Raw genomic sequence first — 55466 nt, forward strand, 5'->3', positions numbered from 1 at the left:
GTGGAGCGATCTGCGGTACGACATCGTCGGCGACGGCACCAAGCCCGAGATGCGGCTGACGGAGAGCAGCTGGGTGTGGCGGCGCTACGGCCTCTCGATCGACGGCCGGCGGTACGCGCGCGGGGTGACCGTGCACGGCAGCTCCTCCGTCACGATCGACCTCAACCGCCCGTGCTCCGCGTACGACGCGATGGTCGGCGTCGACGACCTGACCCTGCGGCTCGGCAAGGTCTCCTTCTCCGTCTACGCGGACGGGACGCGGCTGTGGAAGTCCGGGACGGTCAAGGGCGGGGACCCGGCGATCCCCGTCCATGTGAACTTGATCGGGCACAGGACCGTCCGGCTGGTGGTGGAACCGCACAGCAACGTCCTCGACTCGGCGGCGCTCGCGGACTGGGCGGAGTCACGGTTCACCTGCCGGTAGAGGATCAGCCGCCGGTAGAGGATCAGCCGCCGGCGGCAGTGGGCGCGCGGTCCAGCACGCGCAGCACGTCGTCCACGCCGTAGGACGCTCCCCGGGCGCGCTCGGCCGCGTACTGGTCCGGGGACAGCTCCGCGCGGGCCGTGACGTCGATGCGTTCGGCGCCGGAGCGCTCCGGTTCGGGGCGGGGATGGCCGTCCCGCCAGTGGTCGGCGGTGGCGAACAGCCGTACCGCGCCCGCCAGGTCGCCGAGCCGGGCCAGCAGGTCGGCCGCGACGTCCACCAGTGACGCGACGACCATTTCGGCGCAGTGCCGCTCCACGGCCTCGCGCAACGCCTCGGCGATGATCGGCAACCCCTTCCCCGGACCGGACTCACCCGCCGTGACCAGGGCCTCGACCATGCGCATCGCCGCCGTGAACTGAGGCGGCGGGGTCCCGCTCGCCGCCGCGGCGCGGGTCTCCTCGAACAGCTCACGCGCGCGTGCCAGGTCGCCGTCGTGCTGGGCGATGTGCGCCCGCAGCATCAGTACGAACGCCCTGGACTCCGGTACGCCGTACCGGTCGGCGGCCGCGCTCGCCTCGTCCAGGGCGGCCAGCGCGCCCGCCCGGTCGCCCGAGCGGTAGGCGATCTCGGCGAGCCGCGCCATCAGGAACGGCGACTCGGCGTACGCGCCCACCTCGTAGGCGAGCCGCAGCGCCTCCTCGTACTCGCGCCCGGCCTCCTCGAACAGGCCGCGTGCCATGGCCGCCTCGCCGGCCGCGCTGCACACCTGGGCCCGCATCCAGCGGTCCCCCACCCGCTTGCTGAGCACCCGCAGCTCCGCCAGGTCCTCGTCGACGCCGCGCAGGTTGCCCGGGGAGTCGACACTCATGTGGGCGCGGTACATGAGGGCGACGCCGATCTCCCAGTCGCCGCCGTAGGCACGGCAGTTCGCGAGCGACGCGTGCATGTCGGGTCCCACCTCCCCGGGACCGCCCAGGTAGTAGGCGGTCAGCGGCCAGATGAGGCCCGGCAGCCGGGCGGCCTGCGGTCCGCCTCCCTCGTACGCGGCCCGCACGCGCGCGATGTACCGCGGTCCCCGCTCGTCCGTCATCAGGTCCGGGGCACCGGACTCGGCGGTCAGGAACATGTCGAGCATGCGGAGGTCGGTGCGCCGGCCGTGCAGCGGATGTCCCGCCTCCGCGTCGGGGGCGGCGAGAAAGGCGCCCACCGGGTCGGCCTCGGCGGCGAGCCGGTGCCGGACGGCGGCCGGGGCGCCCTCGGGCAGGGTGTCCAGGGCGACGCCCAGGCGCAGCGCCGCCCGCACCCATTCCACGCCCTCCCGACGGTAGTTCCGCAGCCACCAGAACCAGCCGACGGCGAGGACTATCGCGCCCGTCTCCTCCTCGTCGCCGTCGGACAGCGCGCGGTCGAGGGCCGCGCGGATGTTGTCCAGTTCGGTCTCCAGGCGGGAGATCCACGGCAGTTGCGCCTCGGACCTGAGCAGCGGATCCGCCCGCTCGACCAGTGCGCGCACCCACGCGCGGTGCCGCCGCTCGGCCGCCGCGCGCAGGCCGGGGACCTCGGCGGCGCGCTCGGTGGCGTACTCGTGGATGGTCTCCAGCATGCGGTATCGCATGCCCGCGGAGCCGTCGGGACCGGCCGGGTCGGCGACGATCAGGGACTTGTCGACGAGCGCGCCGACGAGGTCGGCGGCGGGTCCGGTGCAGACGGCCTCCGCCGCCGCGAGGTCCCAGCCGCCGGCGAACACCGACACCTCGCACAGGACCGTCCGCTCGCGCTCGTCGAGCAGTTCCCAGGACCAGTCGACGACGGCACGCAGGGTCTGCTGGCGGGGCAGGACCGTGCGGCTTCCGGAGGTGAGCAGGCGGAAGCGGTCGTCGAGGCGGTCGGCGATCTGCCGGGGGGTGAGCAGGCGCAGCCGGGCCGCCGCCAGTTCGATGGCCAGGGGCAGGCCGTCGAGGCGTCGGCAGATCTCGTCGACCGCCTCGGTGTCCCGGAGCGCGGCGTCGGCGTCGGGGCGGACGGCCGCCGCGCGCTCGGCGAAGAGGCGATGCGCCTGCTCGGGGACGAGGGGCTCGACCGGGCGCACCGACTCGCCGGGGACGCCCAGGGGTTCGCGGCTGGTGGCGAGGATCGTGAGGTCCGGGCAGCGGGTGAGCAGGGTCTCGGCGAGGTCGGCGGCCGCGCCGATGACGTGTTCGCAGTTGTCGAGGATCAGGAGTTGGCTGCGCGGCGCGCAGTACTCGACGAGCAGGGCGAGCGGGTCGCCCTGGGTGCTGACCAGGTCGTTGGTCATGAGCACGGTCTCGCGCAGACCGAGCGCGCTGACCACCGCGCCGGGCACCGCCTCGGGTCGGTCGAGCGGGGCGAGTTCGACGAGCCATGCCTGCGGGAGGCCGGCGGCGGCTTCCTCGGCGAGGCGGGTCTTTCCCGAGCCGCCCGGTCCGGTGAGGGTGACGAGGCGGGCCCTGTCCACTTCGGAACGAATGGCTTCGAGCTCCGGTTCCCGCCCGACGAAGGAGGTGAGGCGGGGGCGGAGGTTGCCGGTCCGTTCCCGGGGCTGGATCGGGGCGGCGGGCGCCGGAGCCTCCTGCGTGAGCAACTCCGTGTGCAGTGCTCGAAGTTCCGGGCCCGGGTCGGCGCCCAGGCCGTCGGCGAGGGTGCGGCGGGCCGTCTCGTACGCGGCGAGGGCGTCGGCGGGGCGGCCGCTGTCGCGCAGGGCGCGGATGAGGAGGGCGTGCAGCGGTTCGTCGTACGGGTGGGTTGTGGTCAGCTCCCTCAGCTCCGGTACGACGTCCTGGGCGCGCCCCAGGCGGAGGGCGGCCTCGGCGCGGGCGCGGGTCGCCTCCTGGCGCAGCGCCTCCGGGCGGGTCGCGGCGGTGCGGTCGGGGAGGTCGGCCAGGGCGGGGCCGTGCCAGAGCGCGAGGGCCTCGGTGAGGGTGCGGGCGGCGGTGGCCGGGTCGCCGCGGTGGAGGGCGGCGGTGCCGGCGCGGACCAGCCGCTCGAAGACGTACAGGTCGACGTCGTCCTCGGTCGCTTCGAGGCGGTAGCCGCCGGGGGTGGAGGCGACGGTGTCCCGGCCGACGGTACGGCGGAGCCGGCCGACCAGGGCCTGGAGGGCGGCCGGGGCGTCCTGCGGCGGGTCGTCCGCCCAGACCTCGTCGATCAGGGCCTCGGGGGTGTGGGTGCGGCCGGGGCGCAGGGCGAGCGCGGCGAGCAGCGAGCGCAGACGGGGGCCGCCGATGGCCATGGGGGCGCCCTGATCGTCCGCCGCTTGGGTCACACCCAGAATTCTGAACCGCACCGGGTCATTGTCACCGGGGCGTGGGGGCGGGGCACCGGGTTTCGGATCCGGGTGCGGCGTGAGGCTCCGGGCGTCGCCGGAGCGGCGTCCGGTGCGGAGGCCGGGGAACCACCGGGGCCGGGCTCGGGGCGAAACCCCCGACACCCCCTCGACAACCCGTAGCGCGGCCCGTTGGCCTCTCCCCAGGGCGACGCTCACGCGCCGGACGCCAGCGCGCCCCTTCTCGGGGTGATGCCCGCGGGGACCGCACGCGCGCGTGCCGGGGTTCCGGTCCAGCAGGTGCCCCGGCGGGCCAGGAGGCGGCGGAGCCAGAGTTCCAGGGAGACGAGGTCCGCGAGGCCGTCCAGGGGCAGTGGTTCGCCGGCCGCCGCGCCGCGCAGCGCCTTGCGGACCACCCGGGCCTCGATCAGGCCGGCCTCGGCGAGCAGCGGTGTGGTGAACAGGGAGACGAGGGAGTCGGCGGCGACGCGCAGCCCGGTGCGGGTGGCGACCGCCGAGGAGGCGTGGGAGGGGGCGCCCCAGCCGGGCGGCAGGTCGGTGATGCCGGCGCCCTCCAGGACCGTACGGAGGATGGCGGCGCGGGCGCCGGGCTGGACGCGCAGGGCCTCGGGAAGGGCACGGCAGGCGCGGACGACCTGGTTGTCGAGGAACGGGGCGTGCAGCCGCTGGGAGCGGATCTCGGCCGCCTGTTCCAGGATCCGGATGTCCGCCGCGTACCGGGCCAGCGCGGCACGCGCGCGATAGTCGCCGGGACGCTGGCCGGGGCCGACTCCGGAGCGGTTCGCCGACCCCTGGAGAAGAACCGATACTTCAGCCAGTGCTTCCCCGGTCAGCCAGCGGGCCGCCGGCCCCGGTCTGGCCCAGGTGAGGGCCGCGAGGGACGCGCCCACCGCGCCTCCGGGTTCGTCGAAGCGGCGGCGCAGCAGCCGTTCGGCCAGCACTTCCAGGCCCGCCCGGTACGGCGTCCGTGCCAGCCGCCGTGCCGCGCCGTACACGCGCGCGGGGACCATCACCGAGCCGTCCGCCTTGGCCAGGGCCGCGACCGGGCGCACCAGGTGGCGCCGCTTGCGGTCCATGAGCAGGTCCGCGAGGCGGGCCGGGTGGGCGTCCAGGACCTGGCGGGCGCCGTAGCCGGTGAAGTGGTCCGCGCTGCCGGAGGCCAGCCGGGCGCGGTGGCGGGCCGCCGAGATGAGGGACGGTCCCGGTTCGTCCGTCAGCGGGCCGTCCAGGTCGGCGTACGGGAGCACCTCCTCGGCGCCGGTCACCACGACGTGGTGCAGGCGGGGGTTGGCGGCGAGCGCACCCGCCCGCTCCAGCTCGGCCTCGCGGCCGCCGACGGCCAGGTCGTTGAAGGTGACGGCCAGCAGCCGCTCGCCGGCGCCGGTGCCGTGCCCCAGGGGCATGCCGGGCATACCGGGGAGGCCCGCGGCCAGCAGGGCCAGCGTCCCCGAGGCGGGCCCCCCGGACAGGTCGGCCCCGATGCCGGCCACGGGCATCCCGCGCGCGGCACGCCGTTCGGCCGGGCCCATGCCGGGCACCGGGCCGGGGTCGATGTCGGTGCCGGGGACGTGCCGGGGCGCGGACAGGCGGGCGCGTACCGCCTCCACCAGCGCGTCCCGGACGGCGTCCACGGCACGGTCCGGGTCGGCCGTGGGCGCCGCCACCGCGAGGGAGGCGACCGGCTCGTACCCGGCGATCTCGCGGGCTCCGTTGCGCAGGATCAGCGCGTGGCCCGGCGGGACGCGTCGTACGCCGTCGTAGGGGGTCGAGTCGTGCAGTGCGGCCGGTACGTCCGGGGCGGCGAGCAGGGCCGCGAGATGGCCGAAGTCGAGGTTGGCCTCGATCAGGTCGGCGAGGGGGAGCGCGGCGGTCGCATAGGCCGTGCCGCCCGCCCACGGGGTGTGGAAAACCGGGCGGGCACCTGCCAGATCGCCGCAGACGGTGATCCGGCGGCCCACCTGCACGACGGCCGTGTAGCTGCCGGACCAGGCCGTCAGATGCCGAAGTGCGCCCCCACGCGCGGTGAAGAGGCCGAGCCGCAGTTCCTCGTCGGAGGCGCCGCAGGTGCCGAGGACGGCGATGCGGTTCTGCGCGTCGGCCCGCACCACGCGGACCTCGTCGGGACGCCAGTCGCCGACCGCCCACAGCGGATCGGGATCGCCCCACAGGAGTTGGGAGCCGACCGGGTGCACGGTCTCGCCGTCGTATCCGGTGGCGCCGGCGGAGCCGATCGTGGCGGCACCGGCGGCGGCGCTGCTCCATCCCACCAACCACCGCATCGACGCCTCCACAGGCTGTGGACAACCACTGCACGGTACGAACGGTTCACCATGCTGCCATGAAGAACGCGCCCCGGAGGGGCGGCGGCGCCGCCTTCGATGCGGGGAACGCGCCGACGCGCGCCCGCTCGCACGGAAGCGAACCCCCGTACGACGCAAGGGAACTGCGACTCGAATGCGCCCCCGAAACGCTCCCCAAAAACGCCCTTAGCGCCCTCAACTCCCGTGGTAGGAGCGGTAATCGCCCGCGAGAAGGGGGGTCGATTTTCAGCCAAATCGGCGACGCGGGAACAGGTTTGCACACGCTCCGTACAGGGTCCGCGCACCGCGCGGACAGCGCACAGTCCGGGAGGCGGGCATCGCCTCCCGGACCGGTCCGCCACCCGCGGGGATGAAGGTGGCGGTGTCCCCCAGCCCGCTGGATCCAGTACAGCGGGCCGACCCACGCAAGAGCCATGGAATCGCTCCCCCGGTGGCCGGAGAAGAGCGCACGGACGGGCGCACGGCCACACAACGGGGGCACGCCACGGGGTGCCGTGCACGGTGCGTACAGGGCGGGACGTCCGGCACGGACCACAATCCCGCCAACCGGAACAATGCCCCTTAACGCTTGGGATCCGGCGAACTACGCTGGGTTTACGAATGCCGCGTGGTTATGCCAGCGCGGCAGCCGTCTGTGTCGAGGGGTGGCGCATGTCCAGGGAGCAACGCGGGCCGAACGAAAAGCTCGGCGCCGTTCTCGCCCTCGCGGGAATCAGCAACGCAGGACTCGCGCGACGCGTCAACGATCTTGGCGCTCAACGCGGGTTGACACTTCGCTACGACAAGACGTCGGTGGCGCGCTGGGTGTCGAAGGGCATGGTGCCGCAGGGCGCCGCGCCGCACCTCATCGCCGCCGCGATAGGCCAGAAGCTCGGCCGCCCGGTGCCGCTCCACGAGATCGGCCTGGCGGACGCGGATCCCGCGCCGGAAGTGGGTCTCGCCTTCCCCAGAGACGTCGGACAGGCGGTGCGGTCGGCGACGGAGTTGTACCGTCTCGACCTCGCCGGACGCCGGGCCGGCTCCGGCGGCATCTGGCAGTCGCTCGCCGGATCGTTCGCGGTGAGCGCATACGCAACGCCCGCCTCACGGTGGCTGATAACCCCCGCCGACAGCTCGGTGGCACGGGACGCGAACCCTTCCGAGGGCTCCGGGGCACCGATCAAAGTCGGCCACAGCGATGTGCAGAAGCTGCGGGAGGCCGCGGAGGACGCCAGGCGCTGGGACTCCAAATACGGAGGCGGCGACTGGCGTTCGTCGATGGTGCCCGAGTGCCTGCGGGTGGAGGCGGCACCGCTGCTGCTCGGCTCGTACTCCGACGAGGTCGGCCGCGCCCTGTTCGGGGCCTCCGCCGAACTCACCCGGCTCGCGGGCTGGATGGCCTTCGACACCGGCCAGCAGGAGGCGGCGCAGCGGTACTACATCCAAGCGCTGCGCCTCGCGCGTGCGGCCGCCGACGTCCCCCTCGGGGGCTACGTCCTGGCGTCCATGTCCCTGCAGGCGACCTACCGGGGCTTCGGCGACGAGGGCGTCGACCTCGCGCAGGCCGCGGTGGAGCGCAACCGGGGGCTGGCGACCGCCCGCACGATGAGCTTCTTCCGCCTGGTCGAGGCACGCGCGCACGCACGCGCCAGTGACGCACAGGCGGCCGGCACGGCCCTGAAGGCCGCCGAGGGCTGGCTGGAGCGGGCCCGGGAGGGGGACAACGACCCGTCCTGGCTCGGCTTCTACTCCTACGACCGGTTCGCCGCCGACGCCGCGGAGTGCTACCGCGATCTGAAGGCACCGCGCCAGGTCCGACGCTTCACCGAGCAGGCGCTGTCGAAGCCGACGGAGGAGTTCGTGCGCTCGCACGGGCTGCGTCTGGTCGTCTCGGCGGTCGCCGAACTGGAGTCGGGCAACCTGGACGCGGCCTGCGAGCAGGGCGTACGGGCCGTGGAGGTCGCCGGGCGCATATCGTCGGCGCGCACCACCGAGTACGTGAAGGACCTGCTGCACCGGCTGGAGCCGTACGGCGACGAACCTCGTGTGGTGGAGTTGCGGGAGCGGGCGCGCCCGCTGCTGGCTCCCGCGTAGGCGCTCCGCTCGGGGTGCCGGGTCCTTGGCGTCTGCCGGGTCACCGTGGTCCTGGGGCCGCGGTGATCCGTCGCTGGTCGCGCAGTTCCCCGCGCCCCTCGGGGCCACGGCTGCGCCGGCCCCTCCCGCCGGGTTTGAAGACGTTGTCAGTGGCGCAGTGCACTATCGATGCCGGGAGGTGGTGCAGGTGCGAGAGGGTGCGTACGACTGTGACGTGCTGGTGATCGGTGGCGGGATCGTCGGTCTGTCGACGGCGTATGCGATCACGCGTGCCGCGCCGGGCACGCGGGTGACCGTGCTGGAGAAGGAGCCGGGCCCCGCCCGGCACCAGACGGGTCGCAACAGCGGCGTCATCCACAGCGGCATCTACTACCGGCCGGGCTCGCTGAAGGCGCGGTACGGGGTGCGGGGCGCCGCCGAGATGGTGAAGTTCTGCGCCGAGTACGGCATCGCGCACGCCGTCACCGGCAAGCTGATCGTCGCCACCGAGCGGGACGAGCTGCCGCGCCTGCACGCGCTCGTGCAGCGCGGCCGGGAGAACGGGATCCCGGTGCGGGAGCTCGGGATCGCCCAGATCGGCGAGTACGAGCCGGAGGTGCGCGGCCTCGCCGCCATACACGTCGGGACGACGGGTGTGTGCGACTTCGTGGCGGTCGCCCGGCAGCTGGCCCAGGCGTCCGGCGCGGAGATCCGCTACGGGTCGCAGGTCGTCCGGGTGGACCGGCGGCCGGAGCGCGGCGTGGCCGTGCTGACGGCGGCCGGGGACGTCGTGCGCGGGCAGGTGCTGGTGAACTGCGCCGGGCTGTACTGCGACGAGGTGGCCCGGCTCACCGGGGACGAGCCCGGGATGCGGATCGTGCCGTTCCGCGGGGAGTACTACGAGCTGGCCCGGCCCGACCTGGTGCGCGGGCTGGTGTATCCGGTGCCGGATCCGGCGTTCCCGTTCCTCGGGGTGCATCTGACCCGCGGGATCGACGGGGGCGTGCACATCGGACCCAATGCCGTGCCCGCGCTGGCACGGGAGGGGTACGGCTGGGGCGTCGTACGGCCCCGGGAACTGGCCGGGACCGTGGCGTGGCCGGGAGCCTGGCGGATGGCGGGGCGGCACTGGCGGTACGGCGCCGGTGAGCTGCGGCGTTCCGTGTCGCGGGGAGCCTTCACGGAGGCGGTGCGCCGGCTGTTGCCCGCGGTGCGCGAGGAGGACCTGGTGCCGGCCGCCTCCGGTGTGCGGGCGCAGGCGGTGCTGCGGGACGGGACACTCGTCGACGACTTCCTGATCCGGGAGGGAGCACGGGCCGTGCACGTGCTGAACGCGCCGTCGCCGGCGGCCACGGCTTCGCTGCCGATCGGCAGGGAGGTGGCCCGCAGAGCGCTGGCGGTCCTGTCGTCGGTGTGAGGCGCGCGACCGGAAGAGGACCGCTCCGCGTCCGTGTCCGCCGCCCCCCACCCCGTAAAATCGACTCATTGTGGCTGACTCGCTGAACACCCCCGACGCCCCCCGGCACGTCCCCGGCATCTCCGTCCGGCACACCCGGGCCAAGGGCGAGCCGCGCTTTCCCGACGGCCCCAAGGCCGATCCGGCCGGCTCGCACTTCGAGCGACGGATCCGGAGCTTCCAGCCGCGGCGCAGCCGGGTGACGTCCGGGCAGGCGGACGCCCTGCAGCGGCTGTGGCCCAAGTGGGGGCTGGACATCGACGGTCAGCAGGTGATCGATCTCGGCGACCTGTTCGGCAACGACGGTCCCGTCGTGCTGGAGATCGGCTTCGGGATGGGCGAGGCCACCGCCGCGATGGCCGCCGGGGACCCCGGCACCAACATCCTCGCCGTCGACGTGCACACCCCGGGACAGGGCAACCTGCTCAACCTCGCCGATCACCACGGGCTGTCCAACGTCCGCGTGGGCAACGGCGACGCGATCATCCTGCTGCGGGAGATGCTGCGCCCCGACTCGCTCGACGGGCTGCGCGTCTACTTCCCCGACCCGTGGCCCAAGAAGCGGCACCACAAGCGGAGACTCATCCAGCCGGAGTTCCTCAGCCTGGCCGCCACCCGGCTCAAGCCGGGTGCGATCGTGCACTGCGCGACCGACTGGGAGCCGTACGCCGAGCAGATGCTGGAAGTGCTGACGGCGCACCCGGACTTCGAGAACACCTGTCCCGAAGGCGGTTTCGCGCCCCGTCCCGGCTTCCGGCCGCTGACCCGTTTCGAGGGCCAGGGACTGGACAAAGGACATGTGGTGAATGATCTGCTCTTCCGTCGCGTACAGCACCGGGAGCAGCAGTAACCGGAGTCCTCGTTAGGGTCGATGCCGTGGCCACCTTCTCGCCGTACCCGACGCCGCCCGCAGGCTCCTTCGAAAGTGCGCTCCGCCACCCGCGCTGGTGGCAGCGCAAGGGGGTGCGGTATACGGCGATCATCACGCTGCTCGCGCTCTCCGGGCTCGTCATCCTCGCGCTCGTGCGCGAACAGACCGGCACCGAGGGGTTCCTGGTCGGGATCGGGCTCGCCGTGCTGCCCGTGCCGCTGCTCGTGGCCGCCTTCCGCTGGCTGGACCAGGTCGAGCCGGGGCCCTGGCGGAACCTGCTGTTCGCGTTCGCCTGGGGCGCCTGCGCGGCGGCGCTGATAGCCATCGTGGCCAACAGCTTCGCCACCAAGTGGATAGCCACGGCCACCGCGGATCCGAGCAGCGCCGACACCCTGGGCGCCACCGTCATAGCGCCCATCGTCGAGGAGTCGGCCAAGGCGGCGGCCGTGCTCCTGGTCTTCCTCTTCCGCAGGCGGGACTTCACCGGCATCGTCGACGGCGTGGTGATAGCCGGGGTCACCGCCACCGGGTTCGCCTTCACCGAGAACATCCTCTATCTCGGCACGGCCTTCGGGGCCGACCAGCTCAACGGCGGCCGCGGCATCGCCTCCGTCACCGCCGCCACCTTCTTCGTGCGCGTGATCATGTCGCCGTTCGCGCACCCCCTCTTCACCGTCATGACCGGCCTCGGCTTCGGTATCGCCGCACTCTCCGCCGACCGGCAGCGTGCGCGGCGCGTCCTGGTGCCGCTGGGCGGGCTGCTGCTCGCGATGAGCATGCACGCGTTCTGGAACGGCTCCTCGACCTTCGGCCCGTACGGCTTCTTCGCCGTGTACGGGGCGTTCATGGTGCCCGCGTTCGGGGTGCTGACCTGGCTGGCGATCTGGACGCGCCAGCGGGAGCTGCGGACCGTGCGGGAGGAGTTGCCGGCCTATGTGCTCGCCGGCTGGCTGGGGCTCTCCGAGCCGTTCGTGCTCGGTTCGATGCGGGCGCGGCGGATGGCGCGGGAGTACGCCGGGCACCACCTCGGCAAGCCGGGGGCGCGGGCCGTGGCGCAGTACGAGGCCTACGCGACGTCGCTGGCCTTCCTGCGGCACCGGGGGCGCCGCGGGCGGGCGGGGGCCGACTACGTCGTACGGGAGCGGGAGTTGCTGACCGAGTTGTGGAACCGGCGGCAGATCGCGCGACCGGCCATGGAGTACGCGGCGCGGACGGCCGCGCCGCCGCGGCCGGTGTACGGGGTGCCGGTGCCGTACGGGCACGGGCACGGCCACACGTACGGCCGGCCGGCGGCGCCCTATCCCGCGTACAACCCGTATCGGACCTGACCGTCGGCCGCCGTCGGGCCGGAGCCGCCGTCGGGCAGAAGCACCGTCAGGCCGAGGCCTCCGCCAGGCGGTCCAGTTCCTGGGCCGTCAGGGTCAGGCCGGCCACCCCCAGCAGGGCCGGGAGCTGGTCCGTGGTGCGGGCCGAGGCGATGGGGGCCGTCACCGTCGGCCGGGTGGCCGGCCAGGCCAGGGCCACCGTCGGGACCGGGGTGTCGTGGGCGGCGGCGATCTCGTCCAGGGGACGAGGACCCTCCGGCCGCGCTCGGTGGCGAGATGCTTGGCGGTGCCTCCCGCGCGGGCGGCGACGTCCTGTAGGGCGCCCTCGTAGGTGTCGCGGGAGACGAGGTTGTAGTGGGGCTGGAGCGCCACGTACCGGGCCAGTCCCTCGCGGTCCGAGAAGTCCAGGGACGCCTGGAGCCGCTCCGCCGAGATGTTGGAGGCGCCGATGTGCCGCTTTGCTCGCCCTCACCAGTTCGTCGAGTCGGAGCGGTTGCCGCGCGCCTTGGTCCTCCCCCAAGCTCTCAACTTCGTTCGTGCAGGGGGGACCCCCATCCGATGATCGTCTCGGACTCGCCGCCCCGGTGGCCCTCGACCCACGCCGAGTAAGAGTCGGCGGTGTCGACGAAGTTGCCGCCCAGGGCGAGGGGGAAGACCTCAAGGTCGGAGGAGCCGAGCTTGTGCAGGGACGTCATGTCGTGGATCAACGAGAGTTCCGGGCCGGCCGATTCCGCGAGACGGGGGAACCGACCGCAAAGATCCCGCAAACACCGACCGGCAGTCCTGACGTCGGGGGGTTGTCGTCAGGACCGCCGGGGACCGGAGGGGGAAAGACCGGAGAGGGAAGGAGCCGGGGACCCGTCAGTGCCCCGGGGGGAGGGTCAGGGGGTGAGGCCCTTGCCGCGCAGCCACGTCATCGGGTCGATGCCGGTGGCCTGGCCGCCGGGGTGGACCTCCAGGTGGAGGTGCGGTCCGGTGACGTTGCCGGTGGCGCCGACGCGGCCGATGACGTCGCCCGTGCTGACCTTCTGGCCGGCGGAGACGCTGATCGAGGACTGGTGGCAGAACCACAGCTCGGTGCCGTCGTCGAGGGTGAGGATCGTCCGGTAGCCGTAGGAGCCGGCCCAGCCCGCCTCGGTGATCGTGCCGCTGTGGATGGCCTTGATCAGGGTGCCCGTGGGGGCGGCGAAGTCGAGGCCCGTGTGGTAGCCGGAGGACCACATGGCGCCGGCCTGACCGAAGGTCGAGGTGATCGTGTACGAGGAGGTCGGCAGCGTGTACTGCTTGGCCAGCGCGGCCAGGCGCTCGGCCTCGGCCTTCCGCTTCGCCTCGGCCTCCGCCTTCTCCTTGGCGGCGGCGGCCTTGGCGGCGGCGGCCTGCTCGGCCTTGGCGGCCACGGCGGCGGCCTGCTTGTCGGCGGCGGCCACGGCGGCGGCAGCGGCCTTGGTGTCGACCTGGCCCTGCTGCCTCTCGGCCTGGGCCATGATCCGGTTGCGCAGCGCCTCACCGGCGTCGTGCGTGCCCTGGGCGGTGTCGGCGGAGGTCACGCCGACGCTGCTGAGCGCGGTCGCGGAGCCCTGGGGCGCCGGGGCGGAGGAGTCGTCCTCGCCGAGCAGGGAGCCGACGGAGGGGAGGTCGGGCATGGAGATGGACACCGGCGGCTTGCCGGTGTTGGCGCTGGCCATGCCGCCCGCGCCGACGGCGGCTATGACGCCGACGCCCAGAACCGTGGAGCTGCGGGCGAGTCCGCCGCCGCGCTGCTTGGAGACCCGATGCCGGCCGCGTACCGGAGGGAGGGACTCCTCGGTGGGGTTCCACTCCTCCCAGGGGCCCTCGTCGGTGCGGTAGCTGTCGTAGCCGAAGGTCTCGGTGCGCTGGCTCGGCACGAAGGGGGCTGTGGGGGCAGGCCGGTTGGACGCCACTCGGGCGTACTCCTTTCCTTCCTCCGCCTACCGGGTTAGCTGACGGGTTCGGAGCAGGAAGGTCTCCTACGCGCGTATACCGGCCGTGGTTACACGGCGGCATTGGCGCGATTCACCCCAAGGTGGTGGTTCCCCGGTTCCCTCGCGGGATTCGGCGCGTGCGCACGGAGCCGCCTCTTGTGACGGCTGGGACGACCGCGCTGCGTTATCGAACGTTAATAGACCCAGCGGCCAGATTCCAAGCTCTTCTTCTTGATCGTTAACGAATTTCAGGCGGGACTTACCCCTCCATGAGCGGTGAAAATCGGGCGACTTGACCACACCCCAGCATGAACCCGGAAGGTCGCCCTCATTTGACGGTGTGTCAGTTGCTATGCGGAGGGCTTCCGTCCGATCACTGTTCGTGACAACGGGCCGGTAGGCGCCCAGGAGGGGACACCCGGGCCGGGAAACACTCAGGGCCGGAATCCATGAACTGGATTCCGGCCCTGAGCCTTCAGTAGCGGGGACAGGATTTGAACCTGCGACCTCTGGGTTATGAGCCCAGCGAGCTACCGAGCTGCTCCACCCCGCGTCGGTGACACCAGCATACGCCATGCGCGGGACGCCCAGCACCAGGGTTTATTCACCGGTCAGCAGATGACGGTTCGGCTCCTTGGCACGGGCCTCGAATTCCGGCAGTACGACGACGTCGACACCCTCGGCCGCGAGCAGCCCGCTCCCGTCGGCGCCCGCCACGAAGGTGTCCGGCTCCCGCCAGGCCGTGACGACCCGCCGCACCCCGGCTCGCAGGATGAGCCGGGCGCAGGGCGCGGGCCGCGAGGCGCGCCGGGCACAGGGCTCCAGGCTGCTGTAGACGGTGGCGGCGGGCAGCCTCGGGTCGGCGGGGTCGATCTTCGCCAGCGCCGCCTCCTCGGCGTGCACGACGGGATCGTCGCCCTCGCGCGAGTACCCGCGCGCCAGCTCCGTCCCGTCGGCGGCCACCACGACCGCGCCCACGCTGAACGCCGTCCCCGAGGGCGGGCACAGCGCCGCCAGCTCGCACGCGATCCGCATCCAGTGCCGGTCGGCCGCGGTGACCGACGGCCCGGTTCCGGGGGCGGTCGGCTCGTAGCGCATCAGGACGACGTCCTCGATCCGGCGCGTCTCCACGAGCCGCAGCCGGCCGCCCTGGTAGCTCCCCGGTCCGAACAGCCGGGGTGCCCGCGGGTCCCCGACGAACAACGGCGCGAGGACCAGCTGGAGTTCGTCGGCAAGGCCCTGCTGGAGCAGCTGGGTGTGGACGGTGCCGCCGCCCTCGACCATCAGGCGCCGGACGCCGCGCTCCTCGTACAGGTGCGTGAGCAGGGCCGGCCAGTCGAGGTCGGCGCCCAGCGGGACGACGTCGGCCGCGAGGCCGAGCCCCCGGGCCCGCTCCGCGCCCTTCTCGGTCGTGTAGAGGACCTTGTCGCCGCCGGTGTGCCAGAACTTCGCGTCCGGGTCCAGGTCGCCGGAGCCGCTGACCGTGACCTTGAGGGGGTACTCCGGCTGTCCGGCCGCGACGCGGGCGGCCCGCCGCTCGGGCGAGTACACCAGCAGGCGCGGGTTGTCCGCGCGGATCGTGCCGGCGCCGACGAGGATGGCGTCGACCGAGGCCCGCACCTCGTCGACGCGGTCGAAGTCGGCCGGGCCGGACAGGAGGAGCCGCTCGGGGCCGGTGTCGTCCAGATGGCCGTCGAGGGAGACGGCGGCGGACAGCAGGACGTACGGGTACGGCATCGGCGCGCTCTCCCTGGTGAAGGCCGGTGAGAAACAAGGGCTTGGTTCAAGTTTGAAACAAACTTACACTGGCGGTATGACGACCCGCTGGCTCACCCCCGAGGAGCAGCGCGCCTGGCGCGCGTACATCGCCGCGACGCACCTCCTGGAGGACGCGATCGACCGGCAGCTCCAGCAGGATGCCGGCATGCCCCACCTGTACTACTCCATCCTGGCCAACCTCTCCGAGAGCCCGGAGCGCCGGCTGCGGATGACCGAGCTCGCGGAGCGGTCGAAGATCACCCGCAGCCGGCTGACGTACGCGGTGGCACGCCTGGAGAAGGACGGGCTGGTGCGGCGGGAGGGCTGCCCCTCGGACAAGCGGGGCAGCGTCGCCGCGCTGACCGACGAGGGGATGGCCGTACTGGAGCGCACGGCGCCCGGGCATGTCGACACGGTCCGCGCCCTCCTGTTCGACCGGCTCACCCCGCGGCAGGTGGAGCAGCTGGAGGAGATCTTCACGGGGGTCGCGCAGGGGCTCCAGGGCGAGGATCCGGGCGAACCGCCCGGCGATGTGCCGTGGCTGCGGCGCTCGGCACCGTCGTCGCCCTGCTCATGAACCCCACCACAAACCTGTTGCTTCAACTTTAAAGCATGGGGTAGGGTCCACAACCGAGGATCTGCTTCAAATCTGAAACAGGCCCTGAGCAGGTGTCCCTGAAGCAGCACAAGGTCACGGAACCCGGAGAACCCGCATGTCCGACTTCCCCGCCGCCACGCCGCGCGCCCGTGTCCGGGTACCGCTGCGCTTCCAGGACGGCTACGCCGTCGACGCCGAACTCGTGACCTTCCACGGCCTGACGGACGGCCAGGAGCACCTGGCCGTCGTCCTCGGCGACCCCGGCCCGGTCCCGCTGGTCCGCCTGCACTCCGAGTGCCTGACCGGAGACGTCTTCGGCTCCGCCCGCTGCGACTGCGGCCCGCAGCTGCGCGAGGCCGTCGAGCGCATCGCCGACCGCGGCGGCGTGCTGCTGTACCTGCGCCAGGAGGGACGCGGCATCGGCCTCTACAACAAGCTCGACGCGTACGCCCTCCAGGACCAGGGCCTCGACACGTACGAGGCGAACGCCGCCCTCGGCCTGCCGGAGGACGCCCGCGACTACACGGCCGCCGCCCAGATGCTGGGCGCCCTGGGCATCGGCGGGCTCGACCTGCTCTCCAACAACCCCGACAAGGCCGAGCAACTGCGCGACCTGGGCATCGAGGTCCGCGACCGCGTCCCGACGGGCGTGTTCACCACCGCCCACAACGTCCGCTACCTGCGCGCGAAGGTGCTGCAGACCCAGCACACGCTGCCGCTGGCGGAGCTCAGCGCGGGCTGACGCCGAAGGCGTTGGCCCGAATCGACGACGCGGCGCGCGCCGGCGAACTCCTGACGTCTCGAAATGAGACGGCGCCCGAGCCGACCGAAGCCGGCCCGAGCGCCGCGTGGCAGGTCAGAGGGGGTGAACCCTCCCCCGCAGCCGTAGGCCCTGTGGGACTCGAACCCACAACCAATGGATTAAAAGTCCACTGCTCTGCCAATTGAGCTAAGGGCCCAGGCGATGTTGCCTCCCCGAGCATAGCCGGACGCGGCCGCGTCTCCGATCGGGTATCGGGGACGCGGCCGCGTCGGGGGTGGCGAAGTGGCCGGAACGGCGCAGGAACCGTCAGGGATCGGCCGGTTCGGGGCTGACTAGAAGAGGCCCCTGTAGCTCTGCCAGCCCGTCCCGATCTTCACCCGTGCCGAGAACGAGCCCCTGCCGGTGCCGGTCTGGCGGTACAGGTTGCCCGCGGTGTCCCGCGCGACCAGGTCGTTCTTGCCGTCACCGGTGATGTCCCCGACGCCGACGACCGCGTTGTACGACGCGCCCCAGCCGGAGAAGACCTTCACGCGCCCCGTCAGCCGGCCCGCCCCGGTGCCGTCGTAGCGCCACAGCGTGCCCGACCTGTCCAGCGCCAGGACGTCGCCGAAGCCGTCGCCGTTCAGGTCGCCGGCGCCGACGATCCTCTTGTACGCCGACCACGCCCGGATCTTGACGCCCGCCTTCAGCTTCCCGGCGCCGTCGTTGGCGAACAGATAGACGTCACCGGTCGAAGCCTTGCGCGCCAGCAGGTCGGTACGGCCGTCACCGGTCAGGTCGCCGGGGGCGGTGAGCACGTTGTACGCGTTCCAGCCGGTGCCGAGGGAGGTGTGGCTGTTCGAGGGGGTGTACTCCCAGCCGCACCGGCCCGCGTAGCGCCGCAACTCGCCGTTCGGCATGCGGACCAGCATTTCGGCGCACCGGTCCTTGCCCATGTCGCCGAAGGGGACGGCCACCGTACCGGCGGGCCAGCCGGAGCCGGAGTACTTGGGGCCGAAGGTGCCGTCGCCCTTGGTGTAGTGCAGGGTCAGAGCGCCCGAGGAGTTGAGCGTGACCAACTCGCCGTTGCTGGAGTACCCCTGGTCGTGGAACCCCTGACGGCCGCCGTTGTAGGCCAGTGTGCCACCCGTGGTGTACGTGCCCCCACCGTCGTCGGCCGTGGCTCGCAGGCTCCAGGTCTTGGGGCCGTTGAAGGGGAAGGCGCCGGAGTCCGTCTTCAGGTCCCAGTTCACCTCGACGTGCGCGCCGCTGCCGGTGAGGGTGCGCTCGGTGTGCCCCAGCGCGTCCTTCACGGTGAAGGTCCAGTGCGCCGGCTTGTTCAACTGCCAGATGCTGTCCCAGTAGTTGACCCCGTTGTTGCCCCTCACGTCCACCGAGTCGCCAGCCACGTCCGACTCGATCTTCGCCAGGGACTGCGTGGGCACCCCGCTCTGCACGATCCGGATCGACTTGTCCTCGCCGACGTACGCGATGTCGCCGCCGAGCTTGTCCACCGTCCAGGTCAGCCGCCGCTGGTCGGCGGTCCTCCCGGCCGGCAGGTCGGCGATCGCGCGCGGGGCGGCGGCCGTACCGGAGTGGTAGTCGGTCAGCATCAGCTTGCCGGCCGTCCGGTCGTGCCGGACGAGGTAGCCGTCACCGACGAGGGCGGGGCCGGAGGGCACCGTGATGTTCTTCTTCGCCGTACGGTCGTACACGCCCGCGGCGCCCGTCGGGCCGCAGTTCCAGTAGATCCAGCGGCGGATGACCTGAAGCTCCTTGACCGTGCAGGGAGCGCCGGTGGAGACGGTCGCGACCGTCTTCTTCGACTCCAGGTCGTACGAGGTCACGACCCCGTTGCCCGAGCCCGGGGTCCACAGCGCCGAACCCCACACGGAGGCGGCCGTGATGCGCCGGGTCAGCCGCACGTCCTCGGTGCGGTAGGAGTGGACCGCGTCGACGTACTGCTTGCCGGTCGAGGACGCCTGGTAGACGTAGTAGCGGCCGGTGGCGTCGACGAAGCGGCCGCCGGTGACCGTCGGCTCGTCCGTGCCGCTCAGCGAGTTCTGGGTCAGGTGGACCTGTGCCACCTGCTTGCCGCTGCCGTCGTCCATGAAGTAGCCGGTGTACGTGTTGCCGAAGGAGCGCAGCGGCACGCAGCCCTGCGAGCCGGCGTCGCACGGCACCCGCTGGACGTGGCTGCCGCCCGCGTACACGTCGGCGTAACCGCGCGACGTCTTGGCCAGCACCGTGGAGCCGTCGGCGGAGATCTGCCGGCCGATCACCCACTGGTAGCCGCTCGGGGTGTTCTCCACGCTGGTCAGAAAGCCGCCCGCGTAGTCGATGCCCCACACGCCGTCCGTCGTGATCGGCGTCGGGGTGGTGTCCGCGGCCGCCGGGCCCGCGGTGGTCAGCGAGCCGGCGCCCAGTGCGGCCAGGCTCGCGAGAGTCAGGGCGATCCGGCCACGCCGGACCACAAAAGAGCGTGCGCGTACACGCCGAGTCAAAGGGTCCCTCCCCAGGGAAGCAAGAACGGCATGACGGCGGCGATTCCCCCTCGCCCGCTCTGTCCATGCCAAGCAGGCGGATCGTAGCAACCACTACAGCGTCATCGGTAGGCAAAAACTGCGCGACGGAAACAACGCAAGGGCCCGCACGAACGAAGTCGTACGGGCCCTTGTCTGTCAGGTCACTCGGCGTCAGCCGTTGCGCTTCCAGCGCGGCTTGTCCTCGCGGCGGCCGAAGGAGCCGGTGCTGCCGCCCCGGTGGTCGTCACGACGGCCGAAGGGGCGGTCGTGGCCGGCGGAGCGGAAGCCCGGGCGGTCGTCGCGACGGTCCCGGTTGAACGGGCGGTCGCTGCCACGGTGGCCGCCACGCTCGTCCCGGCGGAAGCCGCCGCGGTCGTCACGGCGCTCGAAGGAACGGCCGCCACGGTCGTCACGGCGCTCGAAACCACGCTCGCGGTTGTCGCGGCCGTCACGGTTGTCGCGGTCACGGTTGAAGCCACCGCGGTCGTCACGACGCTCGAAGGAACGACCACCACGGTCGTCACGACGCTCGAACCCACGGTCGCGGCCGAACCCGCCACGCTCACGGTTGTCGCGGTTGTCACGGTTGTCGCGGTCACGGTTGAAGCCACCGCGGTCGTCACGACGCTCGAAGGAACGGCCACCACGGTCGTCACGACGCTCGCGGCGCTCGTACGACGACGTGGACGCCGGACGCTCCTCGCGGGCGCCACGGTCGAAGTCCCGCGCGGCCGGCTGCTCCGGGACGGAGACCTCGACCGCCGCCTGGACCTCGGCCTCGGCCTGCTCCTGCGCCTGGGCCACCGCCGCCTCCGGGTCCTCGCCCCGCTCGCGGGCGACCCGGGCGACCAGCCGGTCGGCCTCCTCGCGCAGCTCGGACGCGCGCCGCTGCGCACGCTCCAGCTGCTTGGTGAGCTGCGCGACCTCGCGCTCGGCCTGCTGCGCGGCGTTGCCCGCGGACTCGGCCTGGACCTCGGTCATGGACCGGGCGCCGGTGATCTCGGCGACCTCCGGCTCGAAGGCGGCACCGCCCTGGATGATGTGGCGCGCGGCGTCGACGCCCGCGTCCTCCATCAGACGGAAGATCTGACGGCGCTGGTGCGGCAGGGACAGCGAGACGACCGTGCCGGTGCGGCCGGCACGCGCGGTGCGGCCCGCGCGGTGCAGGTAGTCCTTGTGGTCGCCGGCCGGGTCCACGTTCAGGACCAGGTCGATTCCGTCGACGTGGATACCGCGGGCGGCGACGTCGGTGGCGACGAGGACGTTGACGTAACCGTCCTTGAAGTCCGCCAGCGTGCGGGTGCGCGCGCCCTGGGTCATGCCGCCGTGCAGCGCGTCCGCCTTCACGCCCGCGTCGCGCAGCTGCTCGGCGACGCGGTCGGCGCCCAGCTGGGTGCGGACGAAGATGATGGTGCGGCCCTTGCGGGAGGCGATGGCCGCGGTGACCGGCGCCTTGTCCTTGGGCTTCACGATGAGGATGTGGTGCGACATGGTCGTCACCGCGCCCTGCGCCGCGTCCACCTCGTGCGAGACGGGGGCGTTGAGGTAGCGGTCGACGAGGGTCTGGATCTCGTTCTCCATCGTCGCGGAGAACAGCATCCGCTGACCGCCCGCCGGGACCTGGTCGAGCAGCTCGGTGACCTCGGGCAGGAAGCCCAGGTCGGACATCTGGTCGGCCTCGTCGAGAACGGTGATCTGCACGTCCTCCAGGGAGCAGGCGCCGCGGTTGATGATGTCGCGCAGCCGGCCCGGGGTGGCGACGAGGATGTCGACGCCGCGCTCCAGGGCGTAGATCTGGTTGCCCATCGACGTACCGCCGCAGACGACCTTCATCTTCAGGCCGAGGACGTCGCCGTACGGCTGCAGGGCGTCCGCCACCTGCATGGCCAGCTCACGCGTCGGCGTGAGGATGACGGCGCGGGGGCGCTTCTTCTCGGTGCGGCCGCCGGCCAGCGTGGCCAGGGTCGGCAGACCGAAGGAGAGGGTCTTGCCGGAGCCGGTGCGGCCACGGCCGAGGATGTCCTTGCCGACCAGGGCGTCCGGGATGGTCGCGGCCTGGATCGGGAAGGGGACCGTCACGCCGTTCTGCGCGAGCTTGCGCACGACGCCCTCGGGGAGACCGAGGTCGGCGAAGGTGGCCTCGGGGGTCTCCTCGACGCCGCTCTCGACGGTCTCCTCGGCGACGAGGGCCTGCGGCGCCTCGACGGCCTCGGGCACGACGACGTGATCAGTACTGGAAATGGACATGCGAATGCGAAACCTTCCGGAGTCTCGTCGGCACGCGCCCGTCAACTCCGTGATTCGCATTACGACCGCCTCGATGCGGTCCGCCACGGCAAGGGAGAGTACGCGCCACACGGCGCGCTCTGCCTTGGCGCCGGGCAAATGGGATCAAACGATCTACCACCATACGCACCCACCGCCCCCCAAGGCAAACCGAGCCCTGGAGACGCTCGTCACGTCCCCGCACTGGCGCTACGGCTCCACACCGGCGACCCGGCCACCGGCGCGGGCTCCCGCTCCACCAGCTGCGGCCCCGTCCCCTCGTGCGCGGACGACGACGGCTCGGCGGTCGGCGGGTCCGTGACCGGCGGCGGCTCGGAGGTTGCCGGGGGCTCGGTCACCGGGGGCGTCGGAGTGGGTGTCGGCTGCGCCTTGGTCGGTCCCGGGTCCGTCGGGACCGGCTTGTGCGACGGTCCCGGCCCGGCCGCGGACGCGGACCCGCTGCCCGCCGCCGACGGGCTGGCCGACGCCGACGCGGACTTCCCCGGCTTCTTCTTCCCGCCGTGCTCGTGCTTGCCGTCACCCGCCCGGCCGTCGTACCCCACACCGCCGCCCGACCACGCGGAACCGCCGTCCGGCGCCTCTCCGCCGCGCTGTCCCGCCGCGTGCGACGGCGTGGCCCGGCGGCCGTCGTCCTCGCCCACGTTCACACAGCCTGCGGCGGCGGTCGCGATCAGCACCGTGGCGGCCAGACGGACGGGTACGTACAAGGGGCGCACGGCGGCCACCTCCGGGGGAGGATGAAGGAGTCGCCGTGCCCAACTCCCGCCGCCCGCAAGAGGACACGCGGCCCGTTCGAAGCGGACGCCACTCGCGGACGTCTCGCGTGGGCGCCGGTCGCACTCGTGTGCGTCTCCGCGCCGGTCCCGGCGGTCGCCGTCAGCCGTATCCGAGGGCGTGCAGCCGCTCGTCGTCGATGCCGAAGTGGTGGGCGATCTCGTGGACAACCGTGACCTCGGTCTCCGCGACGACGTCCGCCCGCGTCTCGCACATGCGCAGCGTCGGCCCCCGGTAGATGGTGATCCGGTCCGGCAGCACGCCCGCGTACCACTCGCCGCGGTCGGTCAGCGGGGTCCCCTCGTACAGCCCGAGCAGCTCGGGGTCGTCGGCGGGCGGTTCGTCCTCGACGAACACCGCGACGTTGTCCATCAGCCGCGTCAACTCCGGCGGGATCCGGTCGAGCGCCTCGGCGACCAGTTCCTCGAACTCCTCGCGCGTCATCTCCAGCACAGGGTCATTGTCCGGTACGAAACGACCGTACGAGCGGCGCCGAGCGGTGCGGGCGTCGGCGGCGGAGTCGTGCGAGGTCGGCGGCGGATCCGTGCGCGCGCCGGCCGGGCGGGCACGGGCACATCGCTCCCGCCCCCGCATACCCATGCCCCTACTTGGGCATACGGGACCAATGGTCCGCGTCCCCGTCCCCGTCGCAGCCCTGAACCGGTTTCGCCCGAGCCGCTCGCGCCGGGCGTCCCGCGCCCTGCCCACCCTCGAACTCGCCGCCCAGGCACGCCCCTGGGGCCGCGCCCTCGGCCTCACGGCCGTCGTCCTCATCGGCGCCTGGCTCGGCCTGCTGATCGTCGGGAACGTCCGGGCCCAGGTCGGCCCCATGAACACCACGATGACCCTGCGCCCGTCCCTGGACGGCGGCACGAAGATCAACGTCTCCCCGCTGGGCGCGCTCACGCTCGACAGCCACGTGGCTCCCGTCCGCCTCGACGTCAACGTCGACCAGCTCGACCCGGTCCGCTCACAGGCGCTGGTCGACCACCCCGAGCGTCTCTCCGGCCTCCAGGAGGAAGTCGCGCGGGACGTCGAACACGGCACGCTCGACCTGGCCGTACGCTCCGGCGTCGCCGTCGTCTCGGGCGCGACGGCACTCGGCCTCGCGGTCTACCGCCGCCCGCGCCGCGCCCTGGCCGCCGGCGGCCTGGCGCTCGCCCTCCTCACGGCCTCCGGAGCGACGGCGTACGCCACCTGGAACCCGAAGTCCGTCCTGGAACCCCGCTTCTCCGGCCTGCTGTCCTCGGCGCCGTCCCTGGTCGGCAACGCGCGCAGCATCGTCACCGAATTCGACGTCTACCAGAAGGAGTTGGCGCGCCTGGTGACGAACGTGACGAAGCTGTACGACGTCACCTCCACCCTCCCGGCCTACCAGCCCGACCCCAGCACCATCCGGGTGCTGCACGTCTCGGACATCCACCTCAACCCCGCCAGCTGGAAGATCATCGCGTCGCTGGTGAAGCAGTACGACGTGAACGTGATCGTCGACTCCGGCGACACGATGGATCACGGCACGGCGGCCGAGAACGCCTTCCTGGACCCGATCGCGGAGCTGGGGGTGCCGTACGTCTGGGTCCGCGGCAACCACGACTCACCCGTCACCCAGCGGTACCTGGAACGGATGAAGAACGTGCGCGTCCTGGACGACGGACGGGCCGAGACGGTCGCGGGCCTGCGGTTCGCCGGCATCGGCGACCCGCAGTTCACCCCCGACCGCGCCGTGCGGCCCGGCGGCGACGCGGCGGAGCGGCTGGCCGGGGACCGCCTCGCCTCGGCGCTGCGCGACCAGCGGGCGGCCGGGAGGCCGGTGGACGTGGCGATCGCCCACGAGCCCGCGGCGGCGCGCGAGACGGACGGGGAGGTGCCGCTGGTCCTGGCGGGCCATCTGCACCACGAGGAGACGGAGGTCATGCGGTACGGCACTCGGCTGCGGCTGGAGGGGTCCACGGGCGGCAGTGGACTGCGGGCCGTGGAGCACAAGTACCCGGCGCCGATCGAGGCGTCGATCCTCTACTTCGACCGGGACACGCGGCGGCTGCAGGCCTGGGACGCGATCAAGCTGGGCGGGCTGGGGCTGACGACGGCCGAGGTCAGCCGCCACCTCCCGGAGGAGAACCAACCCGGGGCCACACCCGGCCCCACGGCCCCGTCCGTGACACCCTCCGGGAGGTCGACGACCTCGGGCCCGTAAACCGTTTTGGCGATACTCCCCGCCATCCCATATGCTTCTCACGTCCCCGACGCGCTGAGAAGCGCCCAGGCGGGCCGATAGCCCTCATCGTCTAGCGGCCTAGGACGCCGCCCTTTCAAGGCGGTAGCACGGGTTCGAATCCCGTTGGGGGCACGCAAGACCGTGTGCGACACTGTTGCACGCAAACGCTTGGTCCTGTGGAGCAGTTTGGAGTGCTCGCCACCCTGTCAAGGTGGAGGCCGCGGGTTCAAATCCCGTCAGGACCGCTGAGGTTTCCTCGGAAGCCTCGTGGCTGGGTAGCTCAGTTGGTACGAGCGATCGCCTGAAAAGCGATAGGTCGCCGGTTCGACCCCGGCCCCAGCCACCACCGCCCTACCAGGGCGAACACCCCCGCCGGGTCTCCGGTCGGGGGTGTTTTCGTATGCGGCCCCGCAATGCCATTTGCGGTGACGGGTGTGACCGCCGTGGAGAAGTCAAGATTCGGCGCGCCTACTCGAACGCCTCATCTGCAATTGGGAGAGTCGTCTCCTTGCCACTTCTTCCTTGACGGACCTCTGGAGCACCTGAATGACCGATATCGAAGTCTTCGGTTGGCAGGCCGACCGGGCCGGCGGATATTATCGCATTCAGCTTCCTCTCCAGGAGCTTGCGGCACGCGGACACACCACTGCAAGCAGTGTCCTCATGCCGGACTTTGTACGCGATGACGTAAACACGATCGTCATCGGGCAACGTATCTGCCACCCTCACGCCACCCGGCTGTGGCAGGACTTGGCCGCCGATGGGCACAAGCTCGTCTTCGAGATCGATGATGATTTGTGGAACATCGATCCCTCCTCCCCGAGAGACCACAAGTTTTTCGGGGACGAGGAGATCCGAGTCAATCTTCGGCGCAACATCGAGGTCGCGGCGGCAGTAACGGTGACCACCGAACCACTGGCCGATCGCCTGCGGCAGTGGAACCCGAACGTGCACCTCATTCCCAACGCGGTTCCGGACTGGCTCCTCGCCCACCAGCCACGACAGCGCGACGACGGCACCATCACCCTCGGCTGGGGCGGCGGGGCGACCCATCGAATGGACTGGGAACGGCACGGTGGGCAAATCCACCGTTTCCTCGACTCCCACCCTCGAACAGAGATTCACTGCCTCGGCGTCAATTACGTCGGCATGGTGGGCGTTCCGCAAGAACGCGCCCGGTTCACACCATGGGTGGCCAACGTGGAAGAGTATCTCCGGACCATCGACTACCACATCGGCATCGCCCCATTGAGAGAGCATATTTTCAATCAGAGCAAATCCGCGCTCAAGGCCATCGAGTGCGGAGCTCTCGGCATCCCCGTGGTCGCGTCCGCCGTGCGGCCCTATCAGGACTACGTCCAAGACGGAATTACCGGGTTCCTGGTACGCCGCGACGACGAATGGGGACATTTTTTGAGCGCCCTCGCCCATGACCACGACATGCGCGTGGGAATGGGTGAAGCCGCCCGCGTCCGGGCGGCGCAGCAGACGATCAGTTGCCTGGTGCCGCTCTGGGAGAAGGCGATTTTCGGTTGAAGCCCGACACGAGGAGTAATTCATGACCACGGTGACGGAAAGGGTCGGCAGGCCGAACGGTGCCGAGGCATCGACCGAAATCATCAGGAGGCTGCTCGCCGCCACCTCCACGCGCGACAACGATGTCGCCGCCGTGATCGACGATCTCGGTGCGGAAGAGACGGCGCACGTACTGTTCGACGAGATCATCTTCCGGTCCCGCCTCCAGGAGGTCGTCCCCCTTCCGGACGGCAGGACCTCCCTGGTTCTCCTGCTCCGCCACCGAGAACACGGCCAGACGGCCACCATCGCGGTGGGATCCAAGGGACTCGGCGTCCACGACGGATCGACCGAGGGCACCGCCCCGGACGGCGAACTGCCGCCGCCGGTCGTCTCTCAGGAGATGAGCGAGGTGGCACAGGCCCTCTTCGGACCCCGCGAACTCGTCTCGGCGGCCACGCGCACCATCCAGTGGCCCGGCAGCGAGATCATCGCCCGCTCTCTCGGCCGCGTGGCCACGCCCCCGTCCTACTACGCCGTGGCGCAGCGCGTGGTGCGGGTCCTGGACCGCCGGGAGCCGGCCGATCTGACGGAGCTCGCCGTCCGGTGCGGTACCGACAAGTGGGGAGCGCTGCACCAGTACCCGCAGCACTACGAGAGGCACTTCGCCCCGCTGCGCGACCACCGGCTGACGATTCTCGAAATCGGGATCGGCGGCTACGACGATCCCGAGGCGGGCGGCGCGTCCCTGCGTATGTGGAAGCACTTCTTCCCACGGGCGCTGATCTACGGGATCGACATCGTCGACAAGCGCCCGCTCGACGCCCCCCGGCTGACGACCGTCACCGCGGACCAGTCGAAGCCGGAGCAGCTCACCGCGTTCGCCGAGCGCCACGGACCCTTCGACATCGTCATCGACGACGGCAGCCACATCAGTCAGGACGTCATCACCACCTTCCGGCACCTGTTCCCCCATGTGCGTCCCACCGGCCTGTACGTCATCGAGGACCTGCACACCGCGTACTGGCCAGGGGTGTTCCGCGGAAACGACACGGATCTCAGCGATCCGAACTACACCGTCGGCTTCCTCAAGACGCTGATCGACGGCCTCCACCACGAGGAGTTCCTCCGTTCCGACGCGCGGGAACCGCTGGCCACCGACACCCGGATCAAGGGCATGCACCTCTACCGCAACGTCGCGGTGATCGAGAAGGGGCCGAACGCCGAAGGCAGCCCCGTGGCCGACATGCTCCGCGCAGCCAGGAACTCCGGACAGTAACGCCGAACACGGTCGTCGCCACGGGGGATTGTTCAGGTTTTGGTTTGTTCTGCGCCCGGCTTGGCACGGCTACCGCGCAGCGCTACGTTTTGGCTGGTCGACCGTGATTTCTGGGGGGCGGGAACGATGAGTCGGGATGAGGCCAGAGCCATTCGGGACACCGAACTGGAGAAGGACCGGGCGCGGTACGGGCTGCTCGCGGTGGTGGTCAGCAATCTCGCGATCGCCGGAGTGGCGATCTTCGGGGTGTGGCGGCTCGACGGGGACAAGGCGGTGATCGTGGGTGTGCTCACGGCCGCGTTCACGGCGGTCAGCAGCATGACCACGGCCTACCTCGGCATCAAGGCCGTCTCCAACACCGCCAGGTCGATCGCCCTGGGTGACGGCTCGCGGCTGCGGGAGCCGTCGACGGTGCCGCCGCCGCAGCGCACCCCGTGACAACAGGGTGACGCCCCCGGCCGCACCGCCGGAGGCAAAAGCGTTCGCCACGTATTTCGGCGAGGTGAGATCCTGGACGGCGTATGTCTACGCATCCCGCCCCCGCCCTCGGCGCCCTCGCCCCCCGTCTGACCGAGCTCACGCTGCGCGACGCGCACCGACTCGGCCGGAGGCTGGAAGGTGCGCGAAAGATCCGTAAGCCGGAGGCACGAGCCGCCGTCATCGCCGAGATCGAGGCCGAGGTCGCGAAGGCCGAGGTACGGATGGGCGAGCGGCGTGCCCGGGTGCCCGAGGTCACCTACCCCGAGCAGCTGCCGGTCAGCCAGAAGAAGGACCTGATCGCCGACGCCATACGCGATCACCAGGTCGTCATCGTCGCCGGTGAGACCGGATCCGGGAAGACCACGCAGATCCCGAAGATCTGTATGGAGCTCGGGCGCGGCGTCCGCGGCATGATCGGGCACACCCAGCCCCGCCGGATCGCCGCCCGTACGGTCGCCGAGCGGGTCGCCGAGGAGCTGCGGACGCCCCTCGGCGAGGCCGTCGGCTGGAAGGTGCGGTTCACCGACCAGGTGGACCCCGAGGCCACGTTCGTCAAGCTGATGACGGACGGCATCCTGCTCGCCGAGATCCAGACGGACCGCGAGCTGCGCGCCTACGACACGATCATCATCGACGAGGCCCACGAGCGGTCCCTCAACATCGACTTCCTGCTCGGCTATCTCGCCCAGCTGCTGCCGAAGCGGCCGGACCTGAAGGTCGTCATCACCTCGGCCACGATCGACCCCGAGCGTTTCTCCCGGCATTTCGGCGACGCCCCGATCATCGAGGTGAGCGGTCGGACGTATCCGGTGGAGGTGCGCTACCGGCCGCTGCTGGAGGAGTACGCCGAGGACGCTGCGGACGCCGACCGGGACCAGATCACCGCGATCACCGACGCGGTCGAGGAGCTGATGGGCGAGGGGAAGGGCGACATCCTCGTCTTCCTGTCCGGTGAGCGGGAGATCAGGGACACCGCGGACGCGCTCACCAAGAAGCAGTACCGCTTCACCGAGATCCTCCCGCTGTACGCCCGGCTCTCGCACGCGGAGCAGCACCGGGTCTTCCAGCCGCACACCGGTCGACGGATCGTTCTGGCCACCAACGTCGCCGAGACCTCGCTGACCGTCCCCGGCATCAAGTACGTCATCGACCCCGGCTTCGCCCGGATCAGCCGCTACAGCCATCGCACCAAGGTCCAGCGGCTGCCCATCGAGCCGGTCTCGCAGGCGAGCGCCAATCAGCGCAAGGGCCGCTGCGGTCGTACGTCCGACGGCATCTGCGTCCGGCTGTACAGCGAGGACGACTTCGTCGCCCGGCCGGAGTTCACCGACGCCGAGATCCTGCGGACGAACCTCGCCTCGGTCATCCTGCAGATGACCGCGGCCGGCCTCGGCGACATCGAGAAGTTCCCCTTCATCGACCCGCCGGACCACCGCAACATCCGTGACGGCGTGCAGCTGCTGCAGGAGCTGGGCGCGTTGGACCCGGTGCAGAAGGACCCGCGCAAGCGGCTCACGGACAACGGCCGCAAGCTCGCCCAGCTGCCGGTCGACCCCCGGCTGGCCCGCATGGTGCTGGAGGCCGACAAGAACGGCTGTGTCCGCGAGGTCATGGTCATCGCCGCCGCGCTGTCCATCCAGGACCCGCGCGAGCGCCCCGCCGACAAGCAGACGCAGGCCGATCAGCAGCACGCCCGCTTCCGGGACGAGACGAGCGACTTCCTCGCCTATCTGAACCTGTGGCGGTACGTGCGCGAGCAGCAGAAGGAGCGGGGTTCCTCGTCCTTCCGGCGCATGTGCAAGCAGGAGTACCTCAACTTCCTGCGCATTCGCGAATGGCAGGACATCTACACCCAGTTGCGCACGGTCGCCAAGCAGATGGGCATCCACCTCAACGAGGAGGACGCCGGCGCGGACCGCGTGCACGTCTCCCTGCTCGCCGGTCTGCTCTCGCACATCGGCATGAAGGACGTGAAGGAGTCCAAGGACCCCGGCCCCCGCAAGGAGGGCGGCCGCAACGAGTACCTGGGCGCCCGCAACGCCAAGTTCGCGATCTTCCCGGGCTCGGCCCTCTTCAAGAAGCCCCCGCGGTTCGTGATGTCGGCGGAGCTGGTGGAGACGAGCCGCCTGTGGGCCCGGGTCAACGCCAGGATCGAACCCGAGTGGGTCGAGCCGCTCGCCGAGCACCTCCTCAAGCGGACCTACAGCGAACCGCACTGGGAGAAGGACCAGGCGGCGGTGCTGGCGTACGAGAAGGTCACGTTGTACGGCGTACCGATCGTCGCGCAGCGGAAGGTGAACTACGGCCGGGTCGACCCCGAGGTCAGCCGGGAGCTTTTCATCCGCAACGCGCTCGTCGAGGGCGACTGGCGCACCCACCACAAGTTCTTCGCCGACAACCGCAAGCTGCTGAGCGAGGTCGAGGAGCTGGAGCACCGTGCCCGGCGCCGGGACATCGTCGTCGACGACGAGACGCTGTTCGACTTCTACGACCAGCGGGTGCCCGAGCACGTGGTCTCGGGCGCGCACTTCGACTCCTGGTGGAAGCACAAACGGCAGGAGCAGCCCGACTTCCTCGACTTCGAACGGGCGATGCTCATCCGGGAGTCGGCGGAGGCGGTCACCAAGGCCGACTATCCCGACACGTGGCGGCAGGGGCAGCTGAAGTTCCGGGTGACGTACCAGTTCGAGCCGGGCGCGGACGCGGACGGTGTGACGGTCCACGTCCCGCTGCAGGTCCTCAACCAGGTCACGGACGAGGGCTTCGACTGGCAGATCCCGGGTCTGCGGGAGGAGCTGGTGACGGAGCTGATCCGGTCCCTGCCGAAGCCGATCCGCCGCCACTACGTGCCCGCGCCGAACTACGCGAAGGCGTTCCTGGACAAGGCGGTGCCCCTGCAGGAGCCGCTGACGGTGACGATGGCGCGCGAGCTGAAGCGCATGGTCGGCGTCCCGTTCACCGCGGACGACTTCGACCGGGCGAAGGTGCCCGACCATCTGCGCGTCACCTTCCGGATCGTCGACGAGCGGCGGCGCAAGCTGGCCGAGGACAAGGACCTGGAGGCGCTGAGGCTCCAGCTGAAGCCGAAGGCCCGCCAGGCGCTGTCGCAGGCCGCGGCGGCCACCGCCGAGCGTGAGGGCGGCGAGTCCCTGGAGCGCGCGGGCCTGACCGACTGGACGATCGGCTCCCTGACCCGCGTCTTCGAGACGCGTCGGGCCGGCCATCCGGTGAAGGCGTACCCGGCGCTGGTCGACGACGGCGACACGGTCTCCGTGCGGCTCTTCGACACGGAGGCGGAGCAGGCGGAGGCGATGTGGAAGGGCACGCGCCGGCTGATCCTGCGCAACATCCCGGTCAATCCGGCGAAGTTCGCGTCAGAGAAGCTGACGAACGCGCAGAAGCTCGCGCTGTCGGCGAACCCGCACGGCTCCATCCAGGCGCTGTTCGACGACTGTGCGATGGCGGCGGCGGACAAGCTGGTCGGCGACTTCGGCGGGCCGGTGTGGGACGAGGAGTCGTACCGGAAGCTGTACGACAAGGTGCGTGCGGAGATCGTCGACACGACGGTCCGTACGGTCGCGCAGGTGCAGCAGGTCCTCGCCGCCTGGCAGGCCTGTGAGCGCCGCCTGAAGGCCGTACGCAGCCCCGCCCTGCTGGCGAACCTCGCGGACGTACGGGCCCAGCTGGACGACCTCGTGAAGCCCGGCTTCGTGACGTGGGCGGGGATACGGCGGCTGCCCGACCTGATGCGCTATCTGGTCGCGGCGGACCGCCGTCTCCAGCAGATGCCGACGGGTGTCCAACGGGACACCACGCGCATGGAGAAGGTCCACGAGATGCGGGACGAGTACGCCTGGCTGCTGGAGCAGCTGCCGCAGGGCCGTCCCGTGCCGTCCTCCGTCCTGGACATCCGCTGGATGATCGAGGAGCTCCGGGTCAGCTACTTCGCCCACGCGCTGGGCACGGCGTACCCCGTTTCCGACAAGCGGATCGTCAAGGCGATCGACGCCGCGGTTCCGTAGTCGGGCGTGCACGCTGGGTGAGTTCGACCAGGACCCTCGCCCTCCTGTACAGTCTCTTCTCGCAGCGCAACGCACGCAGTGCCGATCTCCGGCTCCGCCGGGCGGGCGCAGCGAAACCTGGTCCTGTGGAGCAGTTTGGAGTGCTCGCCACCCTGTCAAGGTGGAGGCCGCGGGTTCAAATCCCGTCAGGACCGCATCTGAGGCCCGCATCCGGAAACGGATGCGGGCCTTCTGCTTGCCCCCCTGAGGCGGGCGGCGTTGTGCTTCTTGACGGCGTCACATTCCGTCGGTACCCAGAAAGCAGGGCCCGTTCCCCCTCGTACGGCCCCTGGAGGTGGCGTATGGCGGCATCGGTCAGGCACGAGACGCGGGCGCTGCTCCGGGCGCATCTGTCGGCCGCCTCGCCCTACCGGCATCTGACGCGCCACTGCCCCATCTGCCATCGCCTGCTGCGGCTGGCGATGGCCACCAGCTCCAGTACGCCCGAGACGACCGAGGAGGCCGTCGGGGACGAGAGCCCCTCCACTACATGATCCACTCCGGCGGCCGACCCGGCCGGCCCCAACACCCGCTCCACCGTGGGACGCTGGAACGCACGACTCCTCTAGCGCACCAGGGCCGGAGCCAACAAGCACCCCGGCGTGTGACGGGTGTCACCGCATGAGTTTTTGAAACGGCGGTACTTACAACCCACCTACAACGGGTCAATTTAATATGTGCAATTGCACGACCCCCGGAGGGTGTCCACAGAGGATCCGACACCCCTCCCCAGACTCCGACAAGCCCGCTCACGGGGCCCCCACGCCCAGGTGACCAGCACACAAAAAAGATCGCGCTGGACCCGGCGGAGTCCAGCGCGATCTACGACGCACCCTGTATCGCTTGCCTAGAAACTTCTGATCGGCCTGGGCGAGGGCCCTGTTGGGGCAGGTCCCGCGTCGCTTGAAGCTAGGGGTTCGGGCGTTTCGGCCGGTTGGGGGACCGCCGCATTGCCCGGTTATGCAGTTGTTCGGGCCTCTGTTCAGGCCTCGCTGCGCTGCTGCGGGATGCCCGCGAGCAGAGCGCGGACCTCAGCCTCGCGGTAGCGGCGGTGCCCGCCGAGCGTACGGATCGAAGTGAGCTTGCCAGCCTTCGCCCACCGCGTGACCGTCTTGGGGTCGACGCGGAACATCGTGGCGACCTCAGCCGGGGTCAGCAGCGGCTCGGCATCAGGGGTGCGAGCGGTCATGAGCGGCCTCCTCGGGAGAACCGAACCTTCTCGGTTCTTTCCTCTAAATTCTGCACCTTGACCCGCGTTGCCCGAAATGGTGGACGCGGGTCGAGTCGGTTATAGGACGAACGGCTTGTCCTCGGCACTACAACTACACCATCTGTCCAGCCGCGTCGGCCAAACCGATGGAATTGCCATCCCAGGTAGTCATCAGCCGCGGAAGCCGATGGACCATGCCATAGCGGACAGTCACGTCACTGTGACGATCAGTCACAGCGGCGATCAGGAGTCACGAGACCCCCCAAAGCGTGCAATGCAGAGATTCCGGCCAGAATGGAGCACAGTTGGACGGATGGAGTCTCCCCGGACTCCTTGTCCTATTTTGGCATGAGGGAGGGCAAGCGGCGCAAGGTCCGCGTAAGTGCGCTCCATCACCCTTGACGCAAAAGCCCGGATCAGGACCAACATCCCGTCAAGTGACCTAAGCGCCATGACGGTACGCTGTTCGACGACTCCTCAGCTGTGATTCAGGTCACACGCGTCACAGCGGATGCCTGCGGTCCACCCGCGTGACACCGTCAGTTCGCCGAACGCCGGTCCCGCACCGTCCGCCAGCGGTCCACGAGCCGCCCGTACGCCGCGCCCGCGGCGAGCCCGTCGCCCCGGCGCAGCGCGTCGATGCCCTCCGCGACGTCGGCCGCCGAGTGATCGCCCTCCAGCGCGTCGGCCGGCACCACGTGCACCAGGCCGCCGTAGTCCAGCTCCACGAGGGATCGCGGATGGAACTCCTCCAGCCAGCGCCCCACATCCACCAGGCCGTCGATCAGCGGCCCTTCCTCGATGGAGTCCCTGAGCGTGCGCAGCGCCCGCGCCACCCGCCGTCTGGCCTGCACCATGGGCGTCCGGTAGCGCAGCAGGGGTGCCTCCTCGGCACTCCCCTTGGCGTACTCCCGCTCCTCGTCGGACACCAGCACGAACCAGTTCAGCGGCACCTGCCAGGTGGCGGTGCGGATCCAGGGGCGGGCGTCCGGGTTGCGGGCGAGCCAGCGCTCGTAGTCCTGGCCGGCCTGGCGGCGCACGACCGGGGGCAGTACGGCGTCCAGGACCGGCGGCGGGAGCTCGTCGGCGAGTCCGCCCAGGGCCTGCCAGCCGCGCAGCCGGGTGCGCCAGGGACAGACACAGACCACCCCGTCGACGTCCAGCACGAACGCGTCGGCGCTCTCCTGGACCGGGACCACGACCGGCGGGGTGGGCAGCAAGTCGGCCAGGGAGCGACGGAGTTCGTCTTGGTAGGAGGGGTGTTCGGGGCGGCGGGCGTAGCGCGCCCAGTGACCGCGCTCCGACTCCGGGAAGGCGGCCAGCGGCTCGTACACGCGCAGGTACGTCGCGTAGGGCACGATCACCGAGGACACCTTGGGCACGCCTGCTCCCTCCCCACCGGACCCGGCTCGAAACCCGTACGGGACCCGCACGGGACTCGTGGGTGACGTGCCCGGCCGAGCGGGAAACCACTGCAAATCGTGCCACGCGAATACGTGCGCCGAAGCCCCGCGGGGGTGATCCTGAACACTGCGCGGATGGTGGGCGGGCACAGGCTCTACGCTCATGCCACGGCACCCGCCACCCGCACGGGAGCTGGTCACCACCCGCCGCTACTTACTCAGGAGTCACCACCGTGACCGACGTAACCGGCGCACCTGCTGATGTCCTGCACACCCTGTTCCACTCGGACCAGGGGGGCCATGAGCAGGTTGTGCTCTGCCAGGACCGCGCCAGCGGCCTCAAGGCCGTGATCGCCATCCATTCCACCGCTCTGGGCCCCGCGCTCGGCGGTACGCGCTTCTACCCCTACGCGACCGAGGCCGAGGCCGTTGCCGACGCCCTCAACCTGGCGCGCGGCATGTCGTACAAGAACGCCATGGCCGGCCTGGACCACGGCGGCGGCAAGGCCGTGATCATCGGGGATCCGGAGCACGACAAGACCGAGGAGCTGCTGCTCGCCTACGGGCGGATGGTGGCCTCGCTCGGCGGCCGCTACGTCACCGCCTGCGACGTCGGCACCTACGTCGCGGACATGGACGTCGTGGCCCGCGAGTGCCGCTGGACCACCGGCCGCTCGCCCGAGAACGGCGGCGCGGGCGACTCCTCCGTCCTCACCGCGTTCGGCGTCTACCAGGGCATGCGCGCCTCCGCCCAGCACCTGTGGGGGGACCCCTCGCTGCGCGGCCGCCGGGTCGGCATCGCCGGCGTCGGCAAGGTCGGGCACCACCTGGTCCGGCACCTGCGGGACGAGGGCGCCGAGGTCGTGATCACGGACGTGCGCGAGGACGCCGTACGGCGGATCCTCGACCAGCACGCCGAGGGTGTGACGGCGGTCGCCGACACCGACGCGCTGATCCGGGTGGAGGGCCTCGACATCTACGCCCCCTGCGCGCTCGGCGGGGCCCTGAACGACGACTCGGTTCCGGTGCTCACGGCCAAGGTCGTGTGCGGCGCGGCCAACAACCAGCTCGCCCACCCGGGCGTGGAGAAGGACCTCGCCGACCGCGGGATCCTCTACGCGCCGGACTACGTGGTCAACGCCGGCGGTGTCATCCAGGTCGCCGACGAGCTGCACGGGTTCGACTTCGAGCGGTGCCGGGCGAAGGCGGCGAAGATCTTCGACACCACGCTCGCGATCTTCGCACGTGCGAAGGAAGACGGGATCCCGCCGGCCGCCGCGGCCGACCGGATCGCCGAGCAGCGGATGCACGAGGCGGCCGCGGCACGCGGACGCTGAGGTTCCGCGGGGTTTGCCGGTACCCGTCGGCGGACAGTTAGAGAGAACTCTCACGTTCGTCGGCGGGTCGGCCGCCAATAAGTGGTTAAAATCGCGGTTGACCAGCGGGGACGGGGCGCCCCGCGGGTTCTGGGCCGAGGCACGTCATGCGGGCGACGTACCGTATGGGCGTGGGCTCAGGTACCGTGGAAGCCCTACGGACCGGTCTCTCTCCAGAGAGTCCGTTCCAGATCATGAACGCGTGTCAAGACTCTGGGGCCGTCGAGCCCCGTCACCGAGGGGGTCGAGCCATGGGGCGCGGCCGGGCCAAGGCCAAGCAGACGAAGGTCGCCCGCCAGCTGAAGTACAACAGCGGCGGGACTGACCTGTCGCGTCTGGCCAACGAGCTGGGCGCTTCGACTTCGAGCCAGCCGCCGAACGGCGAGCCGTTCGAGGACGACGACGAGGAAGACGACCCGTACGCCCAGTACGCGGATCTCTACAACGACGACGATGAGGACGACGAGGACGACCAGTCCGGTCCCACGTCGCATCGTCGCGGCGCTTGACGTAGCGCGTTTCGCGGTTTCGTAGCGACTGCACTTCATCCGGTCCGGGGCCTCAGCGCCGGACCGGGTTTCGTGCTGCCTACCGGGGCCACAAGGCCTTGGGCCCTGACGCTCAGGCGACAGGGCCCCTCGGGTGTCAGGCGTAGTCGCCGATCAGGGCAGCGCCGGTCTCGTGCTCGCCGCGGTCCGTGATCTCGCCCGCGACCCAGGCCTCGACCCCGCGGTCGGCCAGCGTCGCGAGCGCCGCGTCCGCCGACTCCTGCGGCACGATCGCCATCATGCCGACGCCCATGTTGAGGGTCTTCTCCAGCTCCAGGCGCTCGACGTCGCCGGTCCTGCCGACGAGGTCGAAGATCGCGCCCGGGGTCCAGGTGGAGCGGTCCACGATCGCGTGCAGGCCGTCCGGGACGACCCGGGCGAGGTTGGCGGCGAGCCCGCCGCCGGTGATGTGGCTGAAGGCGTGCACATCGGTGGTGCGGGTCAGCGCCAGGCAGTCCAGCGAGTAGATCTTGGTGGGCTCCAGGAGCTCCTCGCCGAGCGAGCGGCCGAGCTCCTCGAAGTGCGCGTCCAGCGACAGCCCGGCCTGGTTCAGCAGGACATGCCGGACCAGGGAGTACCCGTTCGAGTGAAGCCCGGAGGACGCCATGGCGATCACCGCGTCACCCGTACGGATACGATCCGCGCCGAGCAGCCGGTCGGCCTCCACGACGCCCGTACCGGCGCCGGCGACGTCGAAGTCGTCCTCGCCCAGCAGACCCGGGTGTTCGGCCGTCTCGCCGCCGACCAGGGCGCAGCCGGCCAGCACGCAGCCCTCCGCGATGCCCTTCACGATGGCGGCCACGCGCTCGGGGTGGACCTTGCCGACGCAGATGTAGTCGGTCATGAACAGCGGCTCGGCGCCGCAGACCACGATGTCGTCCATGACCATGGCGACCAGGTCGTGGCCGATCGAGTCGTACACGCCCATCTGGCGCGCGATGTCGACCTTGGTGCCCACGCCGTCCGTTGCGGATGCGAGCAGCGGACGCTCGTAGCGCTTGAGGGCGGAGGCGTCGAAGAGGCCGGCGAAGCCGCCGAGGCCGCCGAGGACCTCGGGGCGCTGCGTCTTCTTCACCCACTCCTTCATCAGCTCGACGGCGCGGTCGCCCGCCTCGATGTCGACTCCGGCAGCCGCGTAGGAAGCACCGGTGGAACGGCTCTCAGACATTGCCTGGGATCTTTCGGGTTGGTTTCTACGGGGCTTACGGGCGACGGATCGCGTCGGCCGCGGCCGTGGCTGCGGGCCCTGCGGCCAGCTCGGTCTCCAGGAGCTGCTTGCCGAGCAGCTCGGGGTCCGGGAGCTCCATCGGGTACTCGCCGTCGAAGCAGGCGCGGCACAGGTTCGGCTTGGCGATGGTGGTCGCCTCGATCATGCCGTCGATGGAGATGTAGGACAGGGAGTCGGCGCCGAGCGAGGTGCCGATCTCGTCGATCGTCATGCCGTTGGCGATGAGCTCGGCGCGGGTGGCGAAGTCGATGCCGAAGAAGCAGGGCCACTTCACGGGCGGCGAGGAGATCCGGATGTGGACCTCGGCGGCGCCCGCCTCGCGCAGCATGCGCACGAGGGCCCGCTGGGTGTTGCCGCGCACGATGGAGTCGTCGACGACGACCAGGCGCTTGCCCTTGATGACTTCCTTGAGCGGGTTCAGCTTCAGGCGGATGCCGAGCTGCCGGATGGTCTGCGAGGGCTGGATGAAGGTCCGGCCGACGTACGCGTTCTTGACCAGGCCGGCGCCGAACGGGATGCCCGAGGCCTCGGCGTAGCCGATGGCGGCCGGGGTGCCGGACTCCGGTGTCGCTATCACCAGGTCGGCCTCGACGGGGGCTTCCTTGGCCAGGCGGCGGCCCATCTCGACGCGGGAGAGGTAGACGTTGCGGCCCGCGATGTCGGTGTCCGGGCGCGCCAGGTACACGTATTCGAAGACGCAGCCCTTGGGCTTCGCTTCCGCGAATCGAGAGCTACGGAGGCCGTTCTCGTCGATGGCGATGAACTCGCCCGGCTCGATCTCGCGGACGAAGCTGGCGCCGCAGATGTCGAGGGCGGCGGACTCGGAGGCGACGACCCAGCCGCGCTCCAGGCGGCCGAGGACCAGCGGGCGGATGCCCTGCGGGTCACGGGCCGCGTAGAGGGTGTGCTCGTCCATGAAGACGAGCGAGAAGGCGCCCTTGACCTGCGGGAGGATCGCGTGCGCGCCCTCCTCGATGGTCAGCGGCTTGCCGTCCTCGTCGACCTGGGCCGCGAGGAGCGCGGTGAGCAGGTCGGTGTCGTTGGTGGCCGCCACCCGGGTGGAGCGGCCGTTGGTGTCCTTGGGCAGCGCGGCGACCATCTCGGCGAGCTGCGCCGTGTTCACCAGGTTGCCGTTGTGGCCCAGCGCGATGGAACCGTGCGCGGTGGCGCGGAACGTCGGCTGGGCGTTCTCCCACACGGAGGCCCCGGTGGTCGAGTAGCGGGCGTGTCCGACCGCGATATGACCCTGGAGCGAACCGAGAGAGGTTTCGTCGAAGACCTGGGAGACGAGGCCCATGTCCTTGAAGACGAGGATCTGGGAGCCGTTGCTGACCGCGATTCCCGCGGATTCCTGACCCCGGTGCTGGAGGGCGTAGAGCCCGAAGTACGTGAGCTTTGCGACCTCTTCGCCCGGAGCCCAGACACCGAAGACGCCACACGCGTCCTGGGGGCCTTTCTCGCCGGGGAGCAGATCGTGATTGAGTCGACCGTCACCACGTGCCACGGCACCGAGTGTAGGCGAGATCGACCACTGGTCCGAATTGGTGAGTGCCCCGGCCCGCGCGGCCCCCGGCGCTCAGCCGGCCGCGACGGCGGCTACTCGTTCGCCGTTTTTGCTGGTCAGCGTCAGGTTGTGGGAATCCAGCCGGTAGCTGACCACTCCGTCGAAGAGCCGAAGCAGGCTCTTTTCCGCGTGCATGAGTGAGGCGTCGCACACCATTCGGGTGGTGGCGGCCCTGCCCAGCGTGATACGTGCGTCGCGCACCGTGGCATCGGCGGTGACGTGATTGCAGCCCAGGCTGCCGGTCACCCTGCCGGTCTTCTTGTCGAAGGTGAGGTGGGCCCGGCCCTCGGCACTTGGTGTCGTGACGATCCACTCGGTGCCGTACAGGGGGGCGTCCTCCTCCCTGCTGAGCCGGACGCGGTCGCCGCCGGCGGTGGTCAGGGTGAGCTTGTCGCCCTTGACCGCGGTGGTGAGCGGGCCCCCGGCGAGGGCCTGGGCGAGGGTGCGTTCGAAGGCCATGGGCCGCGACGCGCAGGCCATCTCGGTGGCCGAGGTGTCGCTGAGCCGGACGCGGTCGCCCTCGAAGGAGGCCCGCGCGCCGAAGAGGTTGCAGCCGTAGTTGCCCTGGGCCCTGCCCCGGTCGTCGATCTCCAGCCGGGCTCCGGCCGGGGCGCGCTGGGTGACGCCGTCCACGGTGAGGCTGTCCACGGCCCAGCCCACGCCGGTGACCTGCTGCCGGACCGCGACGGCTCCACCGCCGGCGCTCCCGCCGTCCGCGGAGCCGCTGCCGACGGTCTCGCTGCCGCCGCTCTTGGCGCCGCAGGCGGCCACGAGCGGGACGAGGGCCGCGACGGCCGTCAGGACCATGCGCTGCGTGTGCCTGTACATGCCGATTCGACGGGCTCGCGCGGCGGGCGGTTCCCCCGGGGGCGGCGCGGCCCGTGGGCCACGGTCAGGACAGGTCGGCCCGCTCCCGCTACGACATCACCGGCAGCAGCCCGCCGAGGTCCGACCGCTCCCCGCTCGCGCTGACCTGCGCCGCCTCCAGGGCGTCCGGCCAGGCGAGGCGCCCGGTGGCGAGCCGGATCCAGGTGAGCGGGTCGGTCTCGACGACGTTGGGCGGGGTGCCGCGGGTGTGCCGGGGCCCCTCGACGCACTGCACGACGGCGTACGGCGGGATCCGCACCTCGGTGGAACCGCCGGGCGCCTTCTCGGCGAGCGCGTCGGCGAGGAGCCGGGTGGCCGCGGCGAGGGCCTGCCGGTCGTGGGGCACGTCCAGGCCCGGTACGGCGGCGTTGAGGTCGTCGGTGTGGACGACGAGTTCGACGGTGCGGGTGACGAGGTAGTCGTCGAGCGGCAGGGAGCCCGCGCTGGTTTCGAGGAGCCGGGAGCCCGGGTGCTCGTCGAGGAGCAGGCCGAGGCTCCGGTCGACGTCGGCGAGGTAGGCGTCGAGATCGGGGTGCTCCTCGACGAGCCGCCGGGTGAAGTCCGCGATGGCGGCGGAGTTGGCGGCGGTGGCGAAGGGCCACTGGACCACGGTGACGTCCTGCCGGGCCGGGGCCGGCAGTTCGAGGGCCCGGTGGACGGCGGTGACCGCCATCCCGATGTGCGCGATCAGGTCCCGTACGGTCCACTCGCCCAGCCGTGTGGGGAGGGCGAGCTGCTCCGGGCCGAGGCCACGGACGGCTTCGCGCACGTTTGCGAGCTGGGCGGACACCGCCCCGCGGATCTTGGCGGGGTCGTAGGTACGGGCGCGCTTCCTGGCCGTGGGCATGACGGCGACCCTATGCCTTCACGGCGTAGTCCTTCAGGCCCTTTTCGACCAGGTCGAAGGCCTTGCGGACGCGTTCGGGCGCGTCGGCGGCGACCTGGTCGGGGCTCTCGCCCTCGTCGATGCGGCGGTGGTGCTCCTCGACGAGGGCGTTGCGGGCGGCGCTGAGCGTGGCGGCGGCGACCGTGGCCACCATCAGGTCACCGGTCTCAGCCGCCAGCACGTCGGCCAGCTCCCGGGTGCCCTTCTGTACGGCGAGGAAGACGCGCTCCATCAGGACCGGCGTCTCCAGGACGATCCGGCGCACCTGCCGGGTGGAGGGTTCGGGGTTGAGGCCGATGGACGGGTCCCTCGTCTCGACCAGTTCCAGGAACTGCCGGCGTACGGCGTCGACGGCGGACTCGCCCGGCTGCCGCTCGCGCACCGCGCGGGCCGCGTCGCCGAAGTGCTCCTCCATCGGCCGGAAGATCAGGTCCTCCTTGGTGCCGAAGTAGTTGAAGACGGTCATCTTCGAGACCTCGGAGGCGTCGGCGATCTCCTGCACGGAGACGGCGTCGAAACCCCGCTCGGCGAAGAGCCCGACCGCGACCTGGTAGATCCGCATCGCCGTCTGCAGCTTCTTGCGCTCGCGCAGCCCCATCGCCTCAGCCATGCGACCACCTTACCAAGATGAAGTTTAAGCCGAGCTTAGATTTGAGCTGGGATGAAATCTAATCCTAGCCAAAACATTGACCCAGTACATGAACAGGCTGCATGGTGGTGCCCATGACCGAGACCCAGCGCAAAATCGGCTTCCTCGTCTGCCTCGTGACGATCGTCCTTGCCGTCCTGGACATGCAGATCGTGTCCGCCGCCACCGTGCCGATCGTCCGCGACCTGGACCCCGGCCACGGCATCGACAAGATCCCCTGGCTGGTCAGCGCCTTTTCGCTGGCATCGGCCGCGATGCTCCCGCTGTACGGAAGGCTGTGCGACGTCCTCGGTGCCAAGTGGGTGTTCCTCGGCGCCCTCGGCACCTTCCTGGCGGGCTCGGCGCTGTGCGGCGCGGCCCAGTCGATCGGCCAGCTCATCGCGTCCCGGGCCGTGCAGGGCATCGGGGCGGGCGGCCTGATGAGCGTCACGATGGTGGTGATCGCCCAGCTCAAGGGGCCGGACGAGAAGAAGGGCAAGGGCGCCGGGACGGGCGGGATGGTGGCCGGCGGCGGCATGGCGGTCGGCCCGTGGCTCGGCGGGGTGCTCGCCGACCACGCGAGCTGGCGCTGGGCCTTCTACATGAACCTGCCGCTCGGTCTCGCCGCCCTCGCCGCGGCCGTCGTGGTCCTCAAGCTGCCCCACCAGGCCCGAAGCCGCTCGATCGACTTCACCGGCGCGGCCCTCGCGGCCGCCTTCTCCACCACCCTGCTGCTCGTCACCGAGTGGGGCGGCAAGCAGTACGCCTGGTCGTCCCCGCAGGTCATAGGGCTCGCCCTGGCCTGCGCCGGCACGCTCGCCCTGTTCCTGCGGCGCCAGTTCACCACCGCCGAACCGATCCTGCCGCCCACCCTGTTCCGGGTCCCGGAGCTGCGCCTGGGCTTCGCGATCCAGGGTCTGATGGGCGCGGCCATGGTCGGCGCCATGTACTACGTGCTGGTCTACCTCCAGGTGGCCCGCGGCATCACCAGCTCCTCCGCGGGACTCTTCCTCCTCCCGATGGCCCTCGGCATCACCGTCGTCGGCGTCGTCACCGGCCACCTCGCCGAACGCGGCTGGTCCGAGCGGACCTTCGTGATCAGCGGGTCGGCCGTCTCCCTGGCCGCCTTCCTGCTCCTCGCCACCACCGCCGGCGACACCTCTCTGTGGCAGCTGCGCGCCGAACTGCTGCTCGTCGGCATCGGCTTCGGCCAACTGCTCGGCCAGCTGGTCCAGCTGGTCCAGAACGCCGCCCCGCGCGAACAGCTGGGCGTCGCCACCACCGGCGTCCGGTTCTTCCAGACCCTCGGCACCGCCCTCGGCGTCGCCCTCTTCGGCAGCCTGCTCACCCGTCTGTACGACGGCCCCGGCGACATCGGTGCCCTTGCCTCGCTGCGGGGCGCGGCGCACACGGCCGGCGTCGAGGCGTACGTCTCGGCGATGGACACGGTGTACCTGTGCGGTGCCGGTGTGATGGCGCTGTGCCTGCTGCTCGCCCTGCGCCTGCCGAGGCCCCGGCCCGCCCGGGCGGAGCCGGTACGGGAGACGGTGCCGGCCTGAGCCGGAGCAGCCCGAAGGCCCCGCCCGTCGAAACGGGCGGGGCCTTCGCGGGTGTGCGGAAAACTAGGCCAGCAGCGCCGGGATGGTCGCCTCGTGGGCCTCGCGGAGTTCCGTCAGGGGGAGCGCGAACTCGCCCTGGACCTCCACCGCGTCGCCGTCGACGACACCGATGCGGGTGGCCGGGAGGCCGCGCGCACCGCACATGTCGTTGAAACGGACCTCTTCCGAGCGCGGCACGGCGACGATCGCGCGGCCCGCCGACTCGGACAGCAGGAAGGTGAACGCGTCGAGCCCGTCCGGTACGACCAACCGCGCGCCCTTCCCGCCGAGCAGGGCCGACTCGACGACCGCCTGGATCAGACCGCCGTCGGACAGGTCGTGCGCGGAGTCGATCATGCCGTCGCGGGAGGCGGAGATCAGGATCTCGCCGAGCAGCCGCTCGCGCTCCAGGTCGACCTTCGGGGGCAGGCCGCCGAGGTGGTCGTGGACGACCTGGGACCAGGCCGAGCCGCCGAACTCCTCACGGGTGTCGCCGAGGAGGTAGAGCAGCTGCCCCTCCTCCTGGAAGGCCACCGGCGTGCGGCGCGCCACGTCGTCGATGACGCCGAGGACCGCGACGACCGGGGTCGGGTGGATGGCCACCTCGCCCGTCTGGTTGTAGAGCGAGACGTTGCCGCCGGTCACCGGGGTGCCCAGCTGCTGGCAGGCGTCGGCCAGACCGCGCACGGCCTCGGCGAACTGCCACATGACGGCCGGGTCCTCGGGCGAGCCGAAGTTCAGGCAGTCGGAGACGGCCAGCGGCTTGGCACCGGTGGTGGCCACGTTGCGGTAGGCCTCGGCGAGGGCCAGCTGGGCGCCCGCGTACGGGTCGAGCTTGGCGTACCGGCCGTTGCCGTCAGTGGCGATCGCGACGCCGAGGCCGGTCTCCTCGTCGACGCGGATCATGCCGGAGTCCTCGGGCTGGGCGAGGACGGTGTTGCCCTGCACGAAGTGGTCGTACTGCGAGGTGATCCACTTCTTGGAGGCCTGGTTGGGCGAGCCCACCAGCTTCAGGACCTGGTCCTTCAGCTCCGCGGAGCTCGCCGGGCGCGGCAGCTTGTTCGCGTCGTCCGCCTGAAGCTCGTCCTGCCAGGACGGGCGGGCGTACGGGCGCTCGTACACCGGGCCCTCGTGGGCCACGGTCCGCGGGTCGACGTCGACGATCTTGCCGCCGTGCCAGTAGATCTCCAGGCGGTCGCCGTCGGTCACCTCACCGATGACGGTGGCGATGACGTCCCACTTGGCGCAGATCTCCAGGAAGCGGTCGACCTTCTCCGGCTCGACGACCGCGCACATGCGCTCCTGCGACTCGCTCATGAGGATCTCCTCGGGCGAGAGCGTGGAGTCGCGCAGCGGCACGTCGTCCAGCGTGACGCGCATGCCGCCGGAGCCGTTGGAGGCGAGCTCGGAGGTGGCGCAGGACAGGCCGGCCGCGCCGAGGTCCTGGATGCCGACGACCAGCTTCTCCTTGAAGGCCTCCAGGGTGCACTCGATGAGGAGCTTCTCCTGGAAGGGGTCGCCGACCTGGACGGCGGGACGCTTGGAGGGCTTGGCGTCGTCGAAGGTCTCGGAGGCGAGGATCGAGGCGCCGCCGATGCCGTCGCCGCCGGTGCGGGCGCCGTACAGGACGACCTTGTTGCCCGCGCCGGACGCCTTCGCGAGGTGGATGTCCTCGTGCCGCATGACGCCGATGGCACCGGCGTTGACCAGCGGGTTGCCCTGGTAGCAGGAGTCGAAGACGACCTCGCCGCCGATGTTGGGCAGGCCCAGGCAGTTGCCGTAGCCGCCGATGCCGGCGACGACACCCGGCAGGACGCGCTTGGTGTCGGGGTGGTCGGCGGCGCCGAAGCGCAGCGGGTCGACGACCGCGACCGGGCGGGCGCCCATCGCGATGATGTCGCGGACGATGCCGCCGACGCCCGTGGCCGCGCCCTGGTATGGCTCGACGTACGAGGGGTGGTTGTGCGACTCGACCTTGAAGGTGACCGCGTAGCCCTGGCCGACGTCCACGACACCGGCGTTCTCGCCGATGCCGACGAGCAGCGCGTCGCTCTGCGGGGCCTTCTCGCCGAACTGGCGCAGATGCACCTTCGACGACTTGTAGGAGCAGTGCTCGGACCACATGACGGAGTACATGGCGAGCTCGGCGCCGGTCGGGCGGCGGCCCAGGATCTCGACGATCCGCTCGTACTCGTCCTTCTTCAGGCCGAGTTCGGCCCAGGGCAGCGCGACGTCGGGGGTCCCGGCCGCGTGCTCGACCGTGTCCAGAGGCGTCCGGCTCATGCGTTGACCAGCTTCTTGAGGATCGAGGTGAAGAACGGGAGGCCGTCGGTACGGCCCGTACCGATCAGCGGCTCGACGGCGTGCTCGGGGTGCGGCATCAGGCCGACGACGTTCCCGGCCTCGTTGGTGATGCCGGCGATGTCCCGCAGCGAGCCGTTCGGGTTGAAGTCCAGGTACCGGAAGGCGACCCGGCCCTCGGCCTCCAGCTTGTCGAGCGTGTACGCGTCGGCGACGTACCGGCCGTCCATGTTCTTCAGCGGGATGTGGATCTCCTGACCGGCGGTGTAGTCGCTGGTCCAGGAGGTCTCCGCGTTCTCCACCCGCAGCTTCTGGTCGCGGCAGATGAAGTGCAGGTGGTCGTTGCCGAGCATCCCGCCGGGAAGGAGGTGGGCCTCGGTGAGGATCTGGAAGCCGTTGCAGATACCGAGGACCGGAAGTCCGGCCTTCGCCTGCTCGATGACGGTCTCCATCACGGGCGAGAACCGGGAGATGGCCCCGGCCCGCAGATAGTCGCCGTAGGAGAAACCGCCGGGCAGCACCACGGCGTCGACCTGCTTGAGGTCCTTGTCCTTGTGCCAGAGGGCGACCGGTTCCGCGCCCGCGAGGCGGATCGCGCGCTGGGTGTCCCGGTCGTCGAGACTTCCCGGGAAAGTGACGACGCCAATACGAGCGGTCACTTCGCGGCCTCCGCGACTTCCTCCACCTTGACGGTGAAGTCCTCGATCACGGTGTTGGCGAGGAAGGATTCCGCAAGATCGTGGATGCGGGCGAGCGCGGCCTCGTCGACCGGCCCGTCAACTTCCAGTTCGAATCGCTTTCCCTGGCGGACGTCCGAGATGCCTTCGAATCCCAGCCGCGGCAGTGCGCGCTGCACCGCCTGGCCCTGGGGGTCGAGGATCTCCGGCTTGAGCATGACGTCGACTACGACGCGTGCCACTGGCACTCCCGGTGTGTGGTGCTGAGCAGGTCCCTTCAGACTACCTGCACAAAATTTCTACGCGGGTAGAGTTGTAGGAAACTACGTGATGGGCGTCACGATCAGGTGTCGAGCAGGGGCCCTGGCGAAAAAATCTGGGAAAGTTCGGTGATCAGTCCGCGGCACCTATTGCGCCCGGACACGCGGAAGGATTTAGTCGGGCTTCACATTGCAATGCCGGGCACTGTACAAATGAATTGGCAATAGCCGATACTTTGCCCAATAACAGGCGGACAGTCGACATCTCCGCTGTAACGCCGTGGCGTCTTGGCACGTCATCGCAAGACGGGATGTCGCACGAAGGGACCGATATTCGTGGCGCAGAAGGTCGTGGTCACGCTCTTTGACGACATCGACGGCTCGGAAGCGGCGGAAACGATCGCCTTCGGACTCGACGGCAAGTCGTACGAGATCGACCTGAATCAAGCCAATGCCAAGAAACTGCGCAAGGCCCTGGAGCCCTACGTGGCGGCCGGCCGCAAGCGGGCGAAGTCGGGCAAGGCGTACCGCCAGACGGAGGTCGCACCCGACCCCGCCGCCGTCCGCGCCTGGGCGCAGGCGAACAAGATGGACGTGCCCGCACGCGGCCGCATCCCCAAGAAGGTCTACGAGGCTTTCAGCGCGGCACAGTGACGCCCGCGAGGGGTGGTCCTCAGGGTCCGTCACCGGGCCCTGAGGACAGCCGACTTGGCCGCCGCGAGCGGCCGGCGGCGGCGCCGCGGGCAACCGACTTGCGCTACCCCCCTGCTGATCAGCTAATGTCTGGAGCACGCCGAGGGGCGAGGCCGAAGGGCCGAGACCCACGGAGTACATGCGGGTGTAGTTCAGTAGCAGAACATCCCCCTTCCAGGGGGAAGGCGCAGTGTGCAATTCCTGTCACCCGCTCTGGCACCACTACCGTCACACGCAGGCGTGGGGGTCCCCCCTGCTCGAGCTTGTCGAGAGCTTGGGGGAGGATCAGGTAGGCTGGTGCTCGCACCGATCGGTGGGAGCCGATCGGGAGCAGTGCGGACGTAGCTCAGTTGGTAGAGCGCAACCTTGCCAAGGTTGAGGTCGCGAGTTCGAGCCTCGTCGTCCGCTCCAAGGAAACCCCGGTCATCGCGACCGGGGTTTTTTCGTTCCCGTACACGTCTGACATTTGTCATGCCGAGTGATGACAGCGCGCACTGCTGCCCGGCCCGGGGCGCCGGGACGCTTGAGCCATGAACATCGACGAGCACGAGCACGTGATCGAGGTCACCGACCTCCGGCGTGTCTACGGGGGCGGGTTCGAGGCGGTGCGCGGCATCGGTTTCTCCGTGACCCGCGGGGAGGTCTTCGCGCTGCTGGGCACCAACGGCGCCGGAAAGACGTCGACGGTCGAACTGCTGGAGGGGCTCGCGCCTCCGTCCGGCGGCCGCGTGCGGGTCCTCGGCCACGACCCGTTCCTGGAGCGGGCCGCCGTACGCCCACGCACCGGCGTGATGCTTCAGGAGGGCGGATTCCCCTCGGACCTGACCGTCTCGGAGACCGCCCGGATGTGGGCGGGATGCACCACCGGCGCCCGGCCCGAGGCCGAAGCCCTCGGCCTGGTCGGGCTGGGCGGGAAGAGCCAGGTGCGGGTCAAGCAGCTGTCCGGCGGGGAGCGGCGGCGCCTGGACCTGGCGCTCGCGCTGCTCGGCGAGCCCGAGGTGCTGTTCCTGGACGAGCCGACGACCGGGCTCGACGCCGAAGGGCGCCGGGACACCTGGGAGTTGGTACGGACGCTGCGCGACGCGGGCACCACCGTGCTGCTGACCACGCACTACCTGGAGGAGGCGGAGGGCCTCGCCGACCGTCTCGCGATCCTGCACGAGGGCCGCATCGCCACGTCCGGGACCCCCGCCGAGGTGACCGCGGGCCGGCCGTCCCGGATCTCCTTCGAACTGCCCGCGGGGTACTTCCTCGGCGACCTGCCGCCGCTCGCCGAACTGGGGGTGTGCGGGCACGAGCTCGACGGCAGGGTCGTACGGCTGCGCACCCGGGAACTCCAGCGGACCGCCACCCGGGTGCTGGCCTGGGCCGAGCGGGCCGGGGTCGAGCTGCACCGGCTGGAGGTGCGCTCGGCCTCGCTGGAGGAGGCGTTCCTCGGGATCGCACGGGAGCAGGAGGTCAGGGCATGAGCGGGGGCACCGTCACCTGGGCACCGGCGCGCCGCCGGCTGCGCGCGCTGGCCCGCGCCGAACTCACCCTCCTCGGCCGCAACCGCGGCGTCGTGTTCGTCGCACTCGTCGTACCACTCTCGCTGCCGTTCACCGTGCGGCCCGCCATCGACCAGTTGGACCTGAAGAAGGAAGGGCTGACCGCCGGCGCGGTGGTGATGACGGCCGCGATCGGCTTCTCCTTCCTCTTCGCCGTCTACACCTCCCTGGTCAACGCCTACGTCGCCCGCCGCGAGGAACTCGTCCTCAAGCGGCTGCGCACCGGCGAGCTCTCCGACGCCGAGATCCTCACCGGCACGGCCCTGCCCGCCGTCGGTCTCGGCCTCGCCCAGGCCCTGCTGCTGTGCGCGGGCTGCGCGGTGCTGCTGCACGCCGGGGTGCCCAAGGCGCCGTATCTGATGCTGCTCGGGCTGGTCGCGGGGCTCGTGCTGAGCGCCGCGCTGGCCGCGCTCACCGCGTCCTTCACCCGGACCACCGAGAGTTCGCAGGTCACCGCGGTGCCGGTGGTGTTCCTGTCCATGATGGGCTCCGGCATCGCGATCCCCGCCGAGGTCCTGCCCGACCGGATCGCCTCCGTCTGCGAACTGCTTCCGCTGTCCCCGGCGATCCGGCTCATCAGCGCCGGCTGGACCGGCCGGCTGAGCGCGCAGGAGGTGTTGATGACGGTCGCGATCGCGCTGGCCTGGACCGTCGTGGCGGTGTTTGCTGTACGGCGGTGGTTCCGGTGGGAACCGCGGCGCTGAGTACCGGGGGGCACATCGTGGGGCGGATACGGCGGTTGCATCAGCGTCACTGGCGGGAGCGCAGCAAGGCGGAGCGCGTCGAGCTGCAGAGCGTGGTCAGCTGGTACGCCACCATCTGGGTGCTTCCGCTCAGCTGGCTGATGCTGCCGCTGGTGAGCGGGCTCGACCGGCGGCCCGTGCCGATGGTGCTCGGCGGGCTGCTGGTCGCCGTGGACCTGCTGCAGTGCGCGGCCGCGGGCCGGCTGGTCCGGCCCGCGCTCGACCACTACCTGGGGCGCGTCGAACTGCCGCCCCGCTCCCAGCGCGCCGCCGCCGTCCTGCTCGGCCTGGCGCTCGCCCTGATCACGGCGCTCGCCGCGGTCGACGGGACCGATCCGCTCACGGCCCGGCTGGCGATCGCGGCGGTGCTCGTGCCGTTCGGGCTGCCGTACGCGCTCATCGTGTCCGTCCCGGTGTTCCTGCGCCGGTCCGCGGTCCTCACGGCGCTGGTCGTGGGCGCCCTCTCGATCGTGCGCCTGGACGGTCTCGGTGTGCTCGCCACGACGGTGGTGTGCGGCTTCGCCACCGGCTTCGCCCTGACGGCCGCGCGCTGCGGCGCCTGGACCCTGTCCGTGCTCTGGGAGGCGGAACGCGCCCGCGAGATCGAGGCCCGGCTCGCCGTCGCCGAGGAGCGGCTGAGGTTCGGGCGGGATCTGCACGACGTCCTGGGGCGGAACCTGTCCGTGATCGCCCTCAAGAGCGAGCTGGCCGTGCAACTGGCCCGGCGGGGGCGGCCGGAGGCGGTGGAGCAGATGATCGAGGTGCAGCGCATCGCACAGGAGTCGCAGCGGGAGGTGCGCGATGTCGTACGGGGCTATCGGGAGGCCGACCTCGATGTCGAACTCGTCGGCGCGCAAGGCGTGTTGACGGCGGCCGGGATCGACTGCGAGATCACCGGTGCCGCCGACGGGCTGCCCTCCGACGTGCAGTCCGCGCTCGGCTGGGTGGTCCGGGAGGCCACCACCAACGTGCTGCGGCACGGGGACGCCGGGCGATGTGCCGTGAGTCTGCGGGTGCTGGAGGGGCGCGTGGTGCTGACGGTGGAGAACGACGGAGTGTCCGCGGCCCCCGACGGGGGTGGGGGTTCCGGACTCGCGGGGCTGCGGGAGCGACTGGCCGTGCTGGACGGGACCCTGACGGCGGGTGCCGTCGGACAGGACGGGTTCCGGCTGGTGGCCGAGGTGCCCGTGACGAGTGTGAGCGGAGTTGCCTCATGAGTTCCCCGGTACGGCTGTTGCTCGCCGACGACGAGCATCTGATCCGCGGGGCGCTGGCCGCGCTGCTCGCCCTGGAGGACGACCTCGTCGTGGTCGCCGAGGCGGCCACCGGCCCCGAGGCGCTGGCCATGGCGCGGGCGCACCTGCCCGATGTGGCAGTCCTGGATCTCCAGATGCCCGGCGCCGACGGTGTGAAGGTCGCCACATCCCTGCGGGCCGAACTGCCCGGCTGCCAGGTGCTGATCGTCACCGGCCATGGACGGCCCGGACACCTCAAACGAGCCCTTGCGGCGGGTGTGCGGGGGTTCGTCCCCAAGACGGTCAGCGCGCGGCGGCTCGCGGAGATCATCCGTACCGTGCACTCCGGAAACCGCTACGTCGACCCGGAGTTGGCCGCCGACGCGATCTCGGCCGGCGACTCGCCGCTCACCGCCCGCGAGGCGGAGGTCCTGGAGCTGGCCGCCGACGGGGCGCCGGTCGCGGAGATCGCCGAGCGGGCCGCGCTGTCACCGGGAACCGTGCGGAACTACCTCTCGTCCGCCGTCACGAAGCTCGGGGCCGACAACCGGCACGCGGCAGTGCGTCTCGCCCGGGAGCGAGGTTGGGTATAGTTGCTCTCGCGCCACGGCGCAATGCGGACGTAGCTCAGTTGGTAGAGCGCAACCTTGCCAAGGTTGAGGTCGCGAGTTCGAGCCTCGTCGTCCGCTCCAGTGAAAAACCCCCGGCCGCGGCCGGGGGTTTTCGCGTTGCCCCGCGCTTCGGGGCTCGCACGTCGCCCCCGGATCTCTCCGAGGGCTCGCGCGTCACGGCCGGCTACGCCCAGCTCGACCCCGTCAGACGCTCGTACGCCTCCACGTACTTCGCCCGGGTCGCCTCGACCACGCGCTCGGGCAGCGCGGGCGGGGGCTGCTCGCTCTTGCGGTCCCAGCCGGACTCGGCGGAGGTCAGCCAGTCGCGCACGAACTGCTTGTCGTACGACGGCTGCGCGCGGCCCGGCTGCCACTGGTCGGCCGGCCAGAAGCGGGAGGAGTCCGGGGTGAGGACCTCGTCGGCCAGGACCAGCGTGTCGCCGTCGAAGCCGAACTCGAACTTGGTGTCGGCCAGGATGATCCCCCGGTCGCGGGCGATGTCCCGGGCACGGGAGTACACGGCGAGCGTGGCCTGGCGCAGCTGGGCGGCGGTCTCCGCGCCGACCTGACGGGCCACTTCCTCGTACGACACGTTCTCGTCGTGCTCGCCGACCTCGGCCTTGGTGGCCGGGGTGAAGATCGGGCCGGGCAGCTCGGAGCCGTCCACCAGGCCCTCGGGCAGGGCGAGGCCGCACACGGTCCGGGACTCGTTGTACTCGACGAGGCCCGAGCCGGTGAGGTAGCCGCGGGCCACGCACTCCACCGGGATCATCTTCAGAGACTTGCAGACCAGCGTGCGGCCGGCCCAGTCGGCGGGGGCGCCCTCGGGCAGCTCGGTGCTGATCACATGGCTGGGGGCCAGGTCGCGCAGCCGGTCGAACCACCACAGCGAGAGCTGCGTGAGGACACGGCCCTTGTCGGGGATCTCGGTGGGCAGGACCCAGTCGTAGGCGGAGATGCGGTCGCTGGCGACCATCACGAGGTCGCCCGCCTCGTTCTCGTACAGCTCGCGCACCTTGCCGGTGTGCAGGTGCACCAGGCCCGGAACCTGAGTCGGCTCGGGCTTTTCTACGAATCCGGACACGGTTCCTCCCCGGAGTTCTGTCCAATGGCTCGATTGTCCCGTATCGGACATGGACCACCGACAGGGGGTCAGTCACGTTTGCAGATGCGGTCCAACAGGTTCGCGGTGGCGCGCTGGATCCGGGTGTCCACATGCCCCGGGCGGTCCAGCGCCGGGGACCAGGCGAAGGTCCCGGAGGCGAACACCAGGGCGCCCGAGGGGGCGCGGTAGAGCGAGGTCTCCTGGTGACGCAGGGCGCCGTCGCTGTCGGTGTAGGGGGAGTGGGCGAGCAGGACGCGGTCCTCGTGCTCGGGCAGCGGGGTGCGCGGGAAGTAGCGGTCGGCCTCGCCGGCGACCAGGCCCTCGATCTCGTCGCCCTCGTGCGCGCCAGTCGCCTCCCACAGCCAGTGGCCCGCCTTGCGGACCACCAGCGGGTGCGGCTCGGGCACACGGCCCGCGTACTGGATGCCGACCAACTGCTGCTCCGGGCGGTCGATCTCGCGCCAGAGCACCGGCTTGCCCGGGCCCTTGCGTTTGCGGCAGGTGAGCAGGCGGTCGGGGACGCCGGACGGGGCGGGGGCGAGCTCCACCTGCCAGTACATGGTGTTGGCGGAGAGGAAGACCAGCGAGGTGCCGTTCTCCCGGGCGAGCTCGACGGTGCGGCGCATCTGCGACGACCAGTACTCGTCGTGGCCGGGGAAGACCAGGCCCCGGTAGCGGGTGGGGTCGACGCGGCCGGCGTGCAGGTCGCGGGCGTCGGCGTAGGCGAGGTCGTAGCCGTAGCGCTCGGCCCAGCGGATGAAGTCGTAGGCGTGGCCGACGTGCAGGGGCAGGCCCGCGCCCGCGTACGGGCGGTCGAAGGAGACCGTGGTCGCGGCGTCGGCCTCGCCGAGCAGGCGGCCCCGGTCGTCCCAGGCGTGGTAGAGGCTGGCGCCGGTGTGGCCGTCCTCGGGGTAGAGGTTGTAGGCCTGCCAGGTGATGTCGGGGAGCAGCAGGAGCAGGTCCGCGGGGTGGTTGTCGCGGATCGTGAACGGCACGTGGGAGCGGTAGCCGTCGACGGTGGTCAGGACGGCCACGTAGGCGCCGATGCTCCAGTACGAGGGGACCTGCAGCCGCCAGGACAGCCACCAGTGGTGGCAGGAGACGGTGCGGTCGGCGGCCAGCGGCGCCGGCTGGACGATGCCGGAGAGGCGGGGGCTGGTGGTGATCTTGCTGGCGCCGTCGCCGCCGTAGTGGCCGATCCGGTAGATGTCCACGCTGAACTGCTGGGGCGGGTCGACGGTGATGTGGAAGTCGACTGCCTCGCCGGGCGCGACCGCGCCGGTGGAGGTGAAGCCCTTGATCTGGCGGTGCACGTCGTCGGCGGCGCGGGGGCCGCCGGAGGCGCGTGGCGCGGGCACGCGGGGGTTCTCGCCGGTGGGCTGCTGCCGGCTCGGATCCACGTACCAGGGGACGACATGGCCCGTGTCGTCGAAGTACGTCTCGCTTCCGCGCAGCCAGGGGACCGGGCCCTGGCCGAAGGGGTCCGTGACGGCGTGCGCGAGTGCTCCCGACTCCCAGCGTCGGATCTGCTCCGATCCCATGGTCGCTCCCCTCCCTCGGGCCCCCGTGATGTGTGCAGTGACGTTCGTGCGGTGCCGTTCGTCCGTGTGGTCCCGTGTGTCTCGTGCGTGTGGTGTCGATGGGCACGGCCGGGCGGTTGTCGTGCTCCTGTCGTATGTCGCAAGCCCTTGCCATGCGCGCGATCGGTCCCAGCACATCACATAACGCACGCGCGTGGTCACTATTCGTTGCGAATTGACCTGAAGTGGAAGTTCGCCCTCCGTTACCTTCGGCGTTTACCGAGGTCAGACGAGTCGTACCGGCTTCTCCGGGCGTATCCCTGACTCGATCAGCCAGGCTCGCAGCGGGGCCGGGTCGCCGTCCTCGGTGAGGCTGAGGACTCGGGAGTTCAGATCGGCGGCTCTCTCGCCGTTGATCAGCAGAGACGGGCCGTCGAGCCAGTCGAGTCCGGGGGTCGCGCCGGCCGTGTCCATCGCGGCGCAACAGACCATTGCCGTGACGTGGTCGGCCAGCAGTTCGCGGGCCGTGCGTGGGGGCTGGAGCGGGAAGAGGGGCAGGGTGCAGTCGTCCCAGAGGGCGGTACCGGGCCCCTGACCGGACGCGCCCGCCCCGCCCTGCGCCGCGCCGACCGTCCCCGGGGCCTCCTCCCGGGCCAGCTCCGCACTGAGCCGAGCGGCGAGCGCGGCACCCCGCTGATTCTTCATCTCCCCGAGCGCCTCGTCGTCGTGGCCGTACGACTCCGCGAGGGCCTCGTCGTCGTAGTCGTCCGGCTCCATGGGGGTGTGGTCGTGGCCGTCCGGCTCTACGGAGGCCTGGTCGTAGCCATCCGGCTTCGCGGGGGCCCGCCCGGCGTCGACGTTCTCGTGGGGCGTGGCTGCCGCGGGGCCTGGAGCGGGGTGGGGGTCGGTGGCACCGGCGACTCCCCGGGCGCCCGGGCTGGCGTCGGTAGCGTCGGGGCCGGAAGAGGAGCTGCGGTCGGGGCGGTTGGGGTCGGTGGCTGCCCCTTCCGCCGTGTACTCGTCCCCTTCTGCCGAGCGCAGCCCGGCCTCCCGAGAGGGGGCGCCGAGGTCGCCGTGTGCTTCTCGCTCGCCGCGCGTGCCCTTCTCCGCGCTGGTTTCGTCGTCGCCGAGCGCGTTCAGGCCCGCCGCGTCGGCGTCCTTCTCACCGAAAGCACCCGTCTCCACGCCGGCATCCGTCTCGCCGCGCGAGCCCATCCCCGCGCCAGCTCGTCCATCACCGCACGCGCCCGCCACATCGGCCTCCTTCTCGCCGAGCGCACCCGCCTCCACGCCGGAATCTGCCTCGCCCCGCGAGCTCAGCCCCGCGCCAGCGTCTTCCCCGCCGCGCATACTCGCCCCCGGTCCGGTCTCTCCCCCGTCACGCGAGCTCAACCCCGCGCCGGTCTCTCCCTCACCGCGCGTGCTCATCCCCCTGTGGGCCTCCTCGTCGCGCATGCTCATCCCCCTGTCGGCCCCCTCCTCGGCATACGCACTGGTGCCCGCCCCCGCCGCCGCTCCCGGCAGGCTCGTCGTG

The 55466-nt window shown here is 71.1% G+C and carries 41 protein-coding genes, 9 tRNA genes, 2 pseudogenes and 1 riboswitch; of the genes and pseudogenes, 28 read left to right on the forward strand and 24 right to left on the reverse strand.

The window, feature by feature from the left end; translation table 11 throughout:
* Positions 1-424: NPCBM/NEW2 domain-containing protein (locus tag IPZ69_RS28950; protein ID WP_235457543.1), on the forward strand; the 424-nt coding region annotated here is incomplete at its 5' end.
* Positions 425-446: 22 nt separating this feature from the next.
* Here IPZ69_RS28950 and IPZ69_RS28955 read toward each other — a convergent pair.
* Positions 447-3731, reverse strand: coding sequence for a BTAD domain-containing putative transcriptional regulator (locus IPZ69_RS28955; RefSeq protein ID WP_235457544.1), 3285 nt, complete (start codon positions 3729-3731; stop codon positions 447-449).
* Between the two features lie 194 nt (positions 3732-3925).
* On the reverse strand, positions 3926-6010 hold the full coding sequence (locus IPZ69_RS28960) for an asparagine synthase-related protein (RefSeq protein ID WP_235457545.1): 2085 nt from the start codon (positions 6008-6010) through the stop codon (positions 3926-3928).
* Positions 6011-6703: 693 nt separating this feature from the next.
* On the opposite strand from IPZ69_RS28960, the gene IPZ69_RS28965 reads away from it, so the two are divergent.
* The 4 genes from IPZ69_RS28965 to IPZ69_RS28980 all read left to right on the forward strand — a co-directional run bounded on the left by IPZ69_RS28965 (position 6704) and on the right by IPZ69_RS28980 (position 11759).
* On the forward strand, positions 6704-8125 hold the full coding sequence (locus tag IPZ69_RS28965; RefSeq protein WP_235457546.1) for an MFS transporter: 1422 nt from the start codon (positions 6704-6706) through the stop codon (positions 8123-8125).
* A gap of 178 nt (positions 8126-8303) precedes the next feature.
* Positions 8304-9521 carry an L-2-hydroxyglutarate oxidase gene (lhgO, locus tag IPZ69_RS28970; RefSeq protein ID WP_235457547.1) on the forward strand — a complete coding sequence of 406 codons (1218 nt, stop codon included), beginning with the start codon at positions 8304-8306 and terminating at the stop codon, positions 9519-9521.
* A gap of 70 nt (positions 9522-9591) precedes the next feature.
* Positions 9592-10410: a tRNA (guanosine(46)-N7)-methyltransferase TrmB gene (trmB, locus tag IPZ69_RS28975; protein WP_235457548.1), complete on the forward strand. Its 819-nt coding sequence runs from the start codon at positions 9592-9594 to the stop codon at positions 10408-10410.
* Positions 10411-10436: 26 nt separating this feature from the next.
* Complete coding sequence (locus IPZ69_RS28980) at positions 10437-11759, forward strand: PrsW family intramembrane metalloprotease (RefSeq protein ID WP_235457549.1); 1323 nt, start codon at positions 10437-10439, stop codon at positions 11757-11759.
* 46 nt (positions 11760-11805) lie between these two features.
* On the opposite strand, the pseudogene IPZ69_RS28985 reads toward IPZ69_RS28980, so the two are convergent.
* From IPZ69_RS28985 to IPZ69_RS29000, 4 genes and pseudogenes are all read right to left on the reverse strand, one after another.
* Positions 11806-12451 (reverse strand): annotated as a pseudogene (locus IPZ69_RS28985) (aldo/keto reductase).
* Positions 12452-12637: 186 nt separating this feature from the next.
* A complete protein-coding gene (locus IPZ69_RS28990; protein ID WP_235457550.1) occupies positions 12638-13678 on the reverse strand; it encodes a M23 family metallopeptidase in 1041 nt (346 codons plus the stop codon).
* Positions 13679-13687: 9 nt separating this feature from the next.
* A riboswitch (cyclic di-AMP (ydaO/yuaA leader) is annotated at positions 13688-13845 on the reverse strand.
* A gap of 333 nt (positions 13846-14178) precedes the next feature.
* Positions 14179-14252 (reverse strand) — tRNA-Met (locus IPZ69_RS28995).
* A 47-nt stretch (positions 14253-14299) separates the two neighbouring features.
* A complete protein-coding gene (locus IPZ69_RS29000; RefSeq protein WP_235457552.1) occupies positions 14300-15436 on the reverse strand; it encodes a dihydrofolate reductase family protein in 1137 nt (378 codons plus the stop codon).
* A 76-nt stretch (positions 15437-15512) separates the two neighbouring features.
* Between IPZ69_RS29000 and IPZ69_RS29005 the strand changes: the two genes are divergently transcribed.
* Positions 15513-16034 carry a MarR family winged helix-turn-helix transcriptional regulator gene (locus tag IPZ69_RS29005; RefSeq protein ID WP_235457553.1) on the forward strand — a complete coding sequence of 174 codons (522 nt, stop codon included), beginning with the start codon at positions 15513-15515 and terminating at the stop codon, positions 16032-16034.
* Between the two features lie 136 nt (positions 16035-16170).
* Positions 16171-16797, forward strand: coding sequence for a GTP cyclohydrolase II (locus tag IPZ69_RS29010; RefSeq protein WP_235457554.1), 627 nt, complete (start codon positions 16171-16173; stop codon positions 16795-16797).
* Between the two features lie 144 nt (positions 16798-16941).
* On the opposite strand, the gene IPZ69_RS29015 is transcribed toward IPZ69_RS29010, so the two are convergent.
* The 5 genes from IPZ69_RS29015 to IPZ69_RS29035 form a co-directional block, all read right to left on the reverse strand.
* Positions 16942-17014, reverse strand: a tRNA-Lys gene (locus IPZ69_RS29015).
* A 136-nt stretch (positions 17015-17150) separates the two neighbouring features.
* On the reverse strand, positions 17151-19301 hold the full coding sequence (locus IPZ69_RS29020; RefSeq protein WP_235457555.1) for an FG-GAP repeat domain-containing protein: 2151 nt from the start codon (positions 19299-19301) through the stop codon (positions 17151-17153).
* 192 nt (positions 19302-19493) lie between these two features.
* Positions 19494-21569, reverse strand: coding sequence for a DEAD/DEAH box helicase (locus IPZ69_RS29025; RefSeq protein WP_235457556.1), 2076 nt, complete (start codon positions 21567-21569; stop codon positions 19494-19496).
* Between the two features lie 209 nt (positions 21570-21778).
* Positions 21779-22324: a hypothetical protein gene (locus IPZ69_RS29030; protein WP_235457557.1), complete on the reverse strand. Its 546-nt coding sequence runs from the start codon at positions 22322-22324 to the stop codon at positions 21779-21781.
* 160 nt (positions 22325-22484) lie between these two features.
* A complete protein-coding gene (locus IPZ69_RS29035) occupies positions 22485-22835 on the reverse strand; it encodes a metallopeptidase family protein (protein WP_235457558.1) in 351 nt (116 codons plus the stop codon).
* A 172-nt stretch (positions 22836-23007) separates the two neighbouring features.
* Here IPZ69_RS29035 and IPZ69_RS29040 point away from each other — a divergent pair, with 172 nt between their 5' ends.
* The 10 genes from IPZ69_RS29040 (at position 23008) to IPZ69_RS29085 (ending at position 32426) form a co-directional block, all read left to right on the forward strand.
* The gene (locus IPZ69_RS29040) at positions 23008-24576 is read left to right on the forward strand and encodes a metallophosphoesterase family protein (protein WP_235457559.1); all 1569 of its coding nucleotides are present in this window, start codon (positions 23008-23010) and stop codon (positions 24574-24576) included.
* Between the two features lie 80 nt (positions 24577-24656).
* Positions 24657-24729, forward strand: a tRNA-Glu gene (locus IPZ69_RS29045).
* Positions 24730-24767: 38 nt separating this feature from the next.
* Positions 24768-24842 (forward strand) — tRNA-Asp (locus tag IPZ69_RS29050).
* 24 nt (positions 24843-24866) lie between these two features.
* Positions 24867-24943, forward strand: a tRNA-Phe gene (locus IPZ69_RS29055).
* A 200-nt stretch (positions 24944-25143) separates the two neighbouring features.
* The gene (locus IPZ69_RS29060) at positions 25144-26133 is read left to right on the forward strand and encodes a glycosyltransferase (RefSeq protein ID WP_235457560.1); all 990 of its coding nucleotides are present in this window, start codon (positions 25144-25146) and stop codon (positions 26131-26133) included.
* Between the two features lie 22 nt (positions 26134-26155).
* On the forward strand, positions 26156-27391 hold the full coding sequence (locus IPZ69_RS29065) for a hypothetical protein (protein WP_235457562.1): 1236 nt from the start codon (positions 26156-26158) through the stop codon (positions 27389-27391).
* A gap of 126 nt (positions 27392-27517) precedes the next feature.
* Positions 27518-27829 carry a hypothetical protein gene (locus tag IPZ69_RS29070; RefSeq protein WP_235457564.1) on the forward strand — a complete coding sequence of 104 codons (312 nt, stop codon included), beginning with the start codon at positions 27518-27520 and terminating at the stop codon, positions 27827-27829.
* A gap of 83 nt (positions 27830-27912) precedes the next feature.
* On the forward strand, positions 27913-31893 hold the full coding sequence (hrpA, locus tag IPZ69_RS29075) for an ATP-dependent RNA helicase HrpA (protein WP_235457565.1): 3981 nt from the start codon (positions 27913-27915) through the stop codon (positions 31891-31893).
* A 119-nt stretch (positions 31894-32012) separates the two neighbouring features.
* Positions 32013-32087: transfer RNA gene (locus tag IPZ69_RS29080), tRNA-Asp, on the forward strand.
* A gap of 147 nt (positions 32088-32234) precedes the next feature.
* Positions 32235-32426 (forward strand): DUF6274 family protein, encoded by a 192-nt coding sequence (locus IPZ69_RS29085; protein WP_235457566.1) that lies wholly within the window; start codon positions 32235-32237, stop codon positions 32424-32426.
* 488 nt (positions 32427-32914) lie between these two features.
* On the opposite strand, the gene bldC is transcribed toward IPZ69_RS29085, so the two are convergent.
* On the reverse strand, positions 32915-33121 hold the full coding sequence (gene bldC, locus IPZ69_RS29090) for a developmental transcriptional regulator BldC (protein ID WP_003949541.1): 207 nt from the start codon (positions 33119-33121) through the stop codon (positions 32915-32917).
* Positions 33122-33681: 560 nt separating this feature from the next.
* Positions 33682-34524: a hypothetical protein gene (locus IPZ69_RS29095; RefSeq protein WP_235457567.1), complete on the reverse strand. Its 843-nt coding sequence runs from the start codon at positions 34522-34524 to the stop codon at positions 33682-33684.
* 254 nt (positions 34525-34778) lie between these two features.
* Between IPZ69_RS29095 and IPZ69_RS29100 the strand changes: the two genes are divergently transcribed.
* Positions 34779-35882 carry a Leu/Phe/Val dehydrogenase gene (locus IPZ69_RS29100; RefSeq protein ID WP_235457568.1) on the forward strand — a complete coding sequence of 368 codons (1104 nt, stop codon included), beginning with the start codon at positions 34779-34781 and terminating at the stop codon, positions 35880-35882.
* A gap of 290 nt (positions 35883-36172) precedes the next feature.
* A complete protein-coding gene (locus IPZ69_RS29105) occupies positions 36173-36430 on the forward strand; it encodes a DUF3073 domain-containing protein (protein WP_235457569.1) in 258 nt (85 codons plus the stop codon).
* A 136-nt stretch (positions 36431-36566) separates the two neighbouring features.
* Here the strand turns inward: IPZ69_RS29105 and purM are convergent, their stop codons facing one another.
* The 5 genes from purM to IPZ69_RS29130 all read right to left on the reverse strand — a co-directional run bounded on the left by purM (position 36567) and on the right by IPZ69_RS29130 (position 41624).
* Positions 36567-37637, reverse strand: a complete 1071-nt coding sequence (gene purM, locus IPZ69_RS29110) for a phosphoribosylformylglycinamidine cyclo-ligase (protein WP_235457570.1) — start codon at positions 37635-37637, stop codon at positions 36567-36569.
* Positions 37638-37671: 34 nt separating this feature from the next.
* Positions 37672-39201, reverse strand: coding sequence for an amidophosphoribosyltransferase (gene purF, locus IPZ69_RS29115; protein WP_235457571.1), 1530 nt, complete (start codon positions 39199-39201; stop codon positions 37672-37674).
* Positions 39202-39273: 72 nt separating this feature from the next.
* Positions 39274-40089 (reverse strand): META domain-containing protein, encoded by an 816-nt coding sequence (locus IPZ69_RS29120; protein ID WP_235457572.1) that lies wholly within the window; start codon positions 40087-40089, stop codon positions 39274-39276.
* A gap of 88 nt (positions 40090-40177) precedes the next feature.
* The gene (locus IPZ69_RS29125) at positions 40178-40975 is read right to left on the reverse strand and encodes a maleylpyruvate isomerase family mycothiol-dependent enzyme (protein ID WP_235457573.1); all 798 of its coding nucleotides are present in this window, start codon (positions 40973-40975) and stop codon (positions 40178-40180) included.
* Between the two features lie 10 nt (positions 40976-40985).
* Positions 40986-41624: a TetR/AcrR family transcriptional regulator gene (locus IPZ69_RS29130; protein ID WP_235457574.1), complete on the reverse strand. Its 639-nt coding sequence runs from the start codon at positions 41622-41624 to the stop codon at positions 40986-40988.
* 113 nt (positions 41625-41737) lie between these two features.
* Here IPZ69_RS29130 and IPZ69_RS29135 point away from each other — a divergent pair, with 113 nt between their 5' ends.
* Complete coding sequence (locus tag IPZ69_RS29135) at positions 41738-43201, forward strand: MFS transporter (RefSeq protein ID WP_235457575.1); 1464 nt, start codon at positions 41738-41740, stop codon at positions 43199-43201.
* A 63-nt stretch (positions 43202-43264) separates the two neighbouring features.
* On the opposite strand, the gene purL is transcribed toward IPZ69_RS29135, so the two are convergent.
* Genes purL through purS form a run of 3 tightly spaced genes read right to left on the reverse strand, consistent with a single transcriptional unit; the run spans position 43265 to position 46460 of the window.
* Positions 43265-45523 carry a phosphoribosylformylglycinamidine synthase subunit PurL gene (gene purL / locus IPZ69_RS29140; RefSeq protein ID WP_235457576.1) on the reverse strand — a complete coding sequence of 753 codons (2259 nt, stop codon included), beginning with the start codon at positions 45521-45523 and terminating at the stop codon, positions 43265-43267.
* Entirely contained in the window at positions 45520-46200 is a 681-nt protein-coding gene (gene purQ, locus IPZ69_RS29145) for a phosphoribosylformylglycinamidine synthase subunit PurQ (protein WP_235457577.1), read from the reverse strand. Before purQ ends, purL begins: the two co-directional genes overlap by 4 nt.
* Positions 46197-46460: a phosphoribosylformylglycinamidine synthase subunit PurS gene (gene purS, locus IPZ69_RS29150; RefSeq protein ID WP_015659417.1), complete on the reverse strand. Its 264-nt coding sequence runs from the start codon at positions 46458-46460 to the stop codon at positions 46197-46199. The genes purQ and purS overlap by 4 nt, the downstream gene beginning before the upstream one ends.
* Positions 46461-46814: 354 nt before the next feature.
* Between purS and IPZ69_RS29155 the strand changes: the two genes are divergently transcribed.
* The 8 genes from IPZ69_RS29155 to IPZ69_RS29190 all read left to right on the forward strand — a co-directional run bounded on the left by IPZ69_RS29155 (position 46815) and on the right by IPZ69_RS29190 (position 51388).
* A complete protein-coding gene (locus IPZ69_RS29155; RefSeq protein WP_235457578.1) occupies positions 46815-47132 on the forward strand; it encodes a histone-like nucleoid-structuring protein Lsr2 in 318 nt (105 codons plus the stop codon).
* A gap of 180 nt (positions 47133-47312) precedes the next feature.
* Positions 47313-47384, forward strand: a tRNA-Gly gene (locus IPZ69_RS29160).
* Between the two features lie 122 nt (positions 47385-47506).
* A tRNA-Gly gene (locus IPZ69_RS29165) sits at positions 47507-47582 on the forward strand.
* Between the two features lie 119 nt (positions 47583-47701).
* The gene (locus IPZ69_RS29170; protein ID WP_235457579.1) at positions 47702-48640 is read left to right on the forward strand and encodes an ABC transporter ATP-binding protein; all 939 of its coding nucleotides are present in this window, start codon (positions 47702-47704) and stop codon (positions 48638-48640) included.
* Complete coding sequence (locus tag IPZ69_RS29175; RefSeq protein ID WP_235457580.1) at positions 48637-49422, forward strand: ABC transporter permease; 786 nt, start codon at positions 48637-48639, stop codon at positions 49420-49422. The genes IPZ69_RS29170 and IPZ69_RS29175 overlap by 4 nt, the downstream gene beginning before the upstream one ends.
* A gap of 35 nt (positions 49423-49457) precedes the next feature.
* Complete coding sequence (locus tag IPZ69_RS29180) at positions 49458-50678, forward strand: sensor histidine kinase (RefSeq protein ID WP_235457581.1); 1221 nt, start codon at positions 49458-49460, stop codon at positions 50676-50678.
* Positions 50675-51289, forward strand: a complete 615-nt coding sequence (locus tag IPZ69_RS29185; RefSeq protein WP_235457583.1) for a response regulator transcription factor — start codon at positions 50675-50677, stop codon at positions 51287-51289. The genes IPZ69_RS29180 and IPZ69_RS29185 overlap by 4 nt, the downstream gene beginning before the upstream one ends.
* A gap of 23 nt (positions 51290-51312) precedes the next feature.
* A tRNA-Gly gene (locus IPZ69_RS29190) sits at positions 51313-51388 on the forward strand.
* 103 nt (positions 51389-51491) lie between these two features.
* Here IPZ69_RS29190 and IPZ69_RS29195 read toward each other — a convergent pair.
* From IPZ69_RS29195 to IPZ69_RS47925, 3 genes and pseudogenes are all read right to left on the reverse strand, one after another.
* Positions 51492-52391, reverse strand: a complete 900-nt coding sequence (locus tag IPZ69_RS29195) for a phosphoribosylaminoimidazolesuccinocarboxamide synthase (protein ID WP_235457585.1) — start codon at positions 52389-52391, stop codon at positions 51492-51494.
* Positions 52392-52459: 68 nt separating this feature from the next.
* Complete coding sequence (locus IPZ69_RS29200; RefSeq protein ID WP_235457586.1) at positions 52460-53953, reverse strand: N,N-dimethylformamidase beta subunit family domain-containing protein; 1494 nt, start codon at positions 53951-53953, stop codon at positions 52460-52462.
* A 264-nt stretch (positions 53954-54217) separates the two neighbouring features.
* Positions 54218-54802, reverse strand: a pseudogene (locus tag IPZ69_RS47925) (hypothetical protein); the annotation flags it as partial.
* Between the last annotated feature and the right edge of the window lie 664 nt (positions 54803-55466).

This window comes from Streptomyces olivochromogenes (genome assembly GCF_021538895.1).
Lineage (GTDB): Bacteria > Actinomycetota > Actinomycetes > Streptomycetales > Streptomycetaceae > Streptomyces > Streptomyces olivochromogenes_A.

Coding starts and splice junctions, on each gene's coding strand:
- IPZ69_RS28960 (WP_235457545.1), bottom strand. CDS start 6,010: ATGCGGTGGTTGGTGGGATGGAGCAGCGCCGCCGCCGGTGCCGCCACG.
- IPZ69_RS28965 (WP_235457546.1), top strand. CDS start 6,704: ATGTCCAGGGAGCAACGCGGGCCGAACGAAAAGCTCGGCGCCGTTCTC.
- IPZ69_RS29000 (WP_235457552.1), bottom strand. CDS start 15,436: ATGCCGTACCCGTACGTCCTGCTGTCCGCCGCCGTCTCCCTCGACGGC.
- IPZ69_RS29005 (WP_235457553.1), top strand. CDS start 15,513: ATGACGACCCGCTGGCTCACCCCCGAGGAGCAGCGCGCCTGGCGCGCG.
- IPZ69_RS29010 (WP_235457554.1), top strand. CDS start 16,171: ATGTCCGACTTCCCCGCCGCCACGCCGCGCGCCCGTGTCCGGGTACCG.
- IPZ69_RS29025 (WP_235457556.1), bottom strand. CDS start 21,569: ATGTCCATTTCCAGTACTGATCACGTCGTCGTGCCCGAGGCCGTCGAG.
- IPZ69_RS29040 (WP_235457559.1), top strand. CDS start 23,008: ATGGTCCGCGTCCCCGTCCCCGTCGCAGCCCTGAACCGGTTTCGCCCG.
- IPZ69_RS29060 (WP_235457560.1), top strand. CDS start 25,144: ATGACCGATATCGAAGTCTTCGGTTGGCAGGCCGACCGGGCCGGCGGA.
- IPZ69_RS29065 (WP_235457562.1), top strand. CDS start 26,156: ATGACCACGGTGACGGAAAGGGTCGGCAGGCCGAACGGTGCCGAGGCA.
- IPZ69_RS29070 (WP_235457564.1), top strand. CDS start 27,518: ATGAGTCGGGATGAGGCCAGAGCCATTCGGGACACCGAACTGGAGAAG.
- hrpA (WP_235457565.1), top strand. CDS start 27,913: ATGTCTACGCATCCCGCCCCCGCCCTCGGCGCCCTCGCCCCCCGTCTG.
- IPZ69_RS29085 (WP_235457566.1), top strand. CDS start 32,235: ATGGCGGCATCGGTCAGGCACGAGACGCGGGCGCTGCTCCGGGCGCAT.
- bldC (WP_003949541.1), bottom strand. CDS start 33,121: ATGACCGCTCGCACCCCTGATGCCGAGCCGCTGCTGACCCCGGCTGAG.
- IPZ69_RS29105 (WP_235457569.1), top strand. CDS start 36,173: ATGGGGCGCGGCCGGGCCAAGGCCAAGCAGACGAAGGTCGCCCGCCAG.
- purM (WP_235457570.1), bottom strand. CDS start 37,637: ATGTCTGAGAGCCGTTCCACCGGTGCTTCCTACGCGGCTGCCGGAGTC.
- IPZ69_RS29120 (WP_235457572.1), bottom strand. CDS start 40,089: ATGTACAGGCACACGCAGCGCATGGTCCTGACGGCCGTCGCGGCCCTC.
- IPZ69_RS29125 (WP_235457573.1), bottom strand. CDS start 40,975: ATGCCCACGGCCAGGAAGCGCGCCCGTACCTACGACCCCGCCAAGATC.
- IPZ69_RS29130 (WP_235457574.1), bottom strand. CDS start 41,624: ATGGCTGAGGCGATGGGGCTGCGCGAGCGCAAGAAGCTGCAGACGGCG.
- IPZ69_RS29135 (WP_235457575.1), top strand. CDS start 41,738: ATGACCGAGACCCAGCGCAAAATCGGCTTCCTCGTCTGCCTCGTGACG.
- purL (WP_235457576.1), bottom strand. CDS start 45,523: ATGAGCCGGACGCCTCTGGACACGGTCGAGCACGCGGCCGGGACCCCC.
- IPZ69_RS29170 (WP_235457579.1), top strand. CDS start 47,702: ATGAACATCGACGAGCACGAGCACGTGATCGAGGTCACCGACCTCCGG.
- IPZ69_RS29175 (WP_235457580.1), top strand. CDS start 48,637: ATGAGCGGGGGCACCGTCACCTGGGCACCGGCGCGCCGCCGGCTGCGC.
- IPZ69_RS29185 (WP_235457583.1), top strand. CDS start 50,675: ATGAGTTCCCCGGTACGGCTGTTGCTCGCCGACGACGAGCATCTGATC.
- IPZ69_RS29200 (WP_235457586.1), bottom strand. CDS start 53,953: ATGGGATCGGAGCAGATCCGACGCTGGGAGTCGGGAGCACTCGCGCAC.